The organism is Aciduricibacillus chroicocephali, from assembly GCF_030762805.1.
Taxonomy (GTDB): Bacteria; Bacillota; Bacilli; order Bacillales; family Amphibacillaceae; genus Aciduricibacillus; species Aciduricibacillus chroicocephali.
Genome location: NZ_CP129113.1, coordinates 1454386 through 1509470 on the forward strand (window position 1 = coordinate 1454386; position 55085 = coordinate 1509470).

70 protein-coding genes, 6 tRNA genes and 2 riboswitches (2 of these 78 only partly in view) are annotated in these 55085 nt (G+C 42.2%); of the genes, 18 read left to right on the forward strand and 58 right to left on the reverse strand.

Going from position 1 to position 55085, the window contains the following annotated elements:
* From QR721_RS07600 to QR721_RS07705, 22 genes are all read right to left on the reverse strand, one after another.
* Positions 1-19 carry the 5' end (the start) of a TlyA family RNA methyltransferase gene (locus QR721_RS07600; protein WP_348025605.1) on the reverse strand. It extends 797 nt beyond the left edge of the window, so 19 of the gene's 816 nt are visible here — the first part of the coding sequence; the start codon lies at positions 17-19; its stop codon lies off the left edge, out of view.
* 15 nt (positions 20-34) lie between these two features.
* Positions 35-1804: a 1-deoxy-D-xylulose-5-phosphate synthase gene (locus tag QR721_RS07605; protein WP_348025607.1), complete on the reverse strand. Its 1770-nt coding sequence runs from the start codon at positions 1802-1804 to the stop codon at positions 35-37.
* A gap of 331 nt (positions 1805-2135) precedes the next feature.
* Positions 2136-3020, reverse strand: coding sequence for a polyprenyl synthetase family protein (locus QR721_RS07610; RefSeq protein WP_348025609.1), 885 nt, complete (start codon positions 3018-3020; stop codon positions 2136-2138).
* Position 3021: 1 nt separating this feature from the next.
* On the reverse strand, positions 3022-3255 hold the full coding sequence (locus tag QR721_RS07615) for an exodeoxyribonuclease VII small subunit (protein ID WP_348025611.1): 234 nt from the start codon (positions 3253-3255) through the stop codon (positions 3022-3024).
* Complete coding sequence (gene xseA, locus QR721_RS07620) at positions 3248-4600, reverse strand: exodeoxyribonuclease VII large subunit (protein WP_348025613.1); 1353 nt, start codon at positions 4598-4600, stop codon at positions 3248-3250. The genes QR721_RS07615 and xseA overlap by 8 nt, the downstream gene beginning before the upstream one ends.
* A complete protein-coding gene (gene folD / locus QR721_RS07625; RefSeq protein WP_348025615.1) occupies positions 4597-5457 on the reverse strand; it encodes a bifunctional methylenetetrahydrofolate dehydrogenase/methenyltetrahydrofolate cyclohydrolase FolD in 861 nt (286 codons plus the stop codon). Before folD ends, xseA begins: the two co-directional genes overlap by 4 nt.
* A 20-nt stretch (positions 5458-5477) precedes the next feature.
* Positions 5478-5852 carry a transcription antitermination factor NusB gene (gene nusB / locus QR721_RS07630; protein ID WP_348025617.1) on the reverse strand — a complete coding sequence of 125 codons (375 nt, stop codon included), beginning with the start codon at positions 5850-5852 and terminating at the stop codon, positions 5478-5480.
* A 180-nt stretch (positions 5853-6032) separates the two neighbouring features.
* Positions 6033-6416, reverse strand: coding sequence for an Asp23/Gls24 family envelope stress response protein (locus tag QR721_RS07635; protein ID WP_348025619.1), 384 nt, complete (start codon positions 6414-6416; stop codon positions 6033-6035).
* 14 nt (positions 6417-6430) lie between these two features.
* On the reverse strand, positions 6431-7780 hold the full coding sequence (accC, locus tag QR721_RS07640; RefSeq protein WP_348025621.1) for an acetyl-CoA carboxylase biotin carboxylase subunit: 1350 nt from the start codon (positions 7778-7780) through the stop codon (positions 6431-6433).
* Between the two features lie 13 nt (positions 7781-7793).
* Complete coding sequence (accB, locus tag QR721_RS07645) at positions 7794-8291, reverse strand: acetyl-CoA carboxylase biotin carboxyl carrier protein (protein WP_348025623.1); 498 nt, start codon at positions 8289-8291, stop codon at positions 7794-7796.
* A gap of 216 nt (positions 8292-8507) precedes the next feature.
* Positions 8508-9092, reverse strand: a complete 585-nt coding sequence (locus QR721_RS07650) for a SpoIIIAH-like family protein (protein WP_348025625.1) — start codon at positions 9090-9092, stop codon at positions 8508-8510.
* Positions 9093-9104: 12 nt separating this feature from the next.
* On the reverse strand, positions 9105-9725 hold the full coding sequence (spoIIIAG, locus tag QR721_RS07655; protein ID WP_348025627.1) for a stage III sporulation protein AG: 621 nt from the start codon (positions 9723-9725) through the stop codon (positions 9105-9107).
* Positions 9722-10327: a stage III sporulation protein AF gene (spoIIIAF, locus tag QR721_RS07660; RefSeq protein ID WP_348025629.1), complete on the reverse strand. Its 606-nt coding sequence runs from the start codon at positions 10325-10327 to the stop codon at positions 9722-9724. Before spoIIIAF ends, spoIIIAG begins: the two co-directional genes overlap by 4 nt.
* A gap of 18 nt (positions 10328-10345) precedes the next feature.
* Positions 10346-11536 (reverse strand): stage III sporulation protein AE, encoded by a 1191-nt coding sequence (spoIIIAE, locus tag QR721_RS07665; RefSeq protein WP_348025631.1) that lies wholly within the window; start codon positions 11534-11536, stop codon positions 10346-10348.
* Positions 11537-11559: 23 nt separating this feature from the next.
* Positions 11560-11949: a stage III sporulation protein AD gene (gene spoIIIAD, locus QR721_RS07670; RefSeq protein ID WP_348025633.1), complete on the reverse strand. Its 390-nt coding sequence runs from the start codon at positions 11947-11949 to the stop codon at positions 11560-11562.
* Between the two features lie 11 nt (positions 11950-11960).
* A complete protein-coding gene (gene spoIIIAC / locus QR721_RS07675; RefSeq protein WP_348025635.1) occupies positions 11961-12167 on the reverse strand; it encodes a stage III sporulation protein AC in 207 nt (68 codons plus the stop codon).
* Between the two features lie 18 nt (positions 12168-12185).
* The gene (gene spoIIIAB / locus QR721_RS07680; protein WP_348025637.1) at positions 12186-12701 is read right to left on the reverse strand and encodes a stage III sporulation protein SpoIIIAB; all 516 of its coding nucleotides are present in this window, start codon (positions 12699-12701) and stop codon (positions 12186-12188) included.
* On the reverse strand, positions 12643-13626 hold the full coding sequence (gene spoIIIAA / locus QR721_RS07685) for a stage III sporulation protein AA (protein WP_348025639.1): 984 nt from the start codon (positions 13624-13626) through the stop codon (positions 12643-12645). The genes spoIIIAB and spoIIIAA overlap by 59 nt, the downstream gene beginning before the upstream one ends.
* A gap of 112 nt (positions 13627-13738) precedes the next feature.
* Positions 13739-14296 carry an elongation factor P gene (gene efp / locus QR721_RS07690; RefSeq protein WP_348025641.1) on the reverse strand — a complete coding sequence of 186 codons (558 nt, stop codon included), beginning with the start codon at positions 14294-14296 and terminating at the stop codon, positions 13739-13741.
* A 63-nt stretch (positions 14297-14359) separates the two neighbouring features.
* Complete coding sequence (locus QR721_RS07695) at positions 14360-15421, reverse strand: M24 family metallopeptidase (protein WP_348025643.1); 1062 nt, start codon at positions 15419-15421, stop codon at positions 14360-14362.
* A gap of 24 nt (positions 15422-15445) precedes the next feature.
* A complete protein-coding gene (gene aroQ / locus QR721_RS07700) occupies positions 15446-15877 on the reverse strand; it encodes a type II 3-dehydroquinate dehydratase (protein ID WP_348025645.1) in 432 nt (143 codons plus the stop codon).
* A gap of 60 nt (positions 15878-15937) precedes the next feature.
* Positions 15938-16429: a YqhR family membrane protein gene (locus tag QR721_RS07705; RefSeq protein ID WP_348025647.1), complete on the reverse strand. Its 492-nt coding sequence runs from the start codon at positions 16427-16429 to the stop codon at positions 15938-15940.
* Positions 16430-16673: 244 nt separating this feature from the next.
* On the opposite strand from QR721_RS07705, the gene QR721_RS07710 reads away from it, so the two are divergent.
* Entirely contained in the window at positions 16674-17054 is a 381-nt protein-coding gene (locus QR721_RS07710; protein WP_348025649.1) for an SA1362 family protein, read from the forward strand.
* A 17-nt stretch (positions 17055-17071) separates the two neighbouring features.
* On the opposite strand, the gene QR721_RS07715 is transcribed toward QR721_RS07710, so the two are convergent.
* Both QR721_RS07715 and mntR read right to left on the reverse strand, forming a co-directional pair.
* Complete coding sequence (locus tag QR721_RS07715) at positions 17072-17962, reverse strand: patatin-like phospholipase family protein (protein ID WP_348025651.1); 891 nt, start codon at positions 17960-17962, stop codon at positions 17072-17074.
* 96 nt (positions 17963-18058) lie between these two features.
* Positions 18059-18490: a transcriptional regulator MntR gene (gene mntR / locus QR721_RS07720; protein WP_348029809.1), complete on the reverse strand. Its 432-nt coding sequence runs from the start codon at positions 18488-18490 to the stop codon at positions 18059-18061.
* Between the two features lie 197 nt (positions 18491-18687).
* Between mntR and QR721_RS07725 the strand changes: the two genes are divergently transcribed.
* A complete protein-coding gene (locus QR721_RS07725) occupies positions 18688-19065 on the forward strand; it encodes a rhodanese-like domain-containing protein (RefSeq protein ID WP_348025653.1) in 378 nt (125 codons plus the stop codon).
* Positions 19066-19108: 43 nt separating this feature from the next.
* Here the strand turns inward: QR721_RS07725 and gcvPB are convergent, their stop codons facing one another.
* From gcvPB to gcvT, 3 genes are read right to left on the reverse strand one after another with little or no spacing between them, the layout of a single operon-like run.
* Positions 19109-20569, reverse strand: coding sequence for an aminomethyl-transferring glycine dehydrogenase subunit GcvPB (gene gcvPB, locus QR721_RS07730; protein ID WP_348025655.1), 1461 nt, complete (start codon positions 20567-20569; stop codon positions 19109-19111).
* A complete protein-coding gene (gcvPA, locus tag QR721_RS07735) occupies positions 20562-21911 on the reverse strand; it encodes an aminomethyl-transferring glycine dehydrogenase subunit GcvPA (RefSeq protein WP_348025657.1) in 1350 nt (449 codons plus the stop codon). The genes gcvPB and gcvPA overlap by 8 nt, the downstream gene beginning before the upstream one ends.
* A gap of 16 nt (positions 21912-21927) precedes the next feature.
* Positions 21928-23037, reverse strand: a complete 1110-nt coding sequence (gene gcvT, locus QR721_RS07740) for a glycine cleavage system aminomethyltransferase GcvT (protein WP_348025659.1) — start codon at positions 23035-23037, stop codon at positions 21928-21930.
* Between the two features lie 72 nt (positions 23038-23109).
* Positions 23110-23198, reverse strand: a riboswitch (glycine riboswitch).
* Positions 23199-23202: 4 nt separating this feature from the next.
* Positions 23203-23328: riboswitch (glycine riboswitch) on the reverse strand.
* A 206-nt stretch (positions 23329-23534) separates the two neighbouring features.
* Here gcvT and QR721_RS07745 point away from each other — a divergent pair.
* A complete protein-coding gene (locus QR721_RS07745) occupies positions 23535-25154 on the forward strand; it encodes a DEAD/DEAH box helicase (protein WP_431189494.1) in 1620 nt (539 codons plus the stop codon).
* Positions 25155-25157: 3 nt separating this feature from the next.
* Positions 25158-25934 (forward strand): YqhG family protein, encoded by a 777-nt coding sequence (locus tag QR721_RS07750; protein WP_348025661.1) that lies wholly within the window; start codon positions 25158-25160, stop codon positions 25932-25934.
* Between the two features lie 18 nt (positions 25935-25952).
* Here QR721_RS07750 and QR721_RS07755 read toward each other — a convergent pair whose 3' ends face one another.
* Both QR721_RS07755 and QR721_RS07760 read right to left on the reverse strand, forming a co-directional pair.
* Positions 25953-26129, reverse strand: coding sequence for a hypothetical protein (locus QR721_RS07755; protein ID WP_348025663.1), 177 nt, complete (start codon positions 26127-26129; stop codon positions 25953-25955).
* 47 nt (positions 26130-26176) lie between these two features.
* Complete coding sequence (locus QR721_RS07760) at positions 26177-26671, reverse strand: shikimate kinase (RefSeq protein WP_348025665.1); 495 nt, start codon at positions 26669-26671, stop codon at positions 26177-26179.
* Positions 26672-26760: 89 nt separating this feature from the next.
* On the opposite strand from QR721_RS07760, the gene comGA reads away from it, so the two are divergent.
* The 8 genes from comGA (at position 26761) to QR721_RS07800 (ending at position 31099) form a co-directional block, all read left to right on the forward strand.
* On the forward strand, positions 26761-27789 hold the full coding sequence (comGA, locus tag QR721_RS07765) for a competence type IV pilus ATPase ComGA (RefSeq protein ID WP_348025667.1): 1029 nt from the start codon (positions 26761-26763) through the stop codon (positions 27787-27789).
* Positions 27755-28798, forward strand: a complete 1044-nt coding sequence (gene comGB, locus QR721_RS07770) for a competence type IV pilus assembly protein ComGB (RefSeq protein ID WP_348029811.1) — start codon at positions 27755-27757, stop codon at positions 28796-28798. The genes comGA and comGB overlap by 35 nt, the downstream gene beginning before the upstream one ends.
* Positions 28799-28855: 57 nt before the next feature.
* Positions 28856-29137, forward strand: coding sequence for a competence type IV pilus major pilin ComGC (gene comGC, locus QR721_RS07775; protein ID WP_431189538.1), 282 nt, complete (start codon positions 28856-28858; stop codon positions 29135-29137).
* Entirely contained in the window at positions 29134-29562 is a 429-nt protein-coding gene (comGD, locus tag QR721_RS07780; RefSeq protein ID WP_348025673.1) for a competence type IV pilus minor pilin ComGD, read from the forward strand. Before comGC ends, comGD begins: the two co-directional genes overlap by 4 nt.
* On the forward strand, positions 29549-29890 hold the full coding sequence (locus QR721_RS07785; protein WP_348025676.1) for a type II secretion system protein: 342 nt from the start codon (positions 29549-29551) through the stop codon (positions 29888-29890). Before comGD ends, QR721_RS07785 begins: the two co-directional genes overlap by 14 nt.
* Positions 29871-30311: a competence type IV pilus minor pilin ComGF gene (locus QR721_RS07790; protein WP_348025678.1), complete on the forward strand. Its 441-nt coding sequence runs from the start codon at positions 29871-29873 to the stop codon at positions 30309-30311. The genes QR721_RS07785 and QR721_RS07790 overlap by 20 nt, the downstream gene beginning before the upstream one ends.
* Complete coding sequence (locus QR721_RS07795; protein ID WP_348025680.1) at positions 30298-30762, forward strand: hypothetical protein; 465 nt, start codon at positions 30298-30300, stop codon at positions 30760-30762. Before QR721_RS07790 ends, QR721_RS07795 begins: the two co-directional genes overlap by 14 nt.
* 94 nt (positions 30763-30856) lie before the next feature.
* Positions 30857-31099, forward strand: coding sequence for a DUF2626 domain-containing protein (locus QR721_RS07800; RefSeq protein ID WP_348025682.1), 243 nt, complete (start codon positions 30857-30859; stop codon positions 31097-31099).
* A 61-nt stretch (positions 31100-31160) separates the two neighbouring features.
* Here QR721_RS07800 and QR721_RS07805 read toward each other — a convergent pair whose 3' ends face one another.
* Complete coding sequence (locus QR721_RS07805) at positions 31161-31787, reverse strand: MBL fold metallo-hydrolase (protein ID WP_348025684.1); 627 nt, start codon at positions 31785-31787, stop codon at positions 31161-31163.
* A 160-nt stretch (positions 31788-31947) separates the two neighbouring features.
* Here QR721_RS07805 and QR721_RS07810 point away from each other — a divergent pair, with 160 nt between their 5' ends.
* A complete protein-coding gene (locus QR721_RS07810; RefSeq protein ID WP_348025686.1) occupies positions 31948-32112 on the forward strand; it encodes a DUF2759 family protein in 165 nt (54 codons plus the stop codon).
* 37 nt (positions 32113-32149) lie between these two features.
* Here QR721_RS07810 and QR721_RS07815 read toward each other — a convergent pair whose 3' ends face one another.
* Positions 32150-32344 carry a YqgQ family protein gene (locus tag QR721_RS07815; protein WP_348025688.1) on the reverse strand — a complete coding sequence of 65 codons (195 nt, stop codon included), beginning with the start codon at positions 32342-32344 and terminating at the stop codon, positions 32150-32152.
* A gap of 84 nt (positions 32345-32428) precedes the next feature.
* Here QR721_RS07815 and QR721_RS07820 point away from each other — a divergent pair, with 84 nt between their 5' ends.
* Complete coding sequence (locus QR721_RS07820; RefSeq protein WP_348025690.1) at positions 32429-33283, forward strand: hypothetical protein; 855 nt, start codon at positions 32429-32431, stop codon at positions 33281-33283.
* On the opposite strand, the gene QR721_RS07825 is transcribed toward QR721_RS07820, so the two are convergent.
* Together QR721_RS07825 and rpmG are read right to left on the reverse strand one after the other, a co-directional pair.
* The gene (locus tag QR721_RS07825) at positions 33280-33861 is read right to left on the reverse strand and encodes a 5-formyltetrahydrofolate cyclo-ligase (protein ID WP_431189495.1); all 582 of its coding nucleotides are present in this window, start codon (positions 33859-33861) and stop codon (positions 33280-33282) included. The two genes, QR721_RS07820 and QR721_RS07825, sit on opposite strands and share 4 nt — an antisense overlap.
* 69 nt (positions 33862-33930) lie before the next feature.
* Positions 33931-34080: a 50S ribosomal protein L33 gene (gene rpmG / locus QR721_RS07830; RefSeq protein WP_348025694.1), complete on the reverse strand. Its 150-nt coding sequence runs from the start codon at positions 34078-34080 to the stop codon at positions 33931-33933.
* Between the two features lie 176 nt (positions 34081-34256).
* Between rpmG and QR721_RS07835 the strand changes: the two genes are divergently transcribed.
* Together QR721_RS07835 and QR721_RS07840 are read left to right on the forward strand one after the other, a co-directional pair.
* Complete coding sequence (locus tag QR721_RS07835; RefSeq protein WP_348025696.1) at positions 34257-34601, forward strand: hypothetical protein; 345 nt, start codon at positions 34257-34259, stop codon at positions 34599-34601.
* Positions 34602-34623: 22 nt separating this feature from the next.
* On the forward strand, positions 34624-35133 hold the full coding sequence (locus QR721_RS07840; protein ID WP_348025698.1) for a hypothetical protein: 510 nt from the start codon (positions 34624-34626) through the stop codon (positions 35131-35133).
* Positions 35134-35160: 27 nt separating this feature from the next.
* Here QR721_RS07840 and phoU read toward each other — a convergent pair whose 3' ends face one another.
* From phoU to QR721_RS07920, 16 genes are all read right to left on the reverse strand, one after another.
* Positions 35161-35817 (reverse strand): phosphate signaling complex protein PhoU, encoded by a 657-nt coding sequence (gene phoU / locus QR721_RS07845; RefSeq protein ID WP_348025700.1) that lies wholly within the window; start codon positions 35815-35817, stop codon positions 35161-35163.
* A gap of 19 nt (positions 35818-35836) precedes the next feature.
* A complete protein-coding gene (gene pstB, locus QR721_RS07850; protein WP_348025702.1) occupies positions 35837-36616 on the reverse strand; it encodes a phosphate ABC transporter ATP-binding protein PstB in 780 nt (259 codons plus the stop codon).
* Positions 36616-37452 carry a phosphate ABC transporter ATP-binding protein PstB gene (gene pstB / locus QR721_RS07855; protein WP_348029812.1) on the reverse strand — a complete coding sequence of 279 codons (837 nt, stop codon included), beginning with the start codon at positions 37450-37452 and terminating at the stop codon, positions 36616-36618. Before pstB (QR721_RS07855) ends, pstB (QR721_RS07850) begins: the two co-directional genes overlap by 1 nt.
* 17 nt (positions 37453-37469) lie before the next feature.
* A complete protein-coding gene (pstA, locus tag QR721_RS07860; protein ID WP_348025703.1) occupies positions 37470-38357 on the reverse strand; it encodes a phosphate ABC transporter permease PstA in 888 nt (295 codons plus the stop codon).
* Positions 38357-39274, reverse strand: a complete 918-nt coding sequence (pstC, locus tag QR721_RS07865; RefSeq protein WP_348025705.1) for a phosphate ABC transporter permease subunit PstC — start codon at positions 39272-39274, stop codon at positions 38357-38359. Before pstC ends, pstA begins: the two co-directional genes overlap by 1 nt.
* A 66-nt stretch (positions 39275-39340) precedes the next feature.
* Positions 39341-40276 carry a phosphate ABC transporter substrate-binding protein gene (locus QR721_RS07870; protein ID WP_348025707.1) on the reverse strand — a complete coding sequence of 312 codons (936 nt, stop codon included), beginning with the start codon at positions 40274-40276 and terminating at the stop codon, positions 39341-39343.
* A gap of 157 nt (positions 40277-40433) precedes the next feature.
* Positions 40434-42491: a peptidoglycan D,D-transpeptidase FtsI family protein gene (locus tag QR721_RS07875; RefSeq protein WP_348025709.1), complete on the reverse strand. Its 2058-nt coding sequence runs from the start codon at positions 42489-42491 to the stop codon at positions 40434-40436.
* Positions 42492-42554: 63 nt separating this feature from the next.
* Positions 42555-43829, reverse strand: a complete 1275-nt coding sequence (locus tag QR721_RS07880) for an MFS transporter (RefSeq protein WP_348025711.1) — start codon at positions 43827-43829, stop codon at positions 42555-42557.
* Positions 43830-43964: 135 nt separating this feature from the next.
* Complete coding sequence (locus tag QR721_RS07885) at positions 43965-44582, reverse strand: superoxide dismutase (protein ID WP_348025713.1); 618 nt, start codon at positions 44580-44582, stop codon at positions 43965-43967.
* 232 nt (positions 44583-44814) lie between these two features.
* Positions 44815-44887, reverse strand: a tRNA-Phe gene (locus QR721_RS07890).
* A gap of 68 nt (positions 44888-44955) precedes the next feature.
* Positions 44956-45048 (reverse strand) — tRNA-Ser (locus QR721_RS07895).
* 13 nt (positions 45049-45061) lie between these two features.
* Positions 45062-45135 (reverse strand) — tRNA-Ile (locus QR721_RS07900).
* Positions 45136-45153: 18 nt separating this feature from the next.
* Positions 45154-45226 (reverse strand) — tRNA-His (locus tag QR721_RS07905).
* Positions 45227-45252: 26 nt separating this feature from the next.
* Positions 45253-45329: transfer RNA gene (locus tag QR721_RS07910), tRNA-Met, on the reverse strand.
* Positions 45330-45332: 3 nt separating this feature from the next.
* Positions 45333-45407: transfer RNA gene (locus tag QR721_RS07915), tRNA-Asn, on the reverse strand.
* 160 nt (positions 45408-45567) lie between these two features.
* A complete protein-coding gene (locus QR721_RS07920) occupies positions 45568-47193 on the reverse strand; it encodes a Na/Pi cotransporter family protein (RefSeq protein ID WP_348025715.1) in 1626 nt (541 codons plus the stop codon).
* Positions 47194-47378: 185 nt separating this feature from the next.
* Between QR721_RS07920 and QR721_RS07925 the strand changes: the two genes are divergently transcribed.
* Positions 47379-47672 (forward strand): hypothetical protein, encoded by a 294-nt coding sequence (locus QR721_RS07925; RefSeq protein ID WP_348025717.1) that lies wholly within the window; start codon positions 47379-47381, stop codon positions 47670-47672.
* A gap of 42 nt (positions 47673-47714) precedes the next feature.
* On the opposite strand, the gene QR721_RS07930 is transcribed toward QR721_RS07925, so the two are convergent.
* Positions 47715-48101 carry a DUF4190 domain-containing protein gene (locus QR721_RS07930; protein WP_348025719.1) on the reverse strand — a complete coding sequence of 129 codons (387 nt, stop codon included), beginning with the start codon at positions 48099-48101 and terminating at the stop codon, positions 47715-47717.
* A 155-nt stretch (positions 48102-48256) separates the two neighbouring features.
* Here QR721_RS07930 and QR721_RS07935 point away from each other — a divergent pair, with 155 nt between their 5' ends.
* The gene (locus QR721_RS07935; RefSeq protein WP_348025721.1) at positions 48257-48544 is read left to right on the forward strand and encodes a DUF2624 domain-containing protein; all 288 of its coding nucleotides are present in this window, start codon (positions 48257-48259) and stop codon (positions 48542-48544) included.
* Here the strand turns inward: QR721_RS07935 and QR721_RS07940 are convergent.
* The 8 genes from QR721_RS07940 to dnaG all read right to left on the reverse strand — a co-directional run.
* Positions 48534-49436: a deoxyribonuclease IV gene (locus QR721_RS07940; RefSeq protein ID WP_348025723.1), complete on the reverse strand. Its 903-nt coding sequence runs from the start codon at positions 49434-49436 to the stop codon at positions 48534-48536. The genes QR721_RS07935 and QR721_RS07940 overlap by 11 nt on opposite strands.
* Positions 49437-49454: 18 nt before the next feature.
* Positions 49455-50774, reverse strand: a complete 1320-nt coding sequence (locus QR721_RS07945) for a DEAD/DEAH box helicase (RefSeq protein ID WP_348025725.1) — start codon at positions 50772-50774, stop codon at positions 49455-49457.
* Between the two features lie 22 nt (positions 50775-50796).
* On the reverse strand, positions 50797-51900 hold the full coding sequence (locus tag QR721_RS07950) for a Nif3-like dinuclear metal center hexameric protein (RefSeq protein ID WP_348025727.1): 1104 nt from the start codon (positions 51898-51900) through the stop codon (positions 50797-50799).
* Positions 51893-52594, reverse strand: coding sequence for a tRNA (adenine(22)-N(1))-methyltransferase (locus tag QR721_RS07955; protein ID WP_348025729.1), 702 nt, complete (start codon positions 52592-52594; stop codon positions 51893-51895). Before QR721_RS07955 ends, QR721_RS07950 begins: the two co-directional genes overlap by 8 nt.
* Positions 52595-52663: 69 nt before the next feature.
* Entirely contained in the window at positions 52664-53035 is a 372-nt protein-coding gene (gene cccA / locus QR721_RS07960; protein ID WP_348025731.1) for a cytochrome c550, read from the reverse strand.
* 97 nt (positions 53036-53132) lie between these two features.
* A complete protein-coding gene (locus QR721_RS07965) occupies positions 53133-53672 on the reverse strand; it encodes a hypothetical protein (RefSeq protein WP_348025733.1) in 540 nt (179 codons plus the stop codon).
* Between the two features lie 63 nt (positions 53673-53735).
* Positions 53736-54854: an RNA polymerase sigma factor RpoD gene (rpoD, locus tag QR721_RS07970; RefSeq protein WP_348025735.1), complete on the reverse strand. Its 1119-nt coding sequence runs from the start codon at positions 54852-54854 to the stop codon at positions 53736-53738.
* A 28-nt stretch (positions 54855-54882) separates the two neighbouring features.
* A protein-coding gene (gene dnaG, locus QR721_RS07975; protein WP_348025737.1) for a DNA primase crosses the window boundary here: on the reverse strand, positions 54883-55085 show its 3' end. Its footprint extends 1618 nt past the window's final position; only the last 203 of its 1821 coding nucleotides appear in the window; its start codon lies beyond the right edge, outside the window — the gene reads right to left on this strand; its stop codon occupies positions 54883-54885.

The following is a 55085-nucleotide window of genomic DNA, read 5'->3' on the forward strand; positions in this document are numbered from 1 at the left end:
CAAGTCTTTTCTTTCCCATAGTCGCCTTCCTTTATTAAGCATGTTCACGCTCTAATACAAGTCTTGTACATTGTTCAGCAATCACATTTTCAGTTAGACCGGCAGCAGTCCGCAGCTCTTCATCACTGCCTATCCCATAAAATATGTCATCTAGTCCTAGCCGGCGAATAATTGAGCCACTATATCCATGGTCAGCTGCATATTCAAGTACTGAACTCCCAAAGCCTCCAGCCAGAACACTCTCTTCCAGTGTAAGAATCGGAATTTGTTGCTTAAATAAACTTTCAAGGAGAGCCTCGTCAAGCGGTTTAATAAACCTTGCGTTGATCACCATGATGCTTAGACCACATTCAGCTAAACTTTCTGCTGTATTCATTGCCTTTCTAAGAATAGGACCAAAAGTAATGATTGCTGCATCTGTCCCATTTTTAAGGACTTGCCATTTGCCAATTTCAAGTTTCTTTATCGGCTCTACACCAAGCCAGTCATCAACTTTGCCACGCGGATAGCGAAGCGCAATCGGTCCTTCTGAGTACTCGAGCGCAAACCTTGTCATCATATTACACTCGACTTCGCATGAGGGCATCATGAGTATCATATTCGGCAGGCTGCGAAGAAAGGCAATATCAAAAACACCGTGATGTGAATCACCATCAGCTCCTGAAAATCCTGCACGGTCAATTCCGAATGCGACGTTTAAATTTTGTCGGCACACATCATGAACTACCTGATCATAGCCACGTTGCAGAAAGGTAGAATAGATCGGTAAGAACACCTTGCCTCCTGCATTCGCCATTCCGGCTGCCAATGTCACAGCATGCTGTTCGGCAATTCCTGTATCAATCAGGCGATCCGGATACCGATCCCCGAATTCAACCAGCCGGGAGCCAACAATCATGGCAGGTGTGATCACTGTGAAAAAGTTGGTTTCTGCTATATCAAGAAGTGCATCAGCCACTGTTTGACTGTAATCTTTCAAAGTTATATCAGTAGTTGTTGGCTCACCTGTATAAGGATCATATGGTGCGACCCCATGCCCTTTTGAAAGCAGATCATTTTCTGCAGGCAGCCAGCCTTTGCCTTTTTCTGTTCGCACATGGATAAAAACTGGGCTATCAGTTAATTTTGCTTCCTGAAAACAATCAATCAGTTCGGATATGCAATGGCCATTAACTGGGCCTAAATAATGAATCCCAATCTTTTCGAAAAATGTTTTCCTGAAATGCAAATCATCATCGGCGAAAAAGTTCTTAAGCGCTCCAATATTCGGCGAAATTGACATGCCATTATCATTCAGCACTACAGTCACTTTCCGTCCGCTATCTCCCAAATGGTTAAGTGCTTCCATGGCCATTCCGCCAGTTAGCGCCCCATCACCGATTATTGCAATGACATGGCCGCTTCTTCCGGTATTGTCACGGACGATTGCATGACCTAGTGCAGCAGAAAGGGAGGTGGAACTGTGCCCCGCCTCCCAAATGTCGTGGACACTTTCTCCTCGATGAATAAAACCGGACATGCCACTCTTCTTTCTCAAAAAAGGAAACATTGAAGAACGGCCAGTCAGGATTTTATGAACGTATGTCTGATGCCCAATATCCCAGATTAACTGATCCTCAGGACTATTATATATCTTATGAAGAGCGATTGTCAGTTCGCATACTCCAAGATTAGAGCCAAGATGTCCGCCTGTCTTGGAAAGCTGGCCAATTAAAAAAGAACGAATTTCACTAGCCAGGTTCTCCAATTGCTCAACATCCAGCTCTTTCAAGAAAGCTGGACTTTCAATTGACGATATTTCCATCCATGCCACTCCTTTGTTCATGAAGTACGCTAGAAATAACAACAGACATACCAAAACCAATTTTAATTACACCATTGCCGAAGCTGGTAAATTCATCTACATTCAAAAAGATCGGCTCAATTTCTTTTACTCCACAAGACCCGTTGCCGCCATCCCATGAATGGTCATTACTGTAATGAAGTTAATGCCATCATCAGAATATCAACAATGATCAGATCAAGAAAAAACAGCCGCTAGCACAAATGTGATAACGGCAACAATCGTTCTAAATTTTAAGAAATCACTATGATCCATTATAACACAGCCCCGAAGACGCAAACCAACAAGTAGATCAGTGATCTCGTCTGCTGATGTGATCAATCAACAGCATCAAATAGGAGTCAGCAGCGCCCGCTTCTACAAGAGCTGTTTTTGCTTTTTGCACATAAATCTCTTTCATTTCCTCAGCTCCATCTAAACCGAGAAGCTTCGGATAAGTACTTTTTTCATTGGCAACATCACTGCCAACGGGTTTGCCCAGCTTTTCCGGATCACCCGTAACATCAAGCAAATCATCCTGTACTTGAAAGATCAAACCAAGATAGTGGGCAAATTCTTTCAAATGGGAGAGCTGCTCTGCGGATGCTTTTCCAAGATAGGCACCGGCATGGATGGCGAACTCAAGAAGAGCGCCCGTTTTTAGAGCATGTATCCTTTCAAGCTCAGCGAGACTGGCCGGTTTCCTTTCAGCTTCCATATCAAGAATCTGACCAGCTACCATACCTTCAGGACCGCTGGCGGATGCTAACATTTTAATCAATTGCACCTTTTCAGTATCAGACAGCTCGGGGTCTCCAGCAATTAGCTCAAAACTATAAGTAAGGAGAGCATCACCCGCAAGAATGGCTGTCGCTTCATCGAATTTTTTGTGGTTAGTCAGTTTACCTCTCCGGTAATCATCATCATCCATTGCCGGCAAATCATCGTGAATCAGTGAGTATGTATGAATCATCTCAAGAGCAAGTGCGGAAGACTGGATTTTTTTCGGATTACTGTCATAAGCTGCGTTACTGGCAGCAAGCAATACTGGACGAAGGCGTTTGCCTCCTGCTTGCAATGAGTAAGCCATAGAGTCTTTCAGATTATTGGGTATATCCAATCTCCCAAGCACATCATCCATCTCTTGTAGAAGCATGACCTTCTGCTCTTCCATAAATTTAATCAGTGCCTGATGCACGTTACTCTTCCCCCTGTACGTCAAATGGTTCCAGATTTCCTTGCTCATTCATAATCTGAACCATTTTATCCTGAACGGATACGAGCTTATCATTGCATAATTTGGAAAGCTTCATGCCTTCCTGATAATAGTCGATCGCCTTTTCAAGAGGAACATCCCCCGCTTCAAGCTTCTCGACAATGTCTTCCAATTGTTTCATTGCTTCTTCAAAAGACAATTGTTCCTGCTCAGCCATTGATATCCTCCTTCGTTTCAAGCACCTGGCATTCCGCCTGACCATCAGCAAGTTTTACAGAAATGCGCTCACCCTGCTCTACTTGGCGAACTGAACGGATGATTTCACCATCTGCTCCATATGGCACGGAAAAACCGCGTTTCATGATTTCAAGCGGATTCAGGAGCGAAAGTTTTTCAATTTGCAGACCAAGCTCTGACTGCTTTTTATCCATGAGGCGCTGCATTGCCTGACGTAGATCCTTAGCAAGCGCTTTACGATCAGATTCAGCCGATTGCAGCTGGCGCTCAGGATGCTGCTGCATAAGTCTGACATCTATTTGGCGCAAATCATTACGGCTTTTATCCAGCTTATTTTTAAATGCTAATGCAAGTCTGTCTACAGCCGCATCCAATTGCTGATCCTTTTGCGTAATCAGCTGCTCTGGATATCGGAATGCATAGGAGGCCATTAGTCGCTTAAGCATTTTGCTGTTTTCCGTATGCAGATTTCCAAGTGCACGCTGAAGCCTTCTGCCCAATTCTCCAGACCTTTCCATCAATTCAATTCTTGAAGGAACAGCTAATTCTGCAGCACCTGTAGGCGTGGGTGCCCGAAGATCTGCGACAAAGTCGCTGATCGTCGTATCCGTCTCATGTCCGACTGCTGAAATGATGGGAATACGAGAGTTAAAAATGGCTTCAGCAACTGCTTCTTCATTAAAACTCCATAATTCTTCAATAGAGCCGCCGCCCCGACCAACAATAAGGACATCAAAACTGCCAAGATCATTCGCTTTCTCTATTGCTTGTACAATAGATTCAGGCGCATTCGGCCCTTGAACAAGAACCGGCAAGACGACTGTCTCAACAAGCGGAAAACGCCTTGAAATTGTTGTAAGTATATCACGGACTGCTGCTCCAGTCGGTGAGGTAATGACACCGATCCGGTTCGGTATGGAAGGAATCGGCTTCTTGTAACGAGCTTCAAACATGCCTTTTTTTTCGAGCTTTTCTTTAAGCTGTTCAAATGCCATATACAAAGCGCCAATACCATCCGGTTCCATTTCTTTTATGTATAGCTGATACTGTCCATAAGATTCAAAAACGTTGACCTCGCCGCGAACTAGGACGTTCATGCCATTCTCAGGCATGAACGCCAAGTTCTTATTGTTGCCAGCAAACATGACGGCCTGCATCCGTGCCTCATCATCTTTGATTGTCAAATACATATGTCCGCGAGAATGCAGTTTGAAATTGGAAATCTCACCACGCAACCAAACATTACGCAAATGGGGATCCAATTCCATCTTTCTCTTTAAGTATTTGGTGAGGGCGGCGACCGTCAGATATCTTTGTTCGCTCACTTCCGGTTCAGTTCCTTGGCAGCTTTAATCGTATTTTTAAGCAGCATTGTGATTGTCATCGGACCGACACCTTTTGGAACCGGCGTAATGTATGAAGCTTTTTCTTTAGCGCTATCAAAATCGACATCACCAGTAAGAGAACCATCCTCAATTCTATTGACTCCAACATCAATGACTACAGCGCCCTCTTTAACGTCTTCTCCATTGATTACGTGTGGCTTACCAACTGCAACGACTAGAATATCTGCGCTCTTTGTGAACTCACGCAAATTCTTTGTACGGGAATGGCAGTACGTAACCGTCGCATTTTCATTTAGAAGCAGTTGCCCAACCGGCTTGCCGACAATATTACTGCGGCCAACTATAACGGCATGCTTGCCCGAAATTTCTATATTCTTCGATTTAAGCATTGTAATAATTCCATAAGGTGTGCAAGGAAGAAATGTATCTTCACCAATCATCATTCGACCAATGCTGACTGGATGGAATCCATCTACGTCTTTGGAAGGGTCAATTGCCTCAATGACCTTCTGTTCCGCTATATGCTTTGGAAGCGGCAACTGAACTAGAATGCCATGAACATGGTTATCATGATTCAACTTATCAATCAGCTTCAGCAATTCTTCTTCAGTGACCGTTTCATCCAATTTAATCAAGTCAGATGACATTCCTGTTTCGGTGCATGCTTTCTGCTTTCCGGAAACATAGGACTTGGAAGCCGGATCCTCACCGACAAGAACAACTGTAAGATGCGGAACAATTCCCTCTTTCTCAAGCTGTGCTACTTCCTGTTTCATTTCCATTTTCAATTCATGAGATAAATCCTTGCCGTTAATCACTTCTGCAGTTTTTGACATAGCGAGCATCCCCTTCTCGATTAGAATTTCGATAGCACTCCATTTACAAACTTGCCTGATTTTTGATCGCCGTACTTGTTTGCAAGTTCGACTGCTTCGTTGATGGATACATTTGTTGGGATATCTTCCATGTGTCTCATCTCATATACAGCAATCCTTAAAATCGTTTTCTCAGCAATGGCAAGCCGATCAAATGACCAATTTTCCAAATGTGATGCAATTAGTGAATCGATCTCTTCTTTGTGAGCTGTAACGCCTTCAATAAGTTTCATCAGGAAAGGATCTTGCAGCGCATTTCCTTCATTATCTTTCAATGCATCCGGAAGTTCCCGCTTGTTCAATTCAAGCTGGAAAAGCATCTGGAAAGCTTTCTCTCTGGCTTGGTGCCGATTCATTGAATTAACTCCTTCTATTGCTAAATGACAGGTAAGTCCATTTCCATGAGGCTTATCATATAAACGTCAGCTTACCCATCTATATGATACCCTCATGTAGGTAAATGAACCCTGTTTTGCATATTTGCCTGAAACGCATGCAAGGCCAAAAGAATTACACTTTTGACCTGCTTGCCCTTTTTATTTTCCTGAAGCAGAGGCAGATCTTTCCTCCGCCTGCATGCCAACAACGTGTATGTTCACTTCACTAACATGCAAGGATGTCATGCTTTTAATTGATTGTTTAATATTTTGCTGAATTTCCTGACAGACCGCCGGAATCGAAACACCCATTTTTAGGATTGCATAGAGGTCAATTCCAATACTATCGTCCCGCAGGTCTACTTTGACACCTTTGGAGTGTGTCTTCTTGCCGAGTCGTTCTGCGAAACTACCTCGAAGAGACCAGACTCCTGTCACCTCGGAAGCGGCAATACCGGCAATCACTTCAATGACATCTGGAGCAATTTCCACTTTTCCCATCGTTTCATCAATACCGATGTCGAGCAAATGTTTCTCATCCATTAGGAAATGCCTCCTTAATCGAGCACTTTATTCTCTTCAAGGAAATTCGTGTTGAAATCACCAGCGATAAATACATCATTATCCATGATTAGCTGATGGAATGGAATTGTCGTATGGATTCCTTCCACTATAAACTCATCCAAAGCTCTATGCATACGGCGAATCGCCTCATCTCTTGTCGGTGCATGGACGATTAGCTTGGCAATCATTGAGTCATAATGTGGAGAAATTGTGTACCCAGGATATGCCCCTGAATCAACGCGAACACCAAAACCACCCGGAGCGAGATACATGTCAATTTTTCCTGCAGATGGCATGAAGTTCTTGAATGGATTTTCCGCATTGATACGGCATTCAATTGCGCAGCCTTCAAACTCTACCTCTTCCTGAGTAAAGGAAAGTGGCTCTCCGTCAGATACACGAATCATTTCCTTAATCAAATCGTAACCTGTTACCATTTCAGTAACCGGATGCTCCACTTGGATACGCGTGTTCATTTCCATAAAGTAAAATTGCTTGCTCTTGCGATCGAAAATAAATTCAATCGTTCCAGCTCCAACATAATTTACAGCCTTTGCCGCTTTTACGGCTGCACTACCCATTGCTTCACGAATTTCAGGTGTAACAGCTGGAGATGGCGTTTCTTCAATTAATTTCTGAAGTCGACGCTGAATAGAACAATCCCGCTCTCCGAGATGAACAGCATTGCCATGCGTATCGGCAATGATCTGAATTTCTACATGACGGAAGTCCTCAATGAATTTCTCAATATACAAACCCGGATTACCAAAGGCAGTTTCAGCTTCCTTACGTGTAACTCGAATGCCTTTAATAAGTTCCTCTTCTGTACGGGCAACGCGAATCCCTTTGCCTCCACCACCTGCAGTCGCTTTGATGATGACTGGGAAACCGATTTCTTTTGCAATTTTTAGTCCATCTTCCTCATCACGGATGATGCCTTCAGAGCCGGGCACAATTGGGACGCCAGCTTTTTTCATTGTTTCACGAGCTACATCTTTAATTCCCATTTGCTGAATCGCTTCAGGAGAAGGGCCGACAAATGTTACATTGCAAGCCCGGCAAATTTCAGCGAAATCGGCATTTTCAGCAAGAAAACCGTATCCAGGATGAATGGCGTCTACCCCTATGGATGTGGCAATGCTCATGATATTTGTGAAATTGAGATAGCTGTCCCTAGCAGCGATCGGACCAATGCAATAAGCTTCATCTGCAAGCTTTACATGCAAAGATTCCTTATCTGCTTCCGAGTAGACTGCAACAGTCTCAATTCCCATTTCCTTGCATGCTCTAATAATCCGAACAGCTATTTCTCCGCGGTTGGCAATAAGGAGCTTTTTAATCATTATGATCGCCTCCTTATTTCTTCACCCTGAAGAGCGGTTGGCCAAATTCGACTAGTTCTCCGTCTTCAGCTAGAATTTCTACGATTTCTCCGTCCACTTCCGCTTCAATTTCGTTGAACAGTTTCATCGCTTCTACAATGCATACAGTCGTGTTGCTTGATACTTTAGTTCCGATCTGAACGAATGGATCGCTGTCCGGTGAAGATGCATGGTACAAAGTACCGACCATTGGTGAAACAATTTCATAATCATAATCTACTGTTTTCTTTGTTGAAGTAGCAGGTTCTGCCGCTGCTATTTGTGGAGCTTGTTCCTGTACAACAGGTTCAGCAGGCTTTTCAATCTGCTGGATAACAGGCGGAGCCGTTACTGCAGCTGGCTGCTGTATTGTATACTCATCAGCACTTTTCTTGACCGTAACACTTGTACCATTTGTTTCATATATGAATTCATTAATGGAGGATTTGTCGATCAGTTTAATTATTTCTTGGATTTCTTCAATCTTTAGCATGTTGGCACTCCCTTAATTGCAATTGTGGTAAACGATTCATATTACTTTCATATTTTACGATATGAAAGATTGAGCTTCAATATAATTTCGTTGACACAATTCGCGTATGTATATCGTATTTATTATATCAATGCATGGAGCTTAATGCGAATGGTTTGGATAATGAAACGAAAAATACCGGAACAGCCTGCTATTTAACAGGCTGTTCCGGCTTGCTTACCCTTCTGTCGGTTGGTAATTAATGTCGACAGGCACTTCACCGAATTCATCTTTTACAAGCTGCATAATGTTGACCGCTTCTTCACGGGACATCTCTTTTACTTTAACATGAACTTGGACTTTATCTTCTTTTGCTCGAACTAGTACATCTTCATATTTTTTATCAGCATTTAGAATTGTTTCCTGCAAAATGGATTCCTTTGAGGCTGCTTTATCGATTTCATCGATATCCTGCAAAGCTCTGTTTTTCTCTTCAGCTGTTGCGCTTCCTGAAGCTACTACTTCATTCAAGCGGTCTTTTTTCTTGCTTCTCTCATCTTGGACTTCCATTCTGATCGTTGTGAAGAATTCATTTTTACCAACATTGCGGATTTCATCCATTTCAGCATCTTTTCCGGCTTTCGCTGAAAGGTCAGCATTCCCCTTAGCTGGACCATTCGCAGTTTTTGTACCTTCAGTTTTTTTCGCTCCATTGTCGATATAAGCAAGATCCTCACTATTCGGTGACATCATATAATAAGCACTTAGTACAACCATCAAACTGAGCATTGTTAAGAGCCAGATCGTTTGTTTTTTCAACATTGGACATTCCTCCTATTTTTTCGGTATGACAGATACACGGTGCGTCGGTACATCAAGCACACGGGACACGGATTCCACTACCCATTTCTTTGTCTCTGCGCTATCAGTACCTTTTGCTATAATAAAAACGCCTCTGACTTTCGGTTTTTTTGTATGAACCAGAAGCGGAACTTCCTTGTCTCCTTGCCTTACAAGGACTGTCTGAGTCTCTTCAGTCTGATCCTCAATTGTCCGGGAACCGCCATTTGTATCTGTTTCATCGGTTGTCTGCTTACCAGATACGAGGTTCTTTTCATATACTTGTACATCTGTCGAATCCAGGTTGACCATTACTTCCACGTCTGAAATGCCTTGAATTTTCTCAAGCATGCCGCGGAGCTCCTCTTCATAATTGCTCTCGAGATCCGTCGTTTCGCTTTTCTTGCCACGAGCTGCTTCAGTCATTGCCGGTTCTTCCAGCTGCTCTTTTAAAGCACCTTGCATCTCATCCGGCTCTTCCTTTTTTGGTGTAAAAAGATTTGCCATAAGCAGCAAAACAATCCCAAACAGTCCAACGGCTATGACATAACGTGTTTTTTTCTTCTTTGCAGAACTTGAATCGGTTTTAAACAGTTGCTGCAGCCATTTTTTCACCGGGTTGTCCCTCCTTCCCAAAGCAGTGTCAATTGCTGCTTATCAAGATTCCATTCCTTCTGCAAAATGTCCCGGATTGCATCTTCTTCTTTTTTTGGAATCTTTTGTTCAGCTTTTGCCGGACTCCCAATGATGACCGTGTCCACTTTTGCCACAGCATCCTCCTCTTCTGCCTGTTTCAGGACGGCTTCCGCTTTTTCTATCTCCCCAGCTTGATCCGAAACTTTCAATTCCAGGTTGGAGATCTCAGCTTGATGCCGTTCTTTAAGCACTGGATTTATCTGTTCTTTAAGCTGGACAGCCATCTGTTTTGAAATATATGCTTGTCTCACTCCGAGTATTTCACTTTTTTGCATTTCCACCTGATTTTTAATTTGCGTTTCCTGCTTGTCAGCAAAGAGCGGGCTCACACCTCTTTCTAATAGCCTTTCCACATCTGTTCCAAAGAGATGGAATACCGGCTTCAAGAAAAGAAGCATCATAGTCATACCTATTGCAAGCCGAACATACTTTTGCAGCCGGGTCGACGGAATGAGCAGATCAATAATAGCAGCGAGAATGAGAAAGGCGATAATCTGATATATCCATTGTTTGGCCTCCAAGATAAACACCTACTCCACCTACCTCATGAGAATTGTTACATTGCTTGCGGCTGCAATAATGACAATGGATAGGAAAAACATCATGGCACAGGCAAGGAGGCAGGCAAGGATATGAATCATATACTTGCTGATCGTGTTCAACGTTTCGATGATCGGTCCGTCCCCTATTGGCTGAAGTACTGCAGCTGCAATTTTGTAGATAATGGCAATAACGAGTATTTTGATAGCGGGAAAGAAAGCAATCAGGAGTAGCAGAACAGCTCCGATAATGCCAATTCCATTTTTCAATATGAGCGAAGCGGCGAAAATTGTATCAGCGGCATCTGTAAAGGTTCGTCCAACAACAGGAATAAAATTGCCAGCGATAAACTTGGTCGTCTTCATTGCTACCCCATCCTGTACAGCACTGGCTGCCCCTTGAATCGAGATAGCTCCGAGGAAAAGAGCAAGGAAGGCTCCAAGTGTGCCGAGTGCGACTGTCTTCATCAAACTTGCCAGATGATTGATGCGGAACCGCTCATTCAAACTGCTGATGATTAAGATAAGTGCTGAGAGGAACAGAAGCGGCAAGACAAATTTTGAGATGACCAGGCTGCTAGCATAGATGAGGAACACGATGACCGGATGGAAGAATGAAACTGAAAGCAAATTCCCAAATGATGCCATAATACCTAGAAGCAGGGGTAGAAGTGCAGTCATGAATCCACCCATCATTTCAATGGACTGCCTCGTATAGTCAAATGCAGAATAAAAACTGTTCATCGCAATAAAAAGCAAAACAAGATAAACAACGAAGTAGGCAATTTTGCTAACCGTGCTCTGCTCAAATGCGGAATGCATTGTCTGCAGCATTGCAGAAAACATTACGAGTACGAGAAGCATTCCTAGAAGCTTTCCATTTGAGACCAGCTCCTGAAAAAGAAACGAAAGGAGTCCTTTAATAATTTGCTTTCCAGAGAATGCATCTTTACTTAGCAGGAACTCCTTAATGGATGTCTTCTCAAGTTCGGGGAGGAATCCTTTGTATTCAGAGCCAAGCTTGTCCCAGTATTCTTGAACTCCATCCAAGGAAATCTGCTCCGCCAGCTCTTTCTGAAAAGACTCCTCAGGCGGTTCTTCCTTACTCTGAGCACTTGCCAGATCTGGAGAGTGGAAGAAGAATAGTGATATCAGGATCAGCAGGAAAATAGATTGTTTGCTACGTCGCATCCGCCAAAGCTCCTTTCTCCTTTTCAGACTGGCAGGAAGCCCAGGATTGCTTCTATTACTGCAGTGATAATTGGTACGGCCAGGAGAAGTATCGTAATCTTTCCGGCCAGTTCTATTTTTGAAGCGATTGATTCAAGCCCCGCATCTTTTGTAAGGTGCATGCCGAGCTCAGCAATATAGGAAATTGCAATGATTTTCATGATTGTAGCGAGGTAAATCGTATTAATGGAAGCTTTCGTTCCGAGTGTTTCAATGAGTTCGAATACTGCCCCGACTTTCCCTATGATCAGCAGCATAAGTCCCGCCCCTGCAACAACTATGAGGAAGAAGGCAAATGATGGAATATTGTCTTTGAGGACGACATAGAGAAGACTTGTCACAATTCCAAGAAGAACAATCTGCAAGATATCCATGGATCACGCTCCTATCCTTGGAACAGGAAGACGGATTTGATCTGCTGGAATAGCGTGGACAGGCTATTGATAACAAGCAGCAGGACTATAATAAAGCCGGCCAGCGTGACGAATTGGCCAATTTCTTCTTTATCCATCTGTTTCAGGATCGATTGAATAAGTGCGACGATGATGCCGATTCCGGCGATTTGGAACAGAACGGTCGCATCCGAAAGCATCTAAATTCACCCCATTTGCTAAATGAACAAAAGTAAAATGAACAAGCCCGCCAAAAAACCGAGCATTTTGGCCATATTTCCGTATTTATCCTGACGTGATCTCGCTTCTTCAAGTTCTCTCTCCAAATGACTGGATGCGAGAAGAAGCTGCTTTTTCTGTTGTTGCAGTTCATGCATTCCAAGTGTGCGTCCAAACTGGACAAGCACTTCTTTTTCATTTGGACCGAGTGCTGTTACTTCGCAATGATCCTCGACATGTTTGCACCAAATATCTGGCAAATTACGATTTTGATCCAAAAGGCTTTCAGCTAAGTTCTGAAATAAACTAGCTGTTGGTTCGGGAACTTGGCGCGCTATTCTATGAAAAGCTTGCTGAAGCGGAGTCTGACTATAGACGATTTCTGCTTCAAGTATTTGCAGGGCATTCTTCAGCTGGCGGATCTGCTTTGGACGCATGTCCAGCTGGCGGCTATATTCAAAACCTGCCCATGTCGCTGCTCCGACAAGAAAGATTGCGCCTGTCCAGGCTAACATCCGACCCACCTCCCCAACTCCTAAGCGGATTGCCGTATGTATCCAAAACCGATTTAATTTTTCCTGGGACTGCATTTCGCTCAAGAAGAATAATGCGTTCAAAAACCCTATCTTCAATAAGGCTGCTGAGTACTGGTCTCTGCTTGAGCTCGTCCATGCTGCGTGCATGGACCGAAGTAATGAGCGTTACTCCTGCATTGGCAGCTTCTTTTACAGCATTGGCGTCTTCCACTTTGCCAATTTCGTCCGCTATTATGATTTCCGGGGACATAGAGCGGATCATGAGTAGCATCCCTTCAGCTTTTGGAGCTGCATCTAGGACATCGGTCCTCATACCGACATCATGTTGCGGACATCCATTCCATGAAGCTGCTATTTCTGATCTCTCATCAATAATGGCAAGCTTTCTTGCTCGCATCCCATCCGCTTCATTTGCCAACAAACGGGCAAGGTCACGGAGAATTGTCGTTTTCCCGGATTGAGGAGGCCCCGCAATCAATGTATGCCTGCAAGTACCATCAGATGTCAAAATGTATGACAATATTTCTTGAGCAGCTCCAATTTTTTCCTTGGCTATTCGAATGTTGAAAAAATTTATATGCTTCAAAGATTGTATGCAGCCTGATCGAACAGTAGCAGTGCCTGCAATGCCAACCCGATGGCCGCCTCGTATTGTGATATAACCTTGCTGCAGCTCTTCCTCCAACCTATACAAGGAGAATTCAGTCAATTGATTTAAAATATATGCACAATCGCCCGTATCAGAACGTTCATCCTGAAGCCATTCAAACGTATCATCAAAATACAATTCGATCGGGTGACCAAGTCTTACCCTGATTTCCTGCAATTTGTTCCAACGTTCTCCAATCTGTCTAACTAGAATCGCTTTAACTGATTCTGGAAACAATCGCAAAATTTCGTCCATGTCTTGTCCCTCTCCATATCGTCGATTAATTAAATATATGAAAGATCGCATTCTATATGACAAAAATAGCGGCATTGCCCATGTGGGCAATGCCGCTATTAAGCGTAAACGATTATGCTCGGGAAACATATTTGCCATCAGACGTGTTGATGACAAGCTTGTCCCCTTTGTTGATGAAGAATGGAACTTGTACAGTCAGTCCTGTTTCAACAGTAGCTGGCTTCGAACCACCGCTCGCTGTATCTCCTTTAATTCCAGGTTCTGTTTCGACCACTTCAAGTTCAACGTTATTCGGAAGGTCGACACCAAGAATCTCATCATTGTATTGGATAATAGAAACTTCCATATTTTCTTTGATGAATTTCAATTCATATTCAATCTGGCTGCCTTGAAGTTCAATTTGCTCGTAAGATTCCATATCCATGAATGCATGAGCATCACCAGTTGCATACAAATATTGCATTTTGCGATGCTCAACATGAGCTTTACCAACTTTTTCACCTGCACGGAATGTCTTTTCCTGAATGTTGCCGGACTTCAAGTTACGAAGCTTCGAGCGTACGAAAGCAGCTCCTTTTCCTGGCTTTACATGCTGGAATTCAATTACTTGCCAAACATCGTTATCCATTTCAATAGTTAGGCCTGTTTTAAACTCGTTTACTGAAATCATTAAGTTGTCCCCCTAAGGTTGATCCGAGAGAACCAAGTCTCTGCTTATGATTTTACCACACGTTTAGAGATGAATTAATTCTTTTTTCGACTTTGTGAGTCTTTCGTTGCCATTTTGTGTTATAAGAATGTCATCTTCTATACGACATCCACCCACTTCTGGCACATAAATACCAGGTTCCACTGTTACGACCATTCCAGGTACGAGTTTTGTTTCTGTACGGTGAGAAAGTGATGGTTGTTCATGCACATCCATACCTAGACCGTGCCCCGTTGAATGGCCAAAATACTTGCCATACCCTGCATTGTTAATGACATCTCTTGTAAGGGCATCCGCTTCCTTACCAGTCATTCCCGGCTTGATCCCTTCAACTCCACGGAGTTGTGCTTCAAGAACAGTATGATAGATTTTGTCCAATTCATCACTGATTTCACCGACAGCAACTGTTCTCGTGATATCTGAACAATACCCCTCATATAGCGCACCAAAATCCAAAGTTACAAGTTCTCCAGATTTGATTTCCTTATTAGATGCAACACCATGTGGCATAGCAGAGCGCCAACCAGAGGCTACGATAATATCAAAACTTGAAGAAGTCGCTCCTTGGCGACGCATGAAAAATTCGAGCTCATTGGCAATTTCAATCTCTCTCACACCAGGAGCAATTTTCGTTTGAATATATTCAAAGGCATCGTCAGCGATCTGAGCTGCCTTTTTCATGATTGAAAGTTCCTCATCAGTCTTGATCAGACGGATTTCTTCAATAATTCCTCCAACAGGAATTAGCTCTGTTTCGAATACCTTTTTAAACGATTCATGTTCTCCAAATGTGACATGGAGTTTTTCAAAACCGAGATGCTTGATTCCTAGTTCCTTGATGAATTGGTTGATTTCTGCATTCATCGTGCCCTTCATTTCGATAACCTTGAAGCCCTTTACTTGAGCTTCGGCCTGTTCTGTATAACGGAAATCGGTAATGAACAGCGCATCTTTTGCTGTAATGAGGACAGCACCAGCAGTTCCTGTGAATCCGGAGATATATCTGCGATTCACCGGACTTGTTATCAGCATGCCATCAACACCAGCATCTGCAAATCTCTCTCTCAACTTTTTCAATTTTTCCATATAATCCACTCTCCCATGCTGCTTCTAAAAATTATTTATGAATGCACTGGCCGCAAGCATATATCCTTGCTTTCCTAGACCAACGATTTGACCGTGACATGCAGGTGCAGTCATTGAAACATGGCGGAAAGATTCCCGCTTATGGACATTGGAAATATGCACCTCAATAACTGGTGTTCCAATCGCCTCAATCGCATCATGCAAAGCGATGCTCGTATGTGTATAAGCAGCCGGGTTGAAGATGATTCCGGCATACTCTCCGTCTGCCGCATGCAGTCTGTCAACAAGATCTCCTTCATGATTGGACTGAAAAGCATCAAGATGATACCCTGACTTTTCAACAAAACTAGCCAAATCTCTTTCCAGTTCTTCCAATGTAAAAGACCCATATATATTTTTGTCACGTTTGCCGAGCATATTAATATTCGGTCCGTTCAGAAGCAGTAATTTCTTCATTTATCTCATCCTCACCCACGAATTAGACGCTATATAGTGTATCATATCATACAATGAAGTTTACATTCTTCTGCTCGTCCGACTATTGGTGACTGTATCCTCATAATCATATGAAATGGAGAATCCAACAAACACACCGAAAAGAATATATAGGCATGCTGAAGTGACAAGTGTCTCTTTTGTCAAGGCTCCAAAATGAGGGAGACTGCGAATTACAGGAAGGGCGATAATGAAGACCACTGCCCAGATCAAAAGACCATAAATCGTTCCGATCCACATACTAGATAGCTTTCTGAACAATACGAAATAAACGAGTGCAACGAATATGGATAGAATGCCGGCCAAGAAAATTGCAAGTAACCCACCCTGCCACCTGCTCGCCCACCCTGTTTTTAGCCAAGGATTTACGAGTATGGCCCGCGGAGCAAATTGCATAAATTTGAAATAAGCTAGAACCGTACCAATCATCGTCCAGAGGATTCCACCGATAAATCCGGTCAGTATAGACCTTTTGCAGACACTTAATGCTGTTTCATTATTTTGACTGTTCATTTACAACACCTCAGTACTTATTATGCCTGTTCAGTTTATACTGATACGTTGAATTTATTGCTGGAATCGAATATTCAAGCTAAGATTTGGAAATGAATAATTGTAGAGGCTAAACTTAAGTAAAAATAGATTGACCATTTCCATTTAAGTTTTTTAGAAATGGTGGATGAAATTTTCAGGATAAGTGGTATACAATAACTATAAGAAAAGATTGTTCCGCCACCCTGCGAAAGGAGGAAATGTCATGCGTAATAAAGGTGTAACGATATTCGTCTATGCTTTGATATTCCTTGCACTGTTCGGCTTGGGCTATAAATTGTCAGCTGATCCGTCCGGACTTGTGAAAAACCTGCTGTACGCTCTCCTGTTTGGTGCGCTTATATCAGCAGCATTCTACTTCCTGTTTTATAAGAAACGCCAGACAGCCCCTTCCTCAGATATGAAGAAATACAAACAGGCTGTCAAACAGTCACAGCAAAAATACAAGAAACAGACCCCTTCTGTTACAAACTCCGCAAAAGCGAAAAAAGTTTCACAAATTAAAAAAACACACAAAAAAAGACCTTCACATCTGCGGGTGATTGAAGGCCAAAAAACAGAAAAGAAAAACAGAGCTCTCTTTTGACAGCTCTGAGGTCCTCATCAATTCGGCCAGCCAGCGAAAAAACTCGTTGCTGCATTCCTGCCGCTCTGGATGAGGTCTTTTTTTGTTTCTTCGCAAATGTTCAAATCCATGGTTGATGCTTTTTTTACTGCTACTTCCATAATATCAGGATGTCCGGAAGTTGAAATATATCGAGAGTCATGTGCTGTTTTCATTGTAGAAATCATTGCCTCACACATTTCATATGCATTGTCGATTTTCTTCTTTTTAAGTGAACTGCTAGGTACAGATAGCCTGATGCCAAGAACAGGTCGTTTCTTCATAACCTTACGTTTTCCTAAGAGCCAAAGAGGAAAATTGCTTAACATACCGCCATCAACAAGCTGACTTTTCAGGCCAGTATTGCTAATTAATGTTGCTGGCATGAAGAAAAATGGGAACCCGGCACTCATGCGAACAGCTTTCGCAATTGGAAAGGAGTTCGGATCGAGTCCATAGACCTTTTCCAGATCGTCCGGGAAAACAACCAATCTCCCAAGCGTCAAATCACTCGCCACTACTTTAAGCGCACCATCCGGCAAATCTCCAAAGAAACGAATTCCTTTCCGGGCAAGACATGTTTCAAGCCAATATTCAAAATTATTTCCTTTATAAATCCCCTTCTTAAAAAATAAAATGCCCCACTTGCTGAAAGGAATGAAATGCATTAACTTTGGACTATCTAGAAAACAGGTTAAATCCAGCTCATCCAGCAGTGTTTCAATTTCCTTCGCTGTGTATCCAGCAATCAGGAATGAAGCAATGATTGCACCAGCAGATGTCCCAGCTGCCCGTTTAATGGAAAGTCCCTTCTTTTCCATTTCAGCCAAAACTCCGATATAAGCAAAGGCTTTTACACCGCCACCTGAAAAAACAACATCAATTTGCACATACATGCTCCTTTGATAAAATGATTTCACATTAAATCGTAAGCCCGCAGGAAGCATAATATGACTAGAATACAAAAAGGCATAATCCATATTGGACTATGCCTGAACATCTGTCGTTTGATCAAGATGTGTATCTCGCAATTCCTGAAGACGTTGTTCGTCCTCTTTAAAATACTTTACCAGTTCTGCAATCCGGTCTATGGAGTTCCAGCTCAAATGGTGCTCAATTCCCTCTACATCATCATAAATCTGAGATTCTTCCACTCCAATGATTTCAAGAAATTGTTCCAGTAAATCATGTCTGAATACAAGACGTTCACCAATTTGTTTACCCTTTGAAGTTAACACAAACCCGCGATACTTTTCATAGTTCAAATAATCATCTTTATCTAGCTTCTGAACCATTTTTGTCACAGATGAAGGGTGTACTGAAAGCGCTTCCGCCAGATCAGAAACACGCGCGTATCCTTTTGTCTCAATTAAATTGTAAATCTGTTCAATATAATCTTCCATACTCGGTGTCGGCAAAAGATCTCCCCATTTCACGAATAATTTTTGACCACCCGCAATATTGTTGTATACCAAGGATACCGCAATATTGAAAACGTTACAAGCGAAGTGTCGTAGCATGAGAACCTAAGTTTCAGAAGAATCATTTTGCAAAACAGGACACTTCCCCTATAATAGAGACGTGATATTAGTTAATAGAGACGGAGGAATTGCAAATGAACGGCAATTGGTGGGCAATACTTGCCATACTGGTGGTTCTGATCGCCTACACCATTTTTAGAACGATTCGCCAAAGCAGATACTTGAAGGTATTGGATGAAGAAGAATTCCGTAAAGGTTATCGCAAAGCACAGTTGATTGACGTGCGTGAGCCTCAGGAATTTAAAAACGGACATATACTTGGTGCACGGAATATTCCTGCTACACAGCTTAAACAGCGCTTAGTGGAAATCCGCCCGGACAAGCCCGTTTACCTTTATTGCCAAGGTGGTACGCGTTCTGCTAAAGCAGCTGATCTGCTGCATAAAAAAGGCTATAAGCATATCTATCAGCTTAAAGGCGGCTTCAAAAAATGGACTGGTAAAGTAAAATAATAAAAAAGCTCCGGTAATCAATTACCGGAGCTTTTTTATATGATTATTTCTTGATGTAGCGCAATACCGGTTTTCTTGCAGCTGTTGTTTCGTCAAGACGCTTCAATACAGTTGTATGAGGAGCTTCTTGAACGATTTCCGGATTGTTTTTCGCTTCATCAGCAATCTGGATCATCGTATCGATGAACTCATCGAGTGTTTCTTTAGACTCAGTTTCAGTCGGCTCAATCATGATTGCTTCCTCAACGTTAAGTGGGAAGTAAACAGTTGGCGGATGGAAGCCAAAGTCAAGCAGACGCTTTGCGATATCCATAGTACGCACGCCGAGCTTCTTCTGAGAACGTCCAGAGAGAACAAACTCATGCTTGCAATGCTGTGTGTATGGAAGATCGTAATGATCCTGCAATTTCGCCTTCATGTAGTTGGCGTTGAGTACTGCATACTCACTTACTTTCTTCAAGCCGACAGGACCCATTGTGCGGATGTAAGTATACGCACGCAAGTTAATGCCGAAGTTACCGTAGTAAGGCTTGATACGACCAATTGACTGTGGACGGTCATATTCAAACACATACTCTTCATCCTTCTTCATCAATACTGGTTTTGGAAGGAATGGAGCAAGCTCTTCAGATACACCTACAGGACCTGATCCAGGACCACCACCACCGTGTGGGCCAGTGAATGTTTTGTGTAGGTTCAAGTGAACAGCATCAAAGCCCATGTCGCCAGGACGTGCATAACCCATGATTGCGTTCAAGTTAGCACCATCATAGTAAAGCTTACCACCGGCACCGTGAACAATTTCAGCAATTTCAAGAATTTCAGTTTCGAAAAGACCAAGTGTATTAGGGTTAGTCAGCATAAGTACTGCTGTGTCATCACCTACAACACTCTTCAAGTCTTCAATGTCAACAAGACCGTTCTCGTTTGTCTTTACACTGATTACATCAAATCCTGCAAGTGTAGCAGAGGCAGGGTTTGTACCATGTGCAGAGTCAGGAACGATAACTTTGTCACGCTTCTGATCGCCATTAGCATGGTGGAAAGCACGGATCATAAGCAAAGCTGTCCATTCACCTTGTGCTCCAGCAGCAGACTGAAGAGAAACGTCATACATTCCAGTGATCTCACGAAGAGAAGCCTGCAAATCATAAAGCATCTCCATTGCACCCTGAACCTGATTTGGCTCCTGGTATGGGTGAACATGGCTGAAGCCAGGCATTCTGGCTACATCTTCATTGATTTTCGGGTTGTACTTCATAGTACAAGAACCAAGTGGATAGAATCCTGAGTCTACACCGTAGTTACGGTTAGATAGACCTGTATAGTGACGCATTACTTCCAATTCACTTACTTCTGGAAGCTCAGCAGGTGCCTTACGGACAAATGTATCGCCAAGTTCAGCGTTTAGATCAGTTTCAGGAACATCCAGAGCAGGCAAGTTGTAACTAGTTCTGCCATCTCTGCTGCGTTCGAAAATTAGTGGAAATTCCTTATTAGCCATTGATATCCCCCAATTCTTTTACAAAAGCATCAATTTGGTCTTTTGTGCGGATTTCAGTTACGGCAACGAGCATGTGATTCTTGAGTTCAGGGTAATAGAATCCAAGATCATAACCGCCGATGATGCCTTTTTCAATCAATTGGTCGTTCACTTCAGAAACAGGCTTATTCAATTCGATTACGAATTCATTGAAGAATGAACCTTCATAAGTGACTTTAATGCCTGCTTTTGCAATCTGGTCTTTTGCATAGCGGGCTTTCTGCATGTTCAACTTAGCCATGTCGATAACACCATTCTTACCAAGCGAGCTCATTGCCACAGAGCTGGCAAGTGCGTTCAATGCCTGGTTTGAACAGATGTTTGACGTTGCTTTGTCGCGACGGATGTGCTGTTCACGTGCCTGAAGAGTCAATACGTAACCGCGTACGCCCTCTTCATCAACAGTTTCACCAACAAGGCGACCTGGAACTTTACGCATCAATTTTTCAGTTGTAGCGAAATATCCACAGTGCGGTCCACCGAACTGAGCCGGGATACCAAATACTTGTGCGTCACCTACTACGATATCAGCACCAAATTCGCTTGGTGGTGTCATATAACCAAGTGCAAGCGGGTTGCTTGATACGAGGAACATAGCTTTCTTCTGTGTGTCAATCAATTCCTTGATCTTGTCCATCGGCTCAATTTGACCGAAGAAGTTCGGATACTGGATGACTACGCTTGCTGTGTTCTCATCGAGTTCTTTTGCAAGCTGCTCAAGATCTGTCACACCATCTTTATGATCAATTTCAACGATTTCAAGTCCAGGACCAGTTACATAAGAATGAATAACCGCTCTTGATTCTGGATGAACCGCTTTAGAAACGATAACTTTCTTCTTCTTAGTGTGAGCAGCGCTCAAGTTAACGGCTTCAGCAAGTGAAGTACCGCCATCATACATAGAAGAGTTGGCAACAGGCATGCCTGTAAGTTCACAGATCATTGTCTGGAATTCGAAAATAGCCTGCAATTCACCCTGAGAGATTTCAGGCTGATAAGGTGTGTAAGCTGTGTAGAACTCAGAACGTGAAATGACATGATCAACTACAGACGGAATGAAGTGATCGTATACGCCCGCTCCAAGGAATGAAGTGTTGTCAATTGAGTTCTTGTTCTTTGCAGCCATAGCAGCAAGTTCATTTTTCAATTCAAATTCGCTTGTCGGTTTCTTAAGATCCAACTCACGATCGAAGCGTACTTTTTTCGGAATGTCCGAGAATAGTTCTTCTGTTGATTCGACACCAATAGTCTTCAGCATTTCTGCTTTGTCGCCATCAGTCATTGGCAGATATCTAAACTCCATCATTAACCCTCCTGTTTTATCGCTTATAAAACGGTGTTTTTGCCACAACGGCTTTCAATTTTTTCTTGCGGACCTGGATTTCTACTTCCTGGCCGATTTGGGCATACTCAGTTTTAATAAGAACGTTTCCGATGTTCTTGCCAAGAGTTGGTGATTGTGTTCCTGTAGTTACGAAACCGATCTCCTCATCACCGACAAAAACAGGGTAGTCTGTTCTCGGAATGCCTTTATCGATCATTTCAATACCGACTAGCTTGCGTGCTGTGCCGTTTTCGACTTGATCTTTAAGAACTTCTTTACCGTTGAAATCACTGTCCTTGTCCACTTTAACAGCAAACTTCAGGCCAGCTTCAATTGGTGTGATGTCCTTTGAAAGCTCTTGTCCGTAAAGTGGAAGTCCCGCTTCAAAACGCAATGAGTCACGAGCTCCAAGTCCGACTGGTAGAACGCCTTTATCTTTGCCAGCTTCAAGAATCGCTTTCCAAAGATCGCGTCCGCCTGCTGCTGGAAGATATACTTCAAAGCCATCTTCCCCTGTGTAACCTGTACGGGAAACAATTGCCGGCTGCTCAATGCCTTTGAATTTAACGTTTTCTTTAAAGCCGAAGAACTTGATTTCGCTAAGATCTTCATCTGTCATTGTTTGCAAAACTTCTTCTGCAATTGGGCCTTGCAAAGCAAGCTGTACCCATTCAGCAGATACGTTCTTCAACTCAAGCTCTTCTGCAGAATAGTCATTGTTCTCAACAAGCCAATCAAAGTCTTTATCTGTATTGCCGGCATTGATTACTAGCAAGTAGTCTTCATCTGCAAGCTTGTAGATTAGAAGATCATCGACAGTACCGCCATCTTTGTAGCAGAAGAATGTGTAGTGGGCACGCCCGGGCTTCAGTTTGGAAACATCATTTGTTGTTACCTTCTGAAGGAACTCTTCGCTCTTTGGTCCTTTTACTGTCACTTCGCCCATGTGGGAAACATCAAACAGACCAGCTTTTGTTCTAGTAGCTTCATGTTCTTGCTTGATTCCTGTAAATTGAACAGGCATTTCCCAGCCGCCGAAATCGACAACTTTCGCACCAAGAAGCTCGTACTCCGGAAACAGTGGAGTTCTTTTCAGTTCACTCATTATCCATCCACTCCTTATTTAATTTAAAATTAAGCAAAAAAATAGAAATTTTCAACGACCAAGCCGGAAATTTCTGTCCTTCAACCTGAAAGTTGCACACCCGAATTGTACAGGTGCTTGCTTCGTGGGTGGTTTACACAAACAAGTAAACACTCTCCAGAGTTGCGTCCCACAAGAGTCTTCTTTGCCTGAGAGATTCGCTTGCGCTTGCTCCTTCGGCGTTACTTCCATGAAAAAAAGATATGTATGGTAAAACACGTTTCATGAAGTAAGCTCTCCCCTTGTAATCATTCGCATTTATAAAACCGCAGCCTAATGGCCATACTAGGAGTGATCATCGTGAAATTCTATTTTATACGAGCCATTATATCACATAAAAGTGAAAAGAGAAGTAGTCTACTTAAAATGTTTTCTGCATATTCCGGATTTTTAACGAAGTTAGATATATTCCACTTTATTCATACGATAAATGAATTCGACAAAAAAGGAAGATTCCAATGCACATAAAAAAGGATGACAATTTCAAAGACCTGTTTCTTGATGGCATGGCCAAGAGCCGGGATATGTCATCCTGGGAGCTATTCAGTTTGGCCTATGAAGCTGAAAAATCTTCTGTAGCATCAGATTTTAAAGGTCTCCGCTCCTTGCAGCATTTACCTAAAATCACCTTTATGCCTCATCAGGTTAAAGCTGCAGAACAAGCTATTGAAGAAATGAATGGCCGGGCAATTTTAGCAGATGAAGTTGGTTTGGGCAAAACTATTGAAGCTGGTTTAATCCTCAAAGAATATATGGTTCGCGGTCTTGTTAAAAAAGCATTGATTCTTGTGCCGGCGTCCCTCGTTACCCAATGGGTTTTCGAACTTCGGGAGAAATTCAGCATTCCGGCTGTAGCTTACAGAAAAAACTACAGCTGGGAACAGGCTGATATTATCGTTTCTTCAATGGATACTGCCAAAAGGGCCCCACATTGTGAGCATATCGCCAATATAGAATATGACTTCCTTCTTATCGACGAGGCTCACAAACTGAAAAACAGCAAAACCAAAAACTATGAATTTGTACAAACCATTCAAAAAAAATACTGCCTTCTTCTTACGGCTACGCCAATTCAAAATGAACTTATAGAAATTTTCAATCTCGTTTCCATTCTCAAACCCGGACATCTTGGAAGTAGCGAATCATTTATGAAACGGTTTGGAAATAAAAGAAGTGCATTACGTGAAGATGCCTATCTGAACAAATTGATACAAAAAGTGATGATTCGCAACACACGTCATGAAACGTCATTAAACACTGCTAAGCGTATCATCGAAACGGTGTGGCTTGATTTTTGCCAAAAAGGTAAAAATGCATATTCAAATCTTGAAGAGGCGCTTCAGGAAATGCCTCCCTTTGCCCGGATCACCTATTTGCGTGAGCTCTGTTCTTCAAGAGAAGCTTGTCTTCTTTCCCTTGATCAGCAAAAACATCATCCTGCCATTCGCGATGTAATGCCAGACTTAATAACGATTGAGAATCACCCAAAGGCAGAGCGTCTTGCAGAACTTCTGAAAAGCTTAAATGGTGAAAAGGCAATCGTATTTACAGAGTACAGAGCAACTCAAACTTTTCTACAATGGTATCTGAAGCGTCATGGCATTTCATCCGTGCCCTTTCGTGGCGGTTTCAAAGCTGGAAAGAAAGATTGGATGCGCCAATTGTTCCGTGACCGAGCTCAAGTGCTTATTGCAACCGAGGCTGCCGGAGAAGGAATCAATCTCCAGTTTTGCCATCATGTCATAAATTATGACCTTCCCTGGAACCCAATGAAGCTCGAACAGAGGATCGGACGTGTACACAGATATGGTCAGGAAAATGACGTTAAAATTTTCAACTTTGCCATTCGGAATACAATTGAAGAACATATTATGAAGCTTCTTTACGACAAACTGGAGCTGTTCGAAAAAGTGATTGGTGAACTTGATGATATCCTTGCCGACTTGGAAATCGATAGCCTTGATCAGGAGTTTGGACAGATCTTCGCTGAGTCGACCTCCACTGGTGAGATGAAAATAAAATTGGAAAACCTCATGTCAGTCATTGAGAGTAACGCGGACGTCCAAAAGGAGGCCTGACCAATGAATATCCAGGCATATCTTGAAAGGTACTTCATAGCTCATAGTTGTGAAGTTACAAAAAAAACAAACTCAATGCTTGAAATAAAACTTACTGAAGAACGTGACAAAGCACTCATGAATCGCCCTTTTTACTGGCAATATGTCAAGAGCACCGGAGCGATTGGCAAGCCATTTACGCTTAATCTGCATACAGACAAACCACAAGAAGACACACATGGGGAATATATTTATTTAGGCAGTCCGCGTCTTCAGCAAATATTTAATGACTTAAGGCAAAACGAGAAGTTGACGCGTCAATTTCAACTGTTAAAACCGAGTGCAAATACGGCTCTTTTTCCTTGGCTTCTCGTCAACTTCAAACTCATTTATGAAGGCAAACATCGGAAGGAAGAATTATTTTCTTTGGGGATCAATCTTGTAAATGGAGAAATGCGAAATGAAATGATGGATGCTGTCAGCGCCTTAGATTTCTCTTTATCCATTGGTGATCTATGTCACACAATTTCTCCGGTCATTCAGCCCTCCAGTGGTTTTAATCGAATCGAGAAACTGCTCCAAGCATATGTGGATCGGCAAGATCATAGCTGGGCTGACCATTCATTAAAATCAATGCAGGAAGAAATTGACCTGCTCAAACATTTCATTGGTGACAAGGAAAATATGGATGTTTTCCAACGGGAGCTTGCTGCGATCAAAAGTCGATACGATCCAAAAATCACAATGGACATTATCAATGCAGGAATGCTTTATCTAACCGGTAATGCGCTTGCTGAATAAAAAAGACGGACAAGGCCCCTAACCAGCCCTGCCGTCTTTCTTTTTCATTGCACATTTCAGAAGTAAGGGCAGATCGCCAAAAAGAAGCGTGCCTCGATTTCTGATTTCCTTTTTTCTCTGTTTTTTCGGTTTACCATTTTCCAGCCGGAGCATCAGTTTTTCTCCTGCCAATTTGAACATTTCATTCGTGTCCAATTAAACTCCTCCTGTCTTAATAACAGGGTGTTCCGACATACAACATTCTATACACTGCCCATATAATCTAGGATACATTCAGCAATCTCTTCTGCTGTTTTCCCTTCAGTTTGGACAATATAATCCGCTGCATCTTCATATAAAGGCTCTCTTCGTTCAAAGAGCGCCTTACGTCCTGATTCATCCTGCTTCCATAACGGACGGCTCGCATCTCCTTCAAGACGTCGAGAAATTTCTTCAAAAGATGCTGCGAGGTAGACGATCTTCCCCCTTGCTTTCATGACAGAGATATTTTCTATACGTTCTATAATGCCACCACCTGTAGAAACGATTTTCGCCTCAACTGTTCGCAGGGCTTCCGTTTCCAATTCTCTGAAATAATTCTCGCCCTCTTCAGCAAAAATGTCAGTTATTTTTCGTTGATGCTTTTTTTCTATGTAATGATCCGTATCAGCAAAATCAGCAGAATGGCACTTTTCCAGTGCATGCCCGATTGTACTTTTACCACTGCCCATAAATCCAATCAAAAAGATTCTTTCCATTCCTCTTCCCCTTTCTAAATGTTTTTGTAAAAAAGAAGGAGTTTGCATGTTCATGTCGAAATAATATGCCAAAGGGAGGTGAAATACAAGTGAACGATGCTTCATCATTTGCTGAAAAAATCCTCGAAGCAGCCATCTCGCAACATGCATCCGATATTCATTTCCACCCAAATCCTAAATCCTCTGAAACAAATATTCATTTTAGAATTCACGGTGAACGACAACACTACGCTGTAATCGCTAATGATCAATATCAAAAACTTCTCACATATTACAAATTTACCTCTGAAATGGATATCGGCGAAGTACGAAAGCCCCAAAACGGTACGCTCGAAATTTTTGACCCCATTTCGAAGCAACCTTACTCACTGCGTCTCTCCACTCTTCCCGTAATGCGTAATGAATCTCTCGCAATCCGCCTGCTTCCGCAAGAAAAACTTCACAGTCTCGATCAATTATTTCTTTTTCCGTCCCAGCTTGCAAAAATCACAAAATGGATGTCCTATCGATCTGGTCTAATCCTATTTACCGGACCGACAGGCAGCGGTAAGACTACTACGATGTATGCCCTTCTCGAACACCATATAAAAAAGCACCCTTATCAGGTGATTACTTTGGAAGACCCGATTGAAAAGAATATTGAAGGTGTTTTGCAAGTACAGCTGAACGAAAAAGCCGGCATAACGTACCAGTCCGGTCTCAAGGCTGCCTTACGTCATGATCCGGATATTATTATGGTAGGCGAAATCAGAGATGCAGCGACGGCAAAATTCGCTTTTGAGGCTTCATTGACCGGCCATCTCGTTCTCGGTACACTTCATGCACGTGATGCTGTAGGAACGATTAAAAGACTGCGTGAGATGGGAATTCGCCAGTCTGATTTGGAACAGTCTCTTATTTGTGTGGCTGCTTTGGATTTGCTTCGGCTAGACATCCTAAATGATAAGGCACAAAGAGCTGCAATTATGGAACTGCTCTACGATGAACAGCTCCGAGACGCCATATGGGAGATACCTCTGACTCATTATTTAAACGTCGACTTCAATCATTTGAGAAAGAAGGCTTTTGCTTATGGTTTCATCAATGAAAAGATTTATAAAGAAACGGAAAAAAAGTAGTCTTTCTGTAGATTTACAATTACGTTTTTTGAAAAGATTGCTTCGTCTGCTTGAACGGGGCTATCCTCTGTTAGAATCCCTGGAAATTATAAAATGGGATCAAACAATGAACCGGACAGCTAGCCGGATGATCGCCTTACTGAAATCCGGCTTGCCGATGGATATTACTTTTGAGAAATGCGGCTTCAATAAATCCATCGCATCTCACCTCTATTTCATTCACACAAACAATGATCTTGTCGGGAGCCTGGAAAAAAGTCTGTCTTTCTTTGAAAACCGCCTGCTCCATGCAAAAAAACTCCAACAAACAATCCGCTATCCCATTGTGCTTTTCTTCGTATTTACAGTTCTTCTATTTTTCATTAAACAGTCTGTCCTCCCTTCCTTCCTCGAACTTTTCCAGGAAGGGTCTGGTTCGGCTTGGACAGTTAAGTTCTCAATACGCGTCATTGATTATTTCATCTCCGGCTTTTTTGTTACATGCCTGCTCATTATTTTCATAACCGTTTTCTGGCTCATTCAAAAAAAGTCACTTCCTATTCAGAAGCAGATTTCAATATACAGACGCATTCCCGGCATCCGCTCCTACTTATGGTTAAACACTTCCTATCAATTTGCCTCTCATATAACTTCCCTCCTTAAAACAGGCATGTCATTTAAGGAGATTTTTCAACACATGTCCGATCAGGAAAAGCTTCCAATACTCGCTTTCTACTCAAGCAAAATAAACGCCACACTTCAAAAAGGGGCTCACCTTAGCACAGAACTTACTAAACTTGCCTTCCTTGACAGCAACCTTTCCTGCATTTTCGAAAAAAATGCTGATTACACATCACTTGAAAAAGATCTTGATTCGTACGCGGAGATGGTAATCGACAATATTCAGAGAAAAATTAAAAATATTATCGGATTCATCCAGCCTCTATCTTTTATAGTACTCGGCTTTTTTATCATCATAATCTATATGACGCTAATGTGGCCTATGTTCCAATTAATACAATCGATTTAGGAGGTAATTAATTTGAAAAAAATACGAAAGGGAGAAAAAGGGTTTACTCTAATTGAGATGCTTATCGTGCTGCTTATAATTGCTGTTCTCATTTTACTAATTATCCCAAACCTAGCTGGCAAGAGTAAAGAAGTGAATAAAAAAGGATGCATGGCGTTAAAGTCGATGGTTCAGTCGCAGGTTACTGCCTACGAACTGGCGGAAGGAAAGTTCCCAGCCAATCTTGATGAGCTCGTTTCTGGCGGCTATATTGAAAAAGATCAAAAGTCTTGTTCGAGCAAACAGACACTTCAGTATGACAGTACAACTGGCAAAGTGACTGTTTCGGAAAAGCCATGAACTGCGAAAAAGGTTTCACGCTTATTGAGTCCCTTCTTGCTCTATCCATTACCGGTCTGCTTCTGTTCATTGCTATACCAATTAGTTCCAAGTTTTTTGACAAACTTCAGGAGAAACTATTTTTTGAAACACTTAATCAACATCTTCTTGTTGCACAAAATGAGGCGATTACGACCAATCAGCCAATTTCGCTATTAATTAGAGAGGCGGATTACAACGTCAAAAGTGTCCATCATCAACTTCCATTCGAGCAAACGCTTCCTGATTCCTATAAATTCATCGGTTTTCCAAGAAGAAATGAAATTACATTCAACTACAAGGGATCTATCAGTTCAGCAGGCAAATTCAGTATAAAGGCAAAAGATAAATACTACTGGTTCATTCTCCCCCCTGGCAAAGGACGTGCTCGATTTGAAGAAAAGTAACGGGTTCACTTTCATTGAAATGCTCGTTTCGATTTCAATCATCTTAATGCTCGCCAGCTTAGCCATTCCAATTGCTTCAAAAATAAAAGCAGAGCGGCAAAAACTTAGCGATACGAGAATGTTCATTCAGCTCCTTCATGATGAACTTCAGCACATTCTATATGACAAAGAGCGCAAGACGAATGACAATTTTACCAGGAAAGTACGTAATCGTGAGTTGTCATTCTCGTTATATGAAGAAGGAGTATACCAGAAGGGATGTGTAAGTTGGAAAAATGCCGTACAGAAGCAGGAGTCACATTGTCTCTATGGCCATACCTCCAAGTGAGCATGGATTTACTTTCATCTCTTTGTTGCTAGGTCTTACATTTCTCGCAATTGCCTTTCCTTTGCTGGCTCACACTTTGAAAACAGCAAAACATGACAGTTATTATGAAGAGCTTTCCATTCAGCAATTCTTCTCTGTATTGAGGATTGAGCTAGCTCAGGCCAGCAATGTGCATATCGATTCCGATAAGAGAAAAATAAGCTATAAACTGCCTGATGATTCAGAGACTGCAGGGGTTGCCATGATCGGTCAATACGAAGATCTCATTCGCCGCCAAGTAGATAATCTTGGACATGAAATATATTTAAGGGGTATTCAAACCGTCCAATTTGAGAGACTTTCCTACGGATTGAAAGTTCTTATAGTTGGAAAAGGTGGTGAAGACTATTCAAAAGTTATCGTCCTACATGAAAAACAGTAAAGGGTTTATTTTTCCTGCTGTCCTGTTCTATACCGCAGCGATCTTCCTCCTAATTCAGACAATGACCCAAATGTACTTAACAGAAATAAGATTAACAAAAAACCTGATAGCACAACTTGAAACTGAAACTTTAATTCAAATGAGACTTCATGAGGCCAGGCAAGAGTATAAGTCCAAGCGGCCGACCAATAAAATATTAAATAAAAAATACGAATACCCTCATGGTTTTGTCGAAGTTGCTCTCTCCGAAACCTCACCTACGAAATATAAAGCAGCCTTAATAGCAAAAACCACAAACGGAGGAGTCCGATCAATTTCATCAACGGTAGATGTCCCCCCTCCCGCAAAGAGTAATAAAAAAGTAGATAAAAAAAAGAAGAAAGAAGAAGAAAAAATGGAAACAGAAGAACCGAAGAAAACTCCTACTAAAATTAAAGAAAAAGAGGAATAAAGAGACGCTTGTAAACTGTCAGGCAATTCATTTACTTTATAAAGAGCCTCGTTTATAATTGAAATGTAATCGTTTTCCAAAAGGAGGTATAGGCATGGATCGCATGTTCAGAGTCATTGCCTTTTGGACAGGTATCTTCACAGTCATGTTTTACATTGGTGATATGCAAAAAACCGCAATTCTCTTCTTAGTTCAAACCGCATTTTTCTTGACTGTCGGCTATCTGAACCTGTCTGAGCGCATGTACATGTATCTGTTTGCGGCATATTGCACTGTCTTCTTTGTCGGATTTACTTGGTATACGGAATTTATCCTTGTTCCAGGTTTCGGACACTGATGCAGCAATTTTGCTGTAAAACGAAAAAGACCCTCGCAAAGCTTGCAAGGGTCTTTTCTTATTACCTGACGTATACAAATGGATTATTCTGTTTTTCAGAACCTATCGTAGTATTTGGACCATGTCCGGGATAAACTGTATATGTATCCGGTAGTTGATAAAGTCGGCTTTTTATACTGTTTTCCAAAATATCACGGTCTCCGCCAGGCAAATCGGTGCGACCGATTCCTTGGAAAAACAATGCGTCGCCGCTTATTACTTTTTCATCTTCATGAAATACGAAACTTACACTCCCTGGCGAGTGTCCCGGCGTATGCAATACTTCGATAGAAAATGGACCAATTTCCATTTTTCCCTCATAAAGATAATGCTCTGCTGGAGACGTGACAATATCTTCTCCGGAAAAAAGCTTTGAACGGTTTAGACCAGAATCCTGAAGCCAGTCTTTTTCATCCTCATGAATATAAACTTCAGTTTGATAGCGCTTTCTTATTTCGTCCAAGGCTCCTATATGGTCGAAGTGTGCATGCGTCAACAAAATGGCCTGTGGTGTAAGATCAAGTTGATCTATCGCATGTTCGATTGCTTGAGCATCACTTCCCGGATCAATAATAATTGCATCTTTCCCCTTAAACACAATATAGCAGTTGGCACCAAGCGGTCCCAGGGACATTCCTTGAATATTCATCCTGCAAAACCTCCAGTTGTGACTGCTCCCCTTATCATTCAACCCTCTCGACAAAATGATTTATATCATTTAAAATAATAAGGAAATACTCAGTAAATATATAATAATACAAAAATGAGTCATACTTCAATGCTTTTTACAGCTCAAGGGAGGGAATCATATGGTACTCGGAATCATTCTGCTCGTCGTCGCTTTGCTGAGCGCTGTCTCGGTATTGCGTCAGCTGAAGTTGCGAAACCCTTTGGCAATTGCCTTCTCGGGACTTTCTGCATTGGCATTCGGATTCTTCTCAATTGCTACAATCATCTCGGAAATAACAGCTTAGATATGCGGCCCTCTCGGTTTATCCGTGAGGGTCCATTTTATTGACCAAGCAGTCTCTTTTCCTTGCTGATCAACAGTCGGCACATTCGATAGTCGTCCACACCTATCAATTTAGCTGCGTACAAATCCCCAATTTCCATTTCCAATAATTCAAGATCTCCGAGCCGATCTCCTGTATAAACGATAATGCCATGCTTCTTAAGCAGTTGTTGCACATCATATAAACTTTTCATTATGTGCCTCCGTTCAACGGACATAACGCTTGACCTTTCTTCATATAATGGCTTCTGAATACAAGATTAGGAAGGAATCCATACATGAAGAAAAAGCTGATCGCTCCTGTCCTCACTATCATTTTGTTTCTACTATACATTGCATTTGTACATCCTGCTGTCCAGACCATCACTTACTTCCCTCTCGCTGCAGATAAACAATATAAATATGCTTACACAAAGCTAATTCCACCTGTTGATGCGTCAGTTGATGGTAAGTATCGTGTGGACTGGACAAGTATTTCAATGAGCGAGGAACCTCTATATCTGCGTCAGGATGTGTCTCTTCTCTTTCGAAACGGATGCCTGATTGGCGCCCAGAGTTCCTGGAAGAAAAATACTGCCGCAATCAAAATGACAGAATATCCAGCTATGCAAGGTGATAGTCTTCTTGAAGCCATAACATTGCATCATGGTGAAATCCACGACATGCAAGATAACATCAGCTCTATCCAGGCAATGTCAAGTTCGCGCCTTTATATTGACTCGGATCGAAAAAAGCCATTTACAATCCATGCTTTCAATACTGCGTCTACAGATGAAGAAGCAGATTTTCAAAAAAGGATGGAGAGCAAAACAAAACAGCAACTGCTTTACCATTGGAATGATATTGCCAGCGAACTCAAAATTGATTTGAATGATTACATGACGATACCACTTGCTTCACTCGCACAATATGAAAATGAACCACTCCCCGGCATGACGGAAAAACAAACGAAAGAAACGGTCGGCAAGCTTTGGGAAGGTCTGTACAAGCAGTATATAATCAAAGTTTTAACTGATAGAAACCCTGACACTTGCATGCCTCTCATCTTGCTTGATCGCAAACAGAAACATCTTCAAGTCATTTATAGACTAAATGGTAAAACTGAACAGCTTATTCAAAGAATCAAACATTAGTCACCAGCATTCGTATTATAGAAAGTCTTTTCAGTAATAAGACATTCTACGGGTATATCGAATGACTCATTTGGTACATGATCGACCAATTGAATGTCTTCTGAAACGAGAGAGACGGTTCTGTTTTTATAACCTGCAAGGTAACGGTCATAGAAACCGCCGCCAAACCCGACCCGGTAACCGCGTTTATCAAACATAAGACCCGGTACTACAATTAGATCAATGCTATTCTTCTCAACAATTTCTGTTTCATTGGGCTTTGGCTCCAAGAGACCGTAGTAAACAACCTCAAGCTGATCATAAGAAGTGAAGGCATGGAAAGTGAGCTGCTTTGACTCAGGTTCACATTTCGGCACACATACTGTCTTGCCCGCTGCCCATGCAGCCTCAATAAATGGCTTCGTATCCCATTCGAAACCTTGAGAAACCGTAATGGCTACCGTCTTCGCTTTTTTCCAAATCTGGCGGTTTTGCAAAATTTCGAGCATCTGTGATTCGATTCGTTTCTTTTCTTCGGAGTCAAGTGCTTTCAAATTATGTATTGTCTGTTTACGCAATTCTGTTTTGTTCAAAGTCATCACCTCGGGCATAACCTTATGAAACGAACCCTTACCAAATGGATTGATAAGGGTTCGTTTTCATTTAGCTTATTTTGTTTCGCGATGTAGCGTATGCTTCTTCAAACGCGGGCAATATTTCTTAAGCTCGATGCGTTCAGGATTCGTTCTTTTATTTTTTGTAGTAATATAGTTGCGATCTCCTGTTTCAGTACATGCCAATGTAACATTTACACGCATGGGTATCCCTCCAGACTTAAGCTTGACAAACTCAAGCAGCATTCGTTTTCATACTCGTTAATGATAGCAGATTTTCTTGGGACAGGCAAGATGATTCGTTTAAGAAACATGCAGATTTGATGAGGATTCTGTTATGATAAAACAAGAAGCATAATTCATTTCAGGAGGTCGCATACATGTTACCAGCTTTTATTACAATCGGCATAATCGCCATCGTGCTAATTATTTTGTCATTTTTTATGAATGATAGAATCAAGGAGCTGGAAAAGCAGTTTGAACAGTTCTCGATTGGTGCCATGCAGGATACATATCAAATCAGGAAAAAAATCAAGCTGCTTGAGGAAGAAATGCTTTTAGATAACTTCCAAAAACCAGCTATGTCAGGGACCACTAATAGAAAGCCAACGATCCTTCAAGATGTGCTCAGTTTCTATGAACAAGGCTTTTCCTTTGAAGAAATTGCAAGAAGGACATCCCTCTCAGCAAGTGATGTACAGGACATCATCCGTACGAACCGCTAATATTCATTAAAAGGAGAGCGCTATGAAACAAACAGTTCGGGCATTCGCCATTGGCCTGCTCACCGCAGGAGCAATTATCGCGGGTATCTATTACATATCGGAAGACGGATCTGCAAACAAAAAAGCAATGACGCGTGATGAAATGGCCGATGAATTAAAAGAACAGGGTTACCGCATCATAACTGAGGAAGAATACATTTCATTTAAAGTACAGAAGGACAAGCAGCAGGCTGAATTGAATAAAAAGCAACAGTCCACTGCAAAGTCTCCTTCCAAGACTCAATCTGAAAAAAATTCTACCGAAGACGATAAGGAAGATTCTTCAGAAAAAGCATTTACCCTTCAGATCGCTTCAGGAATGAAAACAGCAGAGATTAGTGAGATGCTTGCGGACAATGGAATTATTGAAGATGCCAGGAAATTTGATGATTACTTGGAGAAGAATGACTATGCCAACAAAATACAAGTTGGCAAACATACACTTTCAAATCGTATGAGCGAAAAAGAGATAGCCGAAACTTTGACAAAATAAAGAGCACCGCCAGCTGGCGGTGCTCTTTTAGTTCAATTGGCAGTTCTCCCCTTTGACTAGGAAGACGACCGCCTCTGCAATATTTGTTACATGATCTGCAAATCTCTCAATGTAACGGGCACAAAAAGCCATATGTAATGCATGCTGGAGTTCTCCTTCATCCAAAATCTGTTCAGCGAAGAGTTCTTGGACAATCGTTTCATAAGAAGAGTCTATTTCATCATCCATTACACAAAATTGCATAGCAAGTGCTGCATCCTCATTTGTAAATGCTTTAATAGCAAGCTTTGCCATTTCAATTGCTTTTCTTTCCATTTTCAGTATCGACGGATGGAGTGCCAGCGGGCTATCCGAGCGAAGCTTAAGCGCTGTCTGAGCAATGTTTTTCGCATTGTCACCCATACGCTCCAGATCACTCGCGATTTTGAGTGCTGTAACAAGCCTGCGCAAATCTGTGGCGACAGGTTGCTGTCTTGCCATCAGTAGAAAAGCCTGATTGTTAATATCCAGCTCTATTCGATCGATTACAAGATCGTGCTCTATCACTGACTTGGCAAGCTCTGTATTTCGCATCGCCAAGGCTCCAACTGCATCAGCAAGCGCATTGATTGCCGCTTCGCCAAGTTTGATGATCTGATTATTCACTTTCTCAAGATCTGCTGCAAAAACACTCCTCGCTGTCATTCCCATCTCTCCCTCCAATTTATCCGAACCTGCCGCTAATATATTCTTCAGTCGCCCGTTCCTCCGGGTTTGAGAAAATCTTATCAGTCTCTCCTGTTTCAATGACTTTTCCATTGAGGAAAAATGCTGTTCGATCAGATATCCGGGCTGCCTGCTGCATGTTGTGTGTCACGATAACAATTGTGAATTTTTCTTTCAATTCCAGAATCAGATCTTCTACTCGGTTTGTTGAATTCGGATCAAGTGCAGATGTTGGCTCATCCATGAGAATGACTTCCGGGTTCGTCGCAATTGCCCGGGCAATACATAGGCGTTGCATTTGTCCTCCCGATAGCGCGAGAGCGGAATCTTTCAGCCGATCCTTTACTTCATCCCAAAGGGCCGCTTTTGTAAGTGAGTCCTGTACAATTGTATCCAGTTCCTTCTTATTGCGAAGTCCATGAATACGTGGCCCGAACGCTACATTATCATAAATCGACTGCGGAAAAGGATTGCCCTTTTGAAAAATCATTCCGATTTCCTTACGTAATTCTACAAGGTCTGTTTTTTCGGAAAGCAAATTTTTTCCTTGGAAATTAATTTCACCAGTCATTCGTAAGTTCGGTACTCTTCTAGCCATTAGATTTAAAGTTTTGAGGAAAGTAGATTTCCCGCAACCTGAGGGACCGATTATTGCAGTGACTTCCCGCTTGGCAATCTCAAGTTCAATATCGTACAAAGCTTGATTCTTACCGTACCATAAGTTCAGCTCATGCACTTTAAAAGCTGTGTCCACCATGCTGCCAATCGCACTGCTCATTAACCGAACCTCCCAGAAATATAATCTTCAGTCATCTTTTCACGTGGATTGGTGAACAGCTGATTTGTACTTCCAGTCTCAATTACTTTTCCGTTTAAGAAAAAGGCTGTATTGTCTGAAATTCGTGCTGCCTGCTGCATATTGTGCGTCACAATAATAATGGTATATCGCTCTTTCAACCGCATTGTCAGATCTTCCACTTTAGCAGTCGAAATTGGATCAAGTGCCGAAGTCGGTTCATCAAGAAGAAGAACACGTGGTTTCATTGCAAGTGCTCTCGCAATGGAAAGTCTCTGCTGCTGACCACCTGATAATGCGAGAGCAGACTCATGCAAACGGTCTTTCACTTCATCCCATAATCCCACTTCTTGCAGACTGTTTTCCACCGCCTCATCAAGTAAGCTTTTTTTACGTACTTTATAAAACTTCAATCCATGGACGATGTTATTGTAAATCGACTTTGCAAAAGGATTGGGTTTCTGAAACACCATTCCGACTTCTTTTCGAAGAGCAATGACATTTACTTCCTTACTTAAAATGTCTACATCCTCATAAATGATTTGCCCTGAGTGATATGCTGACGGAATGGTATCATTCATCCTGTTCAAGCTTCGTAAAAAAGTGGATTTGCCGCAGCCTGACGGACCAATCAAAGCTGTAATTTCATTTTTGGGGAACGAAAGATCGATATTATCGATCGCAATCTTTTTGCCATAGCTAATTGTCAAACCCTTGGCTTCAATTAGAGGTTCTGCCTGATCAACACGAACTTGAAAATCGGGAACTGTTAATTTTGCCGGCTTAGCAACTTTCTTCTCGAGCTGAGCTGTTTGCATCATTTATTTCTCCCTTCTTACTTCCCTGCTGTCAATTTCTTCTCGATGATTTTTCCAATGAAGCGTGCCCCAATATTAAACAACAGTACAGAAATAACTAGTACAGCCGCTCCGCCAAGGGCAATTTCTTTCACATCAGGCATAATGCCGTTCGTGTTGACAGACCAGATATGAACAGCAAGTGTTTCTGCCGGACGAAAAATATTAAGTGGTGAATTGGCAGCAAATGGGTTCAGATTTGCAAAATCAAGCTGTGGTGTAGAAAGACCAGCAGTGAAAAGCAATGCTGCAGCTTCGCCGAACACTCTTCCCGAGGCAAGAATTGCACCAGTTAGAATCCCAGGGAATGCTGCTGGCAAAATGACTGTCTTGATCGTATGCCATTTTGTAATCCCCAGCGCAAGGCTTGCTTCCTGCTGTGCACGTGGAATGCTGCGAATCGCCTCTTCACTAACTCGTACCATCACGGGAATATTGAAAATTGTCAATGCCAGTGCTCCGCCGATGATTGTGTAGCCCCATTCGAATGTATTAACGAATAGAAGCAGTCCGAACATACCGACAACGATTGATGGCAAAGAAGCAAGCATCTCAATGCAGATACGCAGAAAGTCTGTCACTTTACCCGGCTTCGCATATTCAGCCATATACACACCGCCTAGAACCCCAAGTGGGACGGTGAACAGCATAGTGATGAACAAAATATAAAACGAATTGAAGAGTTGATCTCTAATTCCTCCGCCCGCTCGGACAATGCTTGATGGCGTTGTGAGGAAAGAGTTCGATATATGAGGCAGTCCTTGAACTAGAATATAGCCGAAAAGACTTGCCAGAATCGCTACAAAAATCAGTGCAACTGCAATAAACCCTGTCGTCGCCAGTTTATCTGCGAATTTCGCATTCATCAGGCATTCCTCCTCGCTGACAGATAACGGATAATGAGAATGAACAGGAAGGAAATTGCCAGAAGGACAAGCCCCATTGACCATAAAGTGTTATTCTCTACGCTACCGTATGTTGTATGTCCCATATTCAATGTAATAATGGATGTCAAAGTTGCTGATGGATCAAGAACTCCACCCGGCATGTCACGAACATTTCCGATAACCATTTGTACTGCGAGCGCTTCACCGAATGCTCTTGCCATACCGAGAATGATAGCTGTAAAAAGTGCCGGTTTGGCAGCAGGCACGACAACTTTTCGAATCATTTGCCACCTTGTGGCGCCAAGTGCATAAGCTCCATCCCTAAGTTCATCGGGTTGGCTCTTAATTGCGTCTGTTGCAATCGAAGTAATAGTCGGCAATATCATGACCGACAGGACGATAACACCTGCAAGCATGCTGTAACCAGTACCGCCGACTGTATTGCGGATGAATGGCACGACAACTGTGAGTGCGATAAATCCGTATACAACACTTGGAATACCGACTAGAAGTTCGATGACTGGCTGAAGCACTTTCCTTCCCCAGGAAGGGGCGATTTCAATCATGAAGATCGCGCCTGCAATGCCGAGCGGTCCGGCAATCAATGCTGACAACAAAGTGACAGAGAGAGAACCTACTATAAATGGAAGCGCACCGTATTGCGGGTTTTCCGCAGTCGGGTTCCATTGTGAAGAAGTTAGGAACTCACTTAAGCCGACATCCCCATTAATAAAGGTCTGTATTCCTTTGGCAGTAAGGAAGGCTGTGATGGATAAAGTGGAAATAATAATGATGATTGCTGCAGTCATGACGAGGAGTCTGCCGCGGAATTCACTCCCCAATCTGCGCTGTTTTTTCAATAGTCTAGTTTTTGCTGTTGATTGTGCAGCTTCCATGAAGGTCACTCCCATAAGATTCATTGGAGCAAACTTCTTCCAGTTTGCTCCAATGAGTTGCATTTATTATTTCTTGATTTCAGTCTGCTTGCCTTCAGCGTCTCTTTCAACTTCCATTTTGTTAGCTGGAATGTATCCTTGTTCTTTCATCAATCCGCTTTGAATTTCGTCAGACATCATGAAATCAAGGAATTCCTTTGCCAATCCTTCAGGCTCGCCCTTTGTGTATGAATGCTGATAAGCCCAGATTGGGAACTTGCCGTTTTGGACATTTTCATCTTTTGGCTCAACATCATCAACGCTCAATGCTTTTACTGTATCATCAGTCAAATACGAGAATGCAAGATAACCGATCGCACCATCTGTTTCAGAAATGATTTTCTTAACTGTGTTAGAAGAATCCTCTGTAACACCTTCTGCTGGTGTTTCGCCATCAAGACCATATTTTACGAAAGTTGCACGTGTTCCAGATGAGTCAGGACGGTTAACAAGAACGATTTTTTGATCTTTGCCGCCAAGCTCTTTCCAGTTTTTAATTTTGCCTGTGAATACTTTTTTCAAGTCTTCTTTAGAAATATTGTCCAAGCCTGCTTCCGGGTGTACTACTGGAGCCATACCGACAACTGCAACTTTGTGATCTTTAAGCTCATCAGCCGGAATGCCTTCCTTTTCTTCAGCGAAAACATCAGAGTTTCCAATTGCTACTGTTCCTTCAGAAACTTCACTCAAACCTGTTCCAGAACCACCAGCATTTACTTGAATATCAGCGTCAGGATTTTTCGCTTTGAATTCTTCAGCTGCTGCTGCTACAAGTGGCTGCATTGCACTTGATCCAGAAATTGCAAGGGATTTGGATTCACCTTTTGTTTCTTCCTTGCTGTCAGAACCTCCACCATTGTTCTTTTCTGACGCTCCGGAATCTTTTGAATTGCCACAAGCAGCTAGCATGCCAACTGTTGCAATCAGACAGATGATCAGTATGTACCATTTTGTTTTTCTCATTTTTATAGCCCCCTATTTTCTAATGAGTTCCTCTTACAACTCTTATATTAAGACTTCACTGTTAAGCTTGTATAAGCCGACTGTAAAGTAATTGTAAATCACAAAAAACGCAAAAAAAACATGTGAGCTGCCATAAGCTTCTCACATGTTTTTAAAATTATTGTTCCACTACAGATTCTTCTTCATTATTCTTCTTTTTCTTATCAAAATAAGCATCCAGAATGCCTTCGCCTATTTCATAGTTGACGTGTGAACCGGAGTTCTTTGGCATGTTCGGTACAAGTAAAGCAAATGAAACTTCCGGATCATCAAACGGCGCATAGCCTATGAGAGACAGATTTTCTGTTTCCGCAAGCATTTTGCCATCTTCATAAACCTCATTCTGAGCTGTACCCGTTTTACCTGCCGGGTTATAACTCTTATTGGCAAAGGTGCCGCTTGCTGTTCCATTTGAAGCCTGGTATGCCGCTTTGAATCCGCCTTGAACATCCTTGATATACTGTTCATCCATTTGAATTCGATTCAAGACTTGTGTATCAACTGTTTTGAAGAGCGGGCTTTCTTCTGAATTCTCTTCAGAAGGTTCGCGCACCTCTTTTAGGAGATGAGGTTTCACCCGGTAGCCATCATTTGCAATTGTAGACACATATTGTGCCAACTGCATTGTTGTAAATGTATCATACTGTCCAATAGCAAAGTCCATTAGGAGACCGGCTGTTTTCTTCGTTCCCTTGTATCCTGTACTTTCATAAGGGAAATCAATTCCTGTATTTGTTCCAAGACCGAACTGACTGAAGTAGTTGCGCATTTCCTGGAATGCTTCCGGATTGAATTTCGCAGATCGTCCTGTCGGATTCCCATACTCTCCACCCATCCGAAGCGCTACATAGAACATATAAACGTTCGAAGATTGCGCCAGAGCCGTGTGGTAATTAATTGAGCCCATGTTTTTCCAAGAGCTTTTTGATGGAGTTCCAGCGATCTTAATAGGCGCATCATAGAAGTATTGGCTAGGTGATGTTACACCTGACTGGAAACCGGCAAGTACGGTAGCACCTTTGACAATCGAGCCTGGACGATTCGCATCATATAAAGCTTTATATGATGCATTTTCGAACTCACCTTTTTTGCGGTCGTAATGCTGCCCTGAGATAGCGAGGACTTCACCGGTTTTCGGTTTCATAACGACAGCGGTGACATCATTCATGTATGGTGCTCCACCGAGAACATGACTCATTTTTTCACGAACAACTTTATCGACCTTCTTCTGCAGATCCATGTCAATGGAAAGAATCAGATCCTTCCCGCGCTCACCCGGCACAATCGTCTCTGAATCAATAATCGCACCAGACTTGCTCGTCGTATACTGGATTTGTTCTTTTCTGCCACGCAGAAGACCTTCATATTGCTCTTCAAGACCTGTTTTGCCTACGCGGTCATTGCGACTGTACCCTCTTGTAAGGTAATATGCCGCTTTTTCCGCTGGAATTCCCTGATCTTGAGTCGTAATTGTTCCTAGCATGCTTTTGAACGTATCTTTGTTCGGATAGACGCGATCCCAGTCCGTAGTCGCATTAACTCCTGGCAATTCAGAAAGATGTTCGGCTACCTGTGCATACTCTTCCGGTGTTACATTTTCATTTTTGACGATTTGCTGGGAGAGTGCATAGCCTTTGTCCATCTCTTTTTTGATAGCCATAACTTTAAGCTCTTTGTCAGTAAAGCCGGAAATCTCTTCCTCAGTAATGCGATCAAGCGTTTTATTGTACAAATCTGCATTGCTCAAATCTTTAGATTCAGCCTGGCTAATTCGCTTGTCGGCTTCGTCACGGTGCTTCAAGTACCAGTATTCTTTCTTGTTTCGCTCTGTCAGTCCTTCAATTGCTTTCTTGTCCATAGAGATATATTTCGCAAGCTTCTCTGCGACTTCAAGCTTATCCTCTGCCTGAACTCCCTTTGGAGGCGTATACGTAATGGAATACAAAGCCTTGTTATCAACTACTACTTTGTGATTACGGTCAAAGATTTTGCCGCGTGGTACCGGAATGGCTGTTGTTTCCTGAACTGTGCGATCAATTTCGTCTTGATACTCCTGCCCTTTTAAAATCTGTACAACGCCTAGCTGAACAATAAGTACAGAAAACAGCAGGAAAACGACAACAAATACAAGATTCAGGCGAAAAGGCAATTGCGGCCTTTTCTTTTTCTTTTCCAATTGAATTCCCCCGCTCGTTGAAAAATGACTATGCTTTTCATTATAGCATTTTTCATGAAGAAATCAGCGATTTTTTTCGTCCAGTGCCATCCCGCCACGTGCTTTTGCCCGACTACCAGGTATTGTTCCAACCTTAATCTTTCGTATAGCGAAATAAATAAGCAAATGACCAGATCCAAAAATGACGAGCAAATAAGGTATCGCTTTTTCAGGGCTCAATAAATAGACAACTGGAATGAATAAAGAAATAGAAACAATCCGTCCGATATTTACGTACAATTCACGGACTACAATATATTCGATTCTTAGCTCGCCCGCCCTTCTTGCCTGTCCAATCACATCATATGTTAGTGAAATATAAGGAATCCGGAGTAATGGATATCCGATTCCAATGAGCAGTGCATACATATAAATATGGGCAGTATTAAACGGATTGACAATAACAAAGATGGAGCCAAACAGGATGATTCCACCGATTAAAATAGCTTTCTTCCTTCGTTGCGGAGTAATCCACCTCGCTGCACAAAAATAAACAACGAGGGACATCCCAGAAAGGATCACATTGAACCAGCCAAGAGACAGTTCACTTTTCGTTACAAGATAAACCCATATAGAAATAACAAAAAGATAGATCCCTTCACGGAGTCCCTGAAGAAAATGCGCGTTAAGAATTGCGCGCCATTTACGATTGTATCGTCGTTCCTCTACAACTTTACCAAACAAGAATTGGCCTTCTGCTTTTCTACCCTTTAAAAAGAAGCTTGTCGCTATGGCGAGAATAAACAGAAAAAACGAAGCAATAAATATCGCGGTATAGCCGCTGAAAGCATTAAGCCTGCTAATCGCCTCGCCGGCTATTAGTGGACCAGCCATACCGGCAAACGACTCCAATATCCCATGAGATCCATTAAAGAAATCCCGATTTTCCGGTTCAGTGATTTCAAAAGTAAGGACATTATATGCTAGCCAGTAAAATCCATAACCCACACCAAGTACGCTGCCCAGGATGAAGCTGAAACCAGGAGCCTTTTCCCCAATGAAGAGAACAGCTAAAAAGAATAAGGACAGGAAGACAATCCCGGTTCTCAGCACTTTTACCCTGTCAATCTTTTTGGCCAATTTGCCAGCGAGCATGAATGCAATTGGCTGGAACAGATAAATTGCCAAATTAAAAATACCGAGCACAACATAACTCTGCGAATTCTTCCACATGTAAACATTCACAAAAGTATTGGATAGGAAAATTCCCAATGCATATAAACCGCCAATACAAAGGAGCAACACAAAATTTTTATCCATATTCTTTTTTTCGAAAAGAGCATTGATCCGCGTTCGCATAAACATGACTCCTTCTCTGTCATGAATAGTTTGGTCAATTAACCATCTGATATGCGAATGGGGTTAAATCAAATTAGGAGAAAAAATTAAAAAGGCACAGGATGTGCAATCCTGTGCCTTTTAATTGTTCTCAATTTATTTGTTTTTTGCTTCCTGGTAGTTCTGTTCAACCTGCTCCCAGTTAACAATATTCCAGAACTGCTTAGCATATTCAGGGCGTTTGTTCTGATACTTCAAGTAGTATGCATGTTCCCAAACGTCAAGACCAAGAAGTGGTGTCTTTCCTTCCATGATCGGGTTGTCCTGATTAGGTGTGCTGGTAACTTCAAGCTTATCGCCATTTAGAACAAGCCATGACCAGCCAGAACCGAAACGTGTAGCTGCAGCTTTTTCAAATTGAGCCTTGAATTCATCAAAGCTTCCGAATGAGCTGTCAATCGCTTGAGCAAGATCACCTGTAGGATTGCCGCCACCGTTTGGAGAAAGTGTTTTCCAGAAGAAGCTATGGTTCGCATGGCCTCCACCATTATTGCGGACAGCCGGACGAATGTCTACTGGAACAGAATCAAGATTTTTGATCAGTTCTTCAACCGGCTGGGACTGAAGGTCATCATGTCCTTCAAGAGCAGCATTCAGATTTGTTACGTATGTGTTATGGTGCTTCGTATGGTGAATATTCATTGTTTCCTTGTCAATTGTAGGCTCCAATGCATCATATGGATAAGGCAATGAAGGCAATTCAAATTTTGTCATCGTAACATCCTCCTAATAGTATGCTTCAGTAGTTGAGTCTCCCTAAGAGTACCAAAGTGTGGAAAGGTGCGCAACAAATTTGCCTTCAAATATAAGGTGTTCGCTCGGTTTAATACATATCTCTATTATTAAAGTTTTCATTCATAATAGGTAAATAAAATTGCTGTTCAACATTCGGTTAAATTTAAACAAATAAAAAAGCAGAGGTATAATACCTCTGCTTTTTAAAAGATGGCGCAGGACGGAATCGAACCGCCGACACAAGGATTTTCAGTCCTTTGCTCTACCGACTGAGCTACTGAGCCGTTATGTACTGTCTTGCTACGAGAATAATTATACTTGATAATGATTTCTCCGTCAACAGTTTTTTAAATGGAGGAGGTAGAGGGATTCGAACCCCCGCGGGCTGTTACACCCCTGTCGGTTTTCAAGACCGATCCCTTCAGCCAGACTTGGGTATACCTCCATATTGTTCAAAGTGGACCCTGCAGGACTCGAACCTGCGACCGATCGGTTATGAGCCGATAGCTCTAACCAACTGAGCTAAGGGTCCGTGCTCGTATAATTAGAGGGCGATTGATGGGGATCGAACCCACGAATGCCGGAGCCACAATCCGGTGCGTTAACCACTTCGCCACAACCGCCGTATGATGTTGCAATAAAAAATAAATGGTAGCGGCAGAGGGGATCGAACCCCCGACCTCACGGGTATGAACCGTACGCTCTAGCCAGCTGAGCTACGCCGCCATATGGCTCCACAGGTAGGATTCGAACCTACGACCGATCGGTTAACAGCCGATTGCTCTACCACTGAGCTACTGTGGAATAAATAATTATTTGTTTCAGCAACGTTTAATACTATAACACTTCTTTCAACTCTTGTCAAACATTTTTTATAAAAAAATTAAGGCGTGCTATGTATTCCATCGCTTGGACAATGAATAATATAGCACGCCTTAAAATAAAATGCAATCAAAAAATTAATTTATTCTCCAAGTACTTCTTCTGATATATTCACGGCGTGATCTGCTATCCTTTCAAGGTTGCTGATCATATCGACAAAAACGATTCCCGCAGACCCTGTGCAAGCCCCTTCATTCATACGAATAATATGCTGTTTACGGAATTGCCGCTCCATTTTATCAATCTGTTCTTCCTTCTTGACTACACCAAGCGCATCTTCCTTATCCATTACGTCCAGTGCATGAATCGACTGTTTAACGGTAGCTATTGTAAGATCAAACATATTATTTAAATCTTCCAGAGCATTTTCAGTCATATTTACTTTATTGGAAAGTTTGTAATCAATCAATTCAATAATATTTTCGAAATGATCTCCGATTCGTTCAATATCACGGACAGAACCCATCAAAGCCATATGGCGTGCACTGTCAGCTTCTGACAATGTCCTTCTTGATGTACTAACGAGGTAATCGGTAATTTTCTGGTCTAGATTGTTCAGTGCCCCTTCAATCTGCATCGCCATCTCGGAATGGCGTGGTTGTGAAGTATTCAAATATTTATTCGTTTCTTCCAGCCCGTTCACGGCGAATTCTCCCATGCGGATTATTTCTGCCTTCGCCTGGTCAAGTGCCAAAACAGGAGATTGCTCAATGAAAATCGGGTCAAGGTGCTGAGGTTTGTATTCAACTGTTACATCCTCTCCAGGTATGAAGCGGATTGCAAGCCAAGCCAGAGCTCCGATGAATGGGAATTGGATGATTGTATTAATGACATTAAAGCTTCCATGACTGAATGCAATTGTCATTTTCGGATCGAGATGCAGTGCACCTTGCAAATATGTTATGTAATTCATGAATAAAGGCAGGAAAATCAGGAATATGATTGTCCCAAGAATATTGAATACGACATGTGTGAAAGCTGCTCTCTTTGCTGCAACCGAAGCACCGATTGCCGCAAGGATTGCTGTAATTGTCGTTCCAATATTATCTCCAAACAGAACAGGTATGGCCGCTTGCAAATCGATCGCACCTTCTGCGAAAAGTCCTTGCAAGATACCGATTGTCGCACTGGAGCTTTGAACTATTAAAGTAAACAGTGTCCCTACTACTACGCCTAGTATTGGACTTGAACTCATATGTAATGTCAAATCATGAAAAGATTCTAATGTTCTAAGAGGCTTCATACCTTCGCTCATAAGCTCAAGCCCGTAAAATAGTGCTCCAAAGCCAAAGACAGCTTGTCCTAGCGCTTGTAGCTTCTGGTTCTTAAAGAAGAAAATCAGGAAGCAGCCGGCAGCAATTATTGGCAAAGCATAAGCACCAATATTAATACCAATGATGAAGGCTGTAACCGTTGTTCCAATGTTCGCCCCCATAATGACGCCTATTGCCTGGCGCAGAGTCATAAATCCGGCGTTTACAAGCCCTACAGTTAGCACTGTTGTACCGGAACTGCTCTGTATGAGAATCGTTACAGCAATACCCGCGAGTACTCCGAGAAACGGATTACTGGTCAGCTTGTCAAGTATGTCACGCAACCTATTTCCTGCTGATTTTTGGAGGCCGTCCCCCATATATTTAATTCCGAGCAGGAAAATCCCTAATCCCCCCAGGAACTCAAACAGCAATTTTTGCAAGTCAAAATCCACAGTGTCTCTCCCCTTGTTTGTAAGCTAATTGCAAACCAATTATTGATAAGTATTCATTGTTTGTAAAGATTACAACGATTGAATTAACACTAAATTTACAATGGCTTCAGAAAAACATGAATACCTCATTCGAATGGGACATAATGATTTCCTAATGAGGCAATCGGTTCTGAGGTGCATAAATTATGAAACGTCTAGTCATTTTTCTTCTCCTCCTGCTTTCAATCATGAGCATAGCTGATGATCTGAAAACAGAACCGCAGGCAGTTAATAATGACTTTAAGATTCAAGCATTGCAGCAACACCGTGTACAGCCAGGGGAGACTGTTCTGTCCATTTCAGAGCATATCCATAACGGTCAAATACCAATCTCGGATATTTCCCTGCTCCTAGAGGATTTTAGCCGTTATAATAACAATGCTGATCCATATGCACTCATTAATGGAAAAACCTATTACTTCCCCATTTATACGGATTAAAAAAAGCAGAAGGGCAAAATAGCCGCTTCTGCTTTTAGCCGTTTATGAAAACGGCAGTACAAACATTCTGCCGAGAATCGAGATGATTCCGACAATGATTGCGATATTGCCGAGTGTTCTCGCATTTCTCTGTCTGGCCATAATGCCGAGGATAATACCTGCAGCTCCAAGAATGACCGGGAGAAGGAAGAAGGAGAGAATTGATAGTGCTACGGCGAACCAGCCAAAGCCATGATGTTCATCAGCATCTTTAGCATCCATTTCGGTCTGCTGCTCATTATGAGATACAGGTGCTGTTACATCATCTGCAGTCAGTTCCCCTGCTATCTCTTCATTCCGTTCGTCCAATGATTTATATGGTTCATGGAAACGAAATTCATCATCAGGTACCTTAGTCTGGTTTGTCTCACGATTCTTTTCAGTATCCAATTGAAGCCCTCCCTTATATTGAGGTGCTCACTTATTATATGGACATAGGGAAGAAATCAAACACCGGTTGCACATTTGGAAAAATTAAGATGGTACACGCTATTTTTAGTAGGCTCTTGCATACACTAAGGTATTACATGTAAAGGAGAAGAGACATGTCTATTTTCATTAAAACGATGGTCATCCATAAATTAAGGCAGCTTACCACAGAGGATCTGCTTCAATATGCACGTGAATATGATTTTCCCATTAACAAGGAGGAAGCTGCTGAAATTTCATCCTACTTAAAAAAGGCTGATATCAATCCGTTCCAGTCTTCAGGCAGAGCTGCCATGATGAAAGAACTTGCGGCGATCACTTCTCCTGAAGTTGCAAAAAGCGCGAATGAGCTCTTTTTGCAGCTCATTCGCGCCAATGGCGTAGAACACCTATTTAATTCATGACCGAGTCCAGAATTTCTTCCTTTAGACCTTCTCGGAAGCGGCCTTCTTTCAGCATGGATATTTCGAAGAAATAAGGTGCCTTTTTGTTCTTTTTATCTTCCCCTATAAAAGGAGTTTCGAGAATTTTAGGAAGCTCAGCTAGCGCCGGATGATGAACGACACCATGTAGGGCTTCAAAGCTGATATGGCCAAAACCGATATTTTCATGGCGGTCTTTGGCCGCTCCCTTTTCATTTTTACTGTCATTGACATGAACGACTTTGATTCGGTCTATCCCAACAATTTTGTCAAACTGTTCAAGAACTCCATCAAAATCTTCCTTTACGTTATAACCGGCATCATGAAGATGGCAAGTGTCAATGCAGACGCTGAGATGTTCATTATGCGTTACACCATCAATGATTCGGGCAATCTCTTCAAAGTTGCGGCCGATTTCCGTCCCTTTCCCGGCCATCGTTTCCAAAGCGATTTGCACATTCTCATCCTTGGCTAGTACTTCATTCAAACCTTCAACAATTTTGGCAATACCAGCGTCAACACCAGCGCCAACATGTGCACCTGGATGAAGGACAATCTGTCTTGCCCCAAGTGCGAGTGTACGATCGATTTCACTGCGCAAGAAATTAACACCGAGCTCGAAAGTCTCCGGTTTTGTTGTATTTCCGATATTGATGATATACGGAGCATGAACGACAATATCAGCCATCCCATTTTCCTTCATATGCTGAAGGCCTGCTTCAATATTCAATTCTTCAATAGCTTTTCTACGTGTATTCTGAGGTGCCCCTGTGTAGATCATGAACGTATTTGCACCGTATTTCGCTGCTTCCTCACTGGAGCCGAGGAGCATTTTCTTACCGCTCATTGAGACATGCGAACCGATTTTAACCAAATCAACTACACCCTTCCATCAGCGTTTTTTCTTGAAACCTGCTTTTTTGCTCAACTGTCTTTTTACAGACTGCTGCTGGTGTTTCATTTTCTTTTTATAACCTGGTTTTACTTTCTTCGCTTTTCTTACTTGTTTCCACGCCTGTTGGTCAATATCGGCATCAGTTTTCTTCCTTGTGCTTCGCTTGTTCCACGCATTTGCCTCTGTCCAAGAACCGTTTTTAACATCGCTGAATTGGAATTCAATTCCTTTTTCTTCTAGTTTCTCAATCAGCTTGATATCTTCTTCTCTATACAGGCTAATAACAACGCCTTCCATTCCTGCGCGTGCCGTTCTGCCTGATCTGTGAATATAGAATTCCTCTTCTTTTGGCAATTGTGCGTTAATGACATGACTGACACCTTTAATATCAATACCACGTGAAGCCAAGTCTGTCGCAACGATAAATTCAAAGCGCAAGCTCTGAATATCCTTCAAGACTCTTTTTCGTTCACGAGGCGACAAACCACCATGTAGAAGTCCAACATTCAAACCTTTGCCGATCAATTCTGCCGAAAGCTTGTCCGCCTGTTCTTTGCTGTTTGTAAAAACCATAGCCAAATATGGTTGAATAACTTCAGCAATTTTGAGAATCATATCTCCTTCTGATCGATGCTTAAGAGGAATTAGACGATGTTCCAGTGTCTCTGGAGAAATCCCATTGTCAATTTTGACATGTAATGGATTTTCCATGTACTTCTTAAGGAAATGCTCAAGACGCTGCGGAATTGTAGCAGAAAATACGAGGAGCTGGATATCTTGTCTTGACTTAACAAGAAGCTGGTCCACCTCATTAATAAATCCGAGGTCTATCATCAAATCTGCTTCATCAATTACAAAAGCATCCGCTTCGTAGATGGATAGAGCTTCCTGATTGACCATTTCCAAAATGCGTCCTGGTGTCCCAACGACAACATGGGGAACATTTTTTAGTTTTTCTGCCATACGCTTCTTATCAGTCCCACCAATAAGAAGTTTTGCACTAATCTTTTCTTCATTTCCACTGAAAGAAATCAGATTTTTTACATCTTCAAAAATCTGTGTTGCAAGTTCGCGTGTCGGCGCAGTAATAACACATTGCACCTCATTCAATTCAGGATCAATTCGGCTGAATAGCGGCAGCAAATAGGCATGTGTCTTTCCTGATCCCGTATGAGACTGACCAATAACACTAAGACCGCTCAACGCTTTTGGAATTACTTTTTCCTGAATTTCAGTAGGTTTTTTAAATTTCAATCGCTCTACAGCCTGCAATAGACCGTTCTGCAGATTAAATTGGGAAAATCTGTTCTTTTCCATTATGTTTTATGACTCCTTTTAGTCAGACGAATCTGAATGGATCGGTACAAGAAGCTGATATATTAACTTCCAGTTCTGTCCCGAATACTTCTTCAAGATAAGCTGCGATTTCTTTTTTAATCGCTTTTTCAATATAATGCCCTGCATCCACAACAGCAAGTCCCATTGCTTCTGCATCTTGGGCAGTGTGGAATGACACATCACCCGTCACATATACATCCACACCTGAACGCCTTGCATCTTCAATATATTTTTCTCCGCTCCCGCCAAGTACCGCGCAGCTCGAAACTAACTTAGTGGGCTCTCCAATATAGCGGAGATGATCCATTCCAAGACGCTCTTTTACAAATTTGGCAAATGACTCGAGAGTCATACTCTCTTCAAGTGTGCCGACTTTCCCTAGACCGTACGTTACTCCTTTATTCTCGAGTGCGTAAATGTCTATAGCCGGCTCTTCATATGGATGCTTGCTATGAATAACTTCAAGAATACTGTTCAATTCAGCTTCCTTGATAATTGTTTCTACTTTCACTTCATCGACCTGCTCCAGCTTGCCTTCTTCACCAATGAAAGGATTCGTTCCTGAATCGGGCTTAAACGTTCCAGTACCAGCATATCGGAATGTACAATGACTGTAATTTCCAATATGACCAGCCCCTGCTTCTCCTAGTGAACTGCGTAGCTCGGATTCATGATCTTTCGGTATATAGACGGCTACTTTAAGCAGTTTCTCCGATTTTTCTTCAATCATATGCACTGTATTTTGCAATCCGAGCAGCTTCGCTAGTATATCATTCATACCGTGATTCGCAATATCAAGATTTGTGTGAGCCGCATAAACAGAGATTTTATTTTCAATAAGCTTTTCAATAATCCTACCTTTGGGTGAATCTGTATCTAGTTTCTTTAGAGGCTTGAACATGAGGGGATGGTGAGCGATAATCAGATCCGCTCCCTCTTGGATTGCCTCGTCTGCAACGTTTTCCAGCACATCAAGTGTAACGAGCACTTTTTTTGATTCACGAGATGTAGATCCTACTTGCAGACCGACATTGTCCCAAGAACTGGCGAGCCATTTTGGAGCCCAGCGCTCAATCGCCTGGAAAATGTCTGAATTTCTAACCATTGCTCAGAACCTCCTTCATCCAGTCTTTTTCCTGTCTGAATCGATCCATTTTTTTCTCGTCTTTTTCAGCAGCCTGTTCCATTTGAATTAGAACCCGTTCCAAATTTTGCAATTCACCTTGCCATTTTTCAATGAAAGGTTGTGGCCTTTCCTTGCTCAATATTGGACCAAACAGCGCTTCCTTCTCAGTTAAAGTACATTTGCCGTCTGTCTTTACAGCCGAAATAATTTCGTATATATGGCCTTTTTCCTTAAGGATTGCTTCATCTTCTATACTATAGCCATGATCAACGAGCCATTTTCGTGTACTTCGCGCATCGACATTCGGCTGGGCGATGATTTTCTCGACTCCCGCCAATTTTTCTTTTCCAGCTTCCAAAATTGTTGAGATTAGAGTCCCACCCATGCCCGCGATAACCACTTCTTTAACTTCTCCGGGAGAAATGACAGAAAGCCCATCTCCATGCCGCACATCAATCCGCTCTTGCAGTCCATTTTCGAGGACCGTACTGCGCGCACTCTCAAAAGGCCCTTCATTCAATTCCCCTGCAATAGCAGAAGCTTCAGAGTCCCTTTTGCATACATAGCACGGAAGATAGGCATGATCTGAGCCAATATCTGCAAATTTAGTTCCTTTACCTAGAAAATCAGCAACACGTTGCAAACGTTCTGATAGTTTTAATGAGTGTTCCATTTTACCAGCATCCTTGTCATAATGAACAAAAGCCTTCTGAGCATGCCAGAAAGCTTTTCGTCCTTGCTATTATTTATGTTCGGCGAGCCAACCGGCAAGCGCATCAGCCTGAGCCTCATCGACTATACCTGCAGGCATCTGTCCTTTACCCTTCATAATAATATTATGAATTTCCTTTTCTGACAACTGTCCGCCTACTTTACGAAGATCTGGACCGAATCCGCCGGAAAGGTCATTCCCATGGCAACTTGCGCAAGAGTTGGCAAAAATATCTTCAGGTGCTTCAGATGATTTCTTTTCCGTTTTTTGTTCTGTCTGTTCACCATTTGCTTTTTTCTCAATCGCTTCCCGCTGATTCACGCCAGCAATAGAGATGACGATGACCATAACAATTCCTACAATGGCAATGATCGCATATGGGATAACTGCATTTCTCTTCATGGATTTTCCTCCTCATTCAACTTGTAAGAAAACAAAAACAAAGACTATATCCATAATACTTTAAAAGGAAACCTGTTTAAAGGTTTATCAAGAATATTCACAAAACAGTGTATACGATAACAAATAAAAGGGCAAGCACACCTGTTACTTTCAAATATGGCAATCTCTTCAATCTCCCGTAAATAAACCAACCAACTGAATTCAACGCGATAACCAATTCAGTTGTCAACGGGCCTTTAAAATATGTATTTCCAATAAAAACAGAAATGATTAGCACTAACATTAGCAAAACGGTAAGGGCCAGATTTCGCAGTGGATGCTCCCGTTTAATCATAAATATGTACAGTAATAAAGCCGGTAGAAGCAAAATGAACAAAATAGGCATTTGCAATATGGCTGATAATTTCGTAAAATAAATTACAATAAATGAAAACGGTACCAAAACAAGTAGCGCTAACAGTTGCAAGGGGAAAACAATTCTGTTTCCACCCTGCAAAGCAGCTTGATTTTTTGCTTCCTCTCCGTTTGTATAAAGAGCAAGCAAAAAATCGCATTGAGCCGCCGGCAGCAGCCTATGTTTCTTCCAATAATGGATTTCATTGATGATAATGGGAATACGTTCTTTGTTTCTCTTCATTGTAACATCCCCCCAAGACAGCGGATTGACGAAGGACCGGCTTCCGACTGGTCCGGCCTCCCATCAATCGAGGAAATCCTTCAATCGCTTACTGCGGCTAGGGTGGCGCAGTTTGCGAAGGGCTTTTGCTTCAATCTGACGGATACGCTCACGTGTTACACCGAACACTTTTCCGACTTCCTCAAGCGTGCGAGTCCGGCCATCATCAAGGCCAAAGCGAAGTCTGAGTACGTTTTCCTCTCTGTCAGTCAACGTATCGAGCACATCTTCAAGCTGTTCCTTTAGCAACTCATATGCTGCATGGTCTGAAGGAGATACTGCTTCCTGATCTTCAATGAAGTCACCAAGATGTGAGTCATCCTCTTCACCAATCGGTGTTTCAAGGGATACAGGCTCCTGTGCGATTTTAAGAATATCACGCACTTTTTCCGGAGAAAGTTCCATTTCTTTACCTATTTCTTCAGGAGTCGGTTCGCGGCCAAGATCTTGAAGAAGTTGACGCTGAACACGAATAAGTTTATTGATCGTCTCGACCATGTGTACCGGTATACGGATTGTTCTAGCCTGGTCGGCAATTGCTCGTGTAATCGCCTGACGGATCCACCAAGTTGCATAAGTACTAAACTTGAATCCTTTGCGATAGTCAAACTTCTCAACAGCCTTAATCAGTCCCATATTCCCTTCCTGAATCAGATCAAGGAATAGCATACCGCGGCCTACATATCTCTTCGCAATACTTACAACAAGGCGCAAGTTCGCTTCAGCAAGTCTGCGCTTTGCTTCCTCATCCCCCTCTTCAATCTTAGTCGCAAGGGCGATCTCATCCTGTGCAGAAAGCAAGTCTACACGACCAATTTCCTTAAGGTACATACGAACAGGGTCATTTATTTTGATACCTAGCGGAACACTTAAGTCCTTAAGGTCGAATTCCTCTTCTTTGGAGATTTGCTGCATGTTTGGATCTTCATCAGATTCTCCTATGATTTCCACACCTTGCTCACTCAGAAAATCATAGAATTCATCCATCTGGTCGGATTCAATGGCGAAATTGGCAAGGCGGTCTGCAACCTCTTCATATGCCAAAGACCCACGCTTCTTACCCATTTCCAACAGTTTCTCTTTCGCTTGTTCCAAAGTCAATTCTGGTTCCTGCTCTGGAGTATTCGTTGCTTTTTTGGCCATTTGATCCCCCTCCTTTCAAGTGTTAGGTTTATTGTATATGTTTCAGCTGCTTCTGCTTTTCAATAATTTGCATAGCAATTTGTGCAGCTTGCAGCGGATCATTTTGCTGCTCGGCAAGTTTTTGAGCCTGTTTTAACTCCTTTATGCTTGCCATGTCACCTTGTTCCTGCCTGATCAATCTAATATAGTCTGTAATTGCCTTTTCATCGACTTCCTGAGCATACGGATCCA

What these genes read in the sequence shown, in the direction of transcription:
- QR721_RS07605 (WP_348025607.1), bottom strand. Translation starts at nt 1,804, where the DNA reads ATGGAAATATCGTCAATTGAAAGTCCAGCTTTCTTGAAAGAGCTGGAT.
- QR721_RS07615 (WP_348025611.1), bottom strand. Translation starts at nt 3,255, where the DNA reads ATGGCTGAGCAGGAACAATTGTCTTTTGAAGAAGCAATGAAACAATTG.
- folD (WP_348025615.1), bottom strand. Translation starts at nt 5,457, where the DNA reads ATGTCAAAAACTGCAGAAGTGATTAACGGCAAGGATTTATCTCATGAA.
- nusB (WP_348025617.1), bottom strand. Translation starts at nt 5,852, where the DNA reads ATGAATCGGCACCAAGCCAGAGAGAAAGCTTTCCAGATGCTTTTCCAG.
- QR721_RS07635 (WP_348025619.1), bottom strand. Translation starts at nt 6,416, where the DNA reads ATGGATGAGAAACATTTGCTCGACATCGGTATTGATGAAACGATGGGA.
- accC (WP_348025621.1), bottom strand. Translation starts at nt 7,780, where the DNA reads ATGATTAAAAAGCTCCTTATTGCCAACCGCGGAGAAATAGCTGTTCGG.
- accB (WP_348025623.1), bottom strand. Translation starts at nt 8,291, where the DNA reads ATGCTAAAGATTGAAGAAATCCAAGAAATAATTAAACTGATCGACAAA.
- QR721_RS07650 (WP_348025625.1), bottom strand. Translation starts at nt 9,092, where the DNA reads ATGTTGAAAAAACAAACGATCTGGCTCTTAACAATGCTCAGTTTGATG.
- spoIIIAE (WP_348025631.1), bottom strand. Translation starts at nt 11,536, where the DNA reads ATGCGACGTAGCAAACAATCTATTTTCCTGCTGATCCTGATATCACTA.
- spoIIIAD (WP_348025633.1), bottom strand. Translation starts at nt 11,949, where the DNA reads ATGGATATCTTGCAGATTGTTCTTCTTGGAATTGTGACAAGTCTTCTC.
- spoIIIAC (WP_348025635.1), bottom strand. Translation starts at nt 12,167, where the DNA reads ATGCTTTCGGATGCGACCGTTCTGTTCCAAATCGCCGGAATCGGCATC.
- spoIIIAB (WP_348025637.1), bottom strand. Translation starts at nt 12,701, where the DNA reads ATGTTAGCCTGGACAGGCGCAATCTTTCTTGTCGGAGCAGCGACATGG.
- spoIIIAA (WP_348025639.1), bottom strand. Translation starts at nt 13,626, where the DNA reads ATGGACGAAATTTTGCGATTGTTTCCAGAATCAGTTAAAGCGATTCTA.
- efp (WP_348025641.1), bottom strand. Translation starts at nt 14,296, where the DNA reads ATGATTTCAGTAAACGAGTTTAAAACAGGCCTAACTATTGAAATGGAT.
- QR721_RS07695 (WP_348025643.1), bottom strand. Translation starts at nt 15,421, where the DNA reads ATGGAAAAATTGAAAAAGTTGAGAGAGAGATTTGCAGATGCTGGTGTT.
- aroQ (WP_348025645.1), bottom strand. Translation starts at nt 15,877, where the DNA reads ATGAAGAAATTACTGCTTCTGAACGGACCGAATATTAATATGCTCGGC.
- QR721_RS07705 (WP_348025647.1), bottom strand. Translation starts at nt 16,429, where the DNA reads ATGAACAGTCAAAATAATGAAACAGCATTAAGTGTCTGCAAAAGGTCT.
- QR721_RS07710 (WP_348025649.1), top strand. Translation starts at nt 16,674, where the DNA reads ATGCGTAATAAAGGTGTAACGATATTCGTCTATGCTTTGATATTCCTT.
- QR721_RS07725 (WP_348025653.1), top strand. Translation starts at nt 18,688, where the DNA reads ATGAACGGCAATTGGTGGGCAATACTTGCCATACTGGTGGTTCTGATC.
- gcvPB (WP_348025655.1), bottom strand. Translation starts at nt 20,569, where the DNA reads ATGGCTAATAAGGAATTTCCACTAATTTTCGAACGCAGCAGAGATGGC.
- gcvPA (WP_348025657.1), bottom strand. Translation starts at nt 21,911, where the DNA reads ATGGAGTTTAGATATCTGCCAATGACTGATGGCGACAAAGCAGAAATG.
- gcvT (WP_348025659.1), bottom strand. Translation starts at nt 23,037, where the DNA reads ATGAGTGAACTGAAAAGAACTCCACTGTTTCCGGAGTACGAGCTTCTT.
- QR721_RS07745 (WP_431189494.1), top strand. Translation starts at nt 23,535, where the DNA reads ATGCACATAAAAAAGGATGACAATTTCAAAGACCTGTTTCTTGATGGC.
- QR721_RS07750 (WP_348025661.1), top strand. Translation starts at nt 25,158, where the DNA reads ATGAATATCCAGGCATATCTTGAAAGGTACTTCATAGCTCATAGTTGT.
- QR721_RS07760 (WP_348025665.1), bottom strand. Translation starts at nt 26,671, where the DNA reads ATGGAAAGAATCTTTTTGATTGGATTTATGGGCAGTGGTAAAAGTACA.
- comGB (WP_348029811.1), top strand. Translation starts at nt 27,755, where the DNA reads ATGAAAAGATTTATAAAGAAACGGAAAAAAAGTAGTCTTTCTGTAGAT.
- comGC (WP_431189538.1), top strand. Translation starts at nt 28,856, where the DNA reads ATGCTTATCGTGCTGCTTATAATTGCTGTTCTCATTTTACTAATTATC.
- comGD (WP_348025673.1), top strand. Translation starts at nt 29,134, where the DNA reads ATGAACTGCGAAAAAGGTTTCACGCTTATTGAGTCCCTTCTTGCTCTA.
- QR721_RS07790 (WP_348025678.1), top strand. Translation starts at nt 29,871, where the DNA reads ATGGCCATACCTCCAAGTGAGCATGGATTTACTTTCATCTCTTTGTTG.
- QR721_RS07795 (WP_348025680.1), top strand. Translation starts at nt 30,298, where the DNA reads ATGAAAAACAGTAAAGGGTTTATTTTTCCTGCTGTCCTGTTCTATACC.
- QR721_RS07800 (WP_348025682.1), top strand. Translation starts at nt 30,857, where the DNA reads ATGGATCGCATGTTCAGAGTCATTGCCTTTTGGACAGGTATCTTCACA.
- QR721_RS07805 (WP_348025684.1), bottom strand. Translation starts at nt 31,787, where the DNA reads ATGAATATTCAAGGAATGTCCCTGGGACCGCTTGGTGCCAACTGCTAT.
- QR721_RS07810 (WP_348025686.1), top strand. Translation starts at nt 31,948, where the DNA reads ATGGTACTCGGAATCATTCTGCTCGTCGTCGCTTTGCTGAGCGCTGTC.
- QR721_RS07815 (WP_348025688.1), bottom strand. Translation starts at nt 32,344, where the DNA reads ATGAAAAGTTTATATGATGTGCAACAACTGCTTAAGAAGCATGGCATT.
- QR721_RS07820 (WP_348025690.1), top strand. Translation starts at nt 32,429, where the DNA reads ATGAAGAAAAAGCTGATCGCTCCTGTCCTCACTATCATTTTGTTTCTA.
- QR721_RS07825 (WP_431189495.1), bottom strand. Translation starts at nt 33,861, where the DNA reads ATGACTTTGAACAAAACAGAATTGCGTAAACAGACAATACATAATTTG.
- rpmG (WP_348025694.1), bottom strand. Translation starts at nt 34,080, where the DNA reads ATGCGTGTAAATGTTACATTGGCATGTACTGAAACAGGAGATCGCAAC.
- QR721_RS07835 (WP_348025696.1), top strand. Translation starts at nt 34,257, where the DNA reads ATGTTACCAGCTTTTATTACAATCGGCATAATCGCCATCGTGCTAATT.
- QR721_RS07840 (WP_348025698.1), top strand. Translation starts at nt 34,624, where the DNA reads ATGAAACAAACAGTTCGGGCATTCGCCATTGGCCTGCTCACCGCAGGA.
- phoU (WP_348025700.1), bottom strand. Translation starts at nt 35,817, where the DNA reads ATGACAGCGAGGAGTGTTTTTGCAGCAGATCTTGAGAAAGTGAATAAT.
- pstB (WP_348025702.1), bottom strand. Translation starts at nt 36,616, where the DNA reads ATGAGCAGTGCGATTGGCAGCATGGTGGACACAGCTTTTAAAGTGCAT.
- pstB (WP_348029812.1), bottom strand. Translation starts at nt 37,452, where the DNA reads ATGCAAACAGCTCAGCTCGAGAAGAAAGTTGCTAAGCCGGCAAAATTA.
- pstA (WP_348025703.1), bottom strand. Translation starts at nt 38,357, where the DNA reads ATGAATGCGAAATTCGCAGATAAACTGGCGACGACAGGGTTTATTGCA.
- pstC (WP_348025705.1), bottom strand. Translation starts at nt 39,274, where the DNA reads ATGGAAGCTGCACAATCAACAGCAAAAACTAGACTATTGAAAAAACAG.
- QR721_RS07870 (WP_348025707.1), bottom strand. Translation starts at nt 40,276, where the DNA reads ATGAGAAAAACAAAATGGTACATACTGATCATCTGTCTGATTGCAACA.
- QR721_RS07880 (WP_348025711.1), bottom strand. Translation starts at nt 43,829, where the DNA reads ATGCGAACGCGGATCAATGCTCTTTTCGAAAAAAAGAATATGGATAAA.
- QR721_RS07885 (WP_348025713.1), bottom strand. Translation starts at nt 44,582, where the DNA reads ATGACAAAATTTGAATTGCCTTCATTGCCTTATCCATATGATGCATTG.
- QR721_RS07925 (WP_348025717.1), top strand. Translation starts at nt 47,379, where the DNA reads ATGAAACGTCTAGTCATTTTTCTTCTCCTCCTGCTTTCAATCATGAGC.
- QR721_RS07935 (WP_348025721.1), top strand. Translation starts at nt 48,257, where the DNA reads ATGTCTATTTTCATTAAAACGATGGTCATCCATAAATTAAGGCAGCTT.
- QR721_RS07945 (WP_348025725.1), bottom strand. Translation starts at nt 50,774, where the DNA reads ATGGAAAAGAACAGATTTTCCCAATTTAATCTGCAGAACGGTCTATTG.
- QR721_RS07950 (WP_348025727.1), bottom strand. Translation starts at nt 51,900, where the DNA reads ATGGTTAGAAATTCAGACATTTTCCAGGCGATTGAGCGCTGGGCTCCA.
- QR721_RS07955 (WP_348025729.1), bottom strand. Translation starts at nt 52,594, where the DNA reads ATGGAACACTCATTAAAACTATCAGAACGTTTGCAACGTGTTGCTGAT.
- cccA (WP_348025731.1), bottom strand. Translation starts at nt 53,035, where the DNA reads ATGAAGAGAAATGCAGTTATCCCATATGCGATCATTGCCATTGTAGGA.
- QR721_RS07965 (WP_348025733.1), bottom strand. Translation starts at nt 53,672, where the DNA reads ATGAAGAGAAACAAAGAACGTATTCCCATTATCATCAATGAAATCCAT.
- rpoD (WP_348025735.1), bottom strand. Translation starts at nt 54,854, where the DNA reads ATGGCCAAAAAAGCAACGAATACTCCAGAGCAGGAACCAGAATTGACT.